This window comes from Streptosporangium nanhuense, assembly GCF_059358815.1.
Genome location: NZ_JCADBG010000005.1, coordinates 345512 through 402763, shown reverse-complemented (window position 1 = coordinate 402763; position 57252 = coordinate 345512). Strand labels below are relative to the sequence as shown.

General features: G+C 71.9%; 51 protein-coding genes (1 of these 51 running past the window's edge). 28 read left to right on the top strand and 23 right to left on the bottom strand.

The window, feature by feature from the left end; translation table 11 throughout:
• From AC5L38_RS13490 to AC5L38_RS13475, 4 genes are all read right to left on the bottom strand, one after another.
• Positions 1-1349, bottom strand: the 5' portion of a protein-coding gene (locus AC5L38_RS13490) for an acetate--CoA ligase family protein (RefSeq protein WP_495243108.1). It extends 787 nt beyond the left edge of the window; 1349 of the gene's 2136 nt are visible here — the first part of the coding sequence; the start codon lies at positions 1347-1349; the stop codon falls past the left edge of the window.
• Complete coding sequence (gene frc / locus AC5L38_RS13485) at positions 1349-2572, bottom strand: formyl-CoA transferase (RefSeq protein ID WP_495243107.1); 1224 nt, start codon at positions 2570-2572, stop codon at positions 1349-1351. The genes AC5L38_RS13490 and frc overlap by 1 nt, the downstream gene beginning before the upstream one ends.
• Before the next feature lie 10 nt (positions 2573-2582).
• Positions 2583-4274: a thiamine pyrophosphate-binding protein gene (locus AC5L38_RS13480; RefSeq protein WP_495243106.1), complete on the bottom strand. Its 1692-nt coding sequence runs from the start codon at positions 4272-4274 to the stop codon at positions 2583-2585.
• 78 nt (positions 4275-4352) lie between these two features.
• Complete coding sequence (locus tag AC5L38_RS13475) at positions 4353-5783, bottom strand: molybdopterin molybdotransferase MoeA (RefSeq protein ID WP_495243105.1); 1431 nt, start codon at positions 5781-5783, stop codon at positions 4353-4355.
• 72 nt (positions 5784-5855) lie between these two features.
• Here AC5L38_RS13475 and AC5L38_RS13470 point away from each other — a divergent pair, with 72 nt between their 5' ends.
• From AC5L38_RS13470 to AC5L38_RS13425, 10 genes are all read left to right on the top strand, one after another.
• Complete coding sequence (locus AC5L38_RS13470) at positions 5856-6845, top strand: 2-dehydropantoate 2-reductase (protein ID WP_495243104.1); 990 nt, start codon at positions 5856-5858, stop codon at positions 6843-6845.
• A 47-nt stretch (positions 6846-6892) separates the two neighbouring features.
• Positions 6893-8827 (top strand): molybdopterin oxidoreductase family protein, encoded by a 1935-nt coding sequence (locus AC5L38_RS13465; RefSeq protein ID WP_495243103.1) that lies wholly within the window; start codon positions 6893-6895, stop codon positions 8825-8827.
• Positions 8828-8834: 7 nt separating this feature from the next.
• Complete coding sequence (locus tag AC5L38_RS13460) at positions 8835-10904, top strand: NAD(P)H-dependent oxidoreductase subunit E (protein WP_495243102.1); 2070 nt, start codon at positions 8835-8837, stop codon at positions 10902-10904.
• Positions 10901-11896, top strand: a complete 996-nt coding sequence (locus AC5L38_RS13455; RefSeq protein WP_495243101.1) for a 2Fe-2S iron-sulfur cluster-binding protein — start codon at positions 10901-10903, stop codon at positions 11894-11896. The genes AC5L38_RS13460 and AC5L38_RS13455 overlap by 4 nt, the downstream gene beginning before the upstream one ends.
• A complete protein-coding gene (gene fdhD / locus AC5L38_RS13450; RefSeq protein WP_495243100.1) occupies positions 11889-12722 on the top strand; it encodes a formate dehydrogenase accessory sulfurtransferase FdhD in 834 nt (277 codons plus the stop codon). Before AC5L38_RS13455 ends, fdhD begins: the two co-directional genes overlap by 8 nt.
• Positions 12723-13324: 602 nt before the next feature.
• Complete coding sequence (locus AC5L38_RS13445) at positions 13325-14131, top strand: metal ABC transporter substrate-binding protein (RefSeq protein WP_495243099.1); 807 nt, start codon at positions 13325-13327, stop codon at positions 14129-14131.
• A 36-nt stretch (positions 14132-14167) separates the two neighbouring features.
• A complete protein-coding gene (locus AC5L38_RS13440; RefSeq protein ID WP_495243122.1) occupies positions 14168-14920 on the top strand; it encodes a metal ABC transporter ATP-binding protein in 753 nt (250 codons plus the stop codon).
• Entirely contained in the window at positions 14917-15750 is an 834-nt protein-coding gene (locus AC5L38_RS13435; protein ID WP_495243098.1) for a metal ABC transporter permease, read from the top strand. The genes AC5L38_RS13440 and AC5L38_RS13435 overlap by 4 nt, the downstream gene beginning before the upstream one ends.
• Complete coding sequence (locus AC5L38_RS13430) at positions 15747-16154, top strand: Fur family transcriptional regulator (RefSeq protein ID WP_495243097.1); 408 nt, start codon at positions 15747-15749, stop codon at positions 16152-16154. Before AC5L38_RS13435 ends, AC5L38_RS13430 begins: the two co-directional genes overlap by 4 nt.
• A gap of 252 nt (positions 16155-16406) precedes the next feature.
• The gene (locus tag AC5L38_RS13425; RefSeq protein WP_495243096.1) at positions 16407-16955 is read left to right on the top strand and encodes a CGNR zinc finger domain-containing protein; all 549 of its coding nucleotides are present in this window, start codon (positions 16407-16409) and stop codon (positions 16953-16955) included.
• A 102-nt stretch (positions 16956-17057) separates the two neighbouring features.
• On the opposite strand, the gene AC5L38_RS13420 is transcribed toward AC5L38_RS13425, so the two are convergent.
• The 3 genes from AC5L38_RS13420 to recO are packed head-to-tail and all read right to left on the bottom strand — an operon-like array spanning position 17058 to position 19419.
• Positions 17058-17822 (bottom strand): crotonase/enoyl-CoA hydratase family protein, encoded by a 765-nt coding sequence (locus AC5L38_RS13420; protein WP_495243095.1) that lies wholly within the window; start codon positions 17820-17822, stop codon positions 17058-17060.
• A gap of 44 nt (positions 17823-17866) precedes the next feature.
• Positions 17867-18685, bottom strand: coding sequence for an isoprenyl transferase (locus AC5L38_RS13415; RefSeq protein WP_495243094.1), 819 nt, complete (start codon positions 18683-18685; stop codon positions 17867-17869).
• The gene (recO, locus tag AC5L38_RS13410; protein ID WP_495243093.1) at positions 18682-19419 is read right to left on the bottom strand and encodes a DNA repair protein RecO; all 738 of its coding nucleotides are present in this window, start codon (positions 19417-19419) and stop codon (positions 18682-18684) included. The genes AC5L38_RS13415 and recO overlap by 4 nt, the downstream gene beginning before the upstream one ends.
• Before the next feature lie 172 nt (positions 19420-19591).
• On the opposite strand from recO, the gene AC5L38_RS13405 reads away from it, so the two are divergent.
• The 5 genes from AC5L38_RS13405 to rocD all read left to right on the top strand — a co-directional run bounded on the left by AC5L38_RS13405 (position 19592) and on the right by rocD (position 24685).
• Positions 19592-21166, top strand: coding sequence for a CDP-alcohol phosphatidyltransferase family protein (locus tag AC5L38_RS13405; protein ID WP_495243092.1), 1575 nt, complete (start codon positions 19592-19594; stop codon positions 21164-21166).
• On the top strand, positions 21163-21873 hold the full coding sequence (locus AC5L38_RS13400) for a DUF5941 domain-containing protein (protein WP_495243091.1): 711 nt from the start codon (positions 21163-21165) through the stop codon (positions 21871-21873). Before AC5L38_RS13405 ends, AC5L38_RS13400 begins: the two co-directional genes overlap by 4 nt.
• 137 nt (positions 21874-22010) lie before the next feature.
• Positions 22011-22508, top strand: a complete 498-nt coding sequence (locus tag AC5L38_RS13395) for an Lrp/AsnC family transcriptional regulator (RefSeq protein ID WP_362874379.1) — start codon at positions 22011-22013, stop codon at positions 22506-22508.
• A gap of 133 nt (positions 22509-22641) precedes the next feature.
• Entirely contained in the window at positions 22642-23442 is an 801-nt protein-coding gene (gene ddaH / locus AC5L38_RS13390) for a dimethylargininase (protein WP_495243090.1), read from the top strand.
• A 1-nt stretch (position 23443) separates the two neighbouring features.
• On the top strand, positions 23444-24685 hold the full coding sequence (rocD, locus tag AC5L38_RS13385; RefSeq protein WP_495243089.1) for an ornithine--oxo-acid transaminase: 1242 nt from the start codon (positions 23444-23446) through the stop codon (positions 24683-24685).
• Between the two features lie 113 nt (positions 24686-24798).
• Here rocD and AC5L38_RS13380 read toward each other — a convergent pair whose 3' ends face one another.
• Entirely contained in the window at positions 24799-26367 is a 1569-nt protein-coding gene (locus tag AC5L38_RS13380; RefSeq protein ID WP_495243088.1) for an alkaline phosphatase D family protein, read from the bottom strand.
• Between the two features lie 258 nt (positions 26368-26625).
• Here AC5L38_RS13380 and AC5L38_RS13375 point away from each other — a divergent pair, with 258 nt between their 5' ends.
• Entirely contained in the window at positions 26626-27915 is a 1290-nt protein-coding gene (locus tag AC5L38_RS13375) for a Glu/Leu/Phe/Val family dehydrogenase (protein ID WP_495243087.1), read from the top strand.
• A 237-nt stretch (positions 27916-28152) separates the two neighbouring features.
• Here AC5L38_RS13375 and AC5L38_RS13370 read toward each other — a convergent pair whose 3' ends face one another.
• Positions 28153-28629 (bottom strand): MarR family winged helix-turn-helix transcriptional regulator, encoded by a 477-nt coding sequence (locus AC5L38_RS13370; protein WP_495243086.1) that lies wholly within the window; start codon positions 28627-28629, stop codon positions 28153-28155.
• An 86-nt stretch (positions 28630-28715) separates the two neighbouring features.
• Here AC5L38_RS13370 and AC5L38_RS13365 point away from each other — a divergent pair, with 86 nt between their 5' ends.
• From AC5L38_RS13365 to AC5L38_RS13355, 3 genes are all read left to right on the top strand, one after another.
• Positions 28716-29804 (top strand): substrate-binding domain-containing protein, encoded by a 1089-nt coding sequence (locus AC5L38_RS13365; RefSeq protein ID WP_495243085.1) that lies wholly within the window; start codon positions 28716-28718, stop codon positions 29802-29804.
• Positions 29805-29906: 102 nt separating this feature from the next.
• Positions 29907-31343: an APC family permease gene (locus AC5L38_RS13360; protein ID WP_495243084.1), complete on the top strand. Its 1437-nt coding sequence runs from the start codon at positions 29907-29909 to the stop codon at positions 31341-31343.
• 191 nt (positions 31344-31534) lie between these two features.
• Positions 31535-32545, top strand: coding sequence for an acetamidase/formamidase family protein (locus AC5L38_RS13355; protein ID WP_495243083.1), 1011 nt, complete (start codon positions 31535-31537; stop codon positions 32543-32545).
• 55 nt (positions 32546-32600) lie between these two features.
• On the opposite strand, the gene AC5L38_RS13350 is transcribed toward AC5L38_RS13355, so the two are convergent.
• Complete coding sequence (locus AC5L38_RS13350; protein ID WP_495243082.1) at positions 32601-33488, bottom strand: Gfo/Idh/MocA family protein; 888 nt, start codon at positions 33486-33488, stop codon at positions 32601-32603.
• Positions 33489-33749: 261 nt separating this feature from the next.
• Positions 33750-34694: an NAD-dependent epimerase/dehydratase family protein gene (locus AC5L38_RS13345; RefSeq protein ID WP_495243081.1), complete on the bottom strand. Its 945-nt coding sequence runs from the start codon at positions 34692-34694 to the stop codon at positions 33750-33752.
• A 121-nt stretch (positions 34695-34815) separates the two neighbouring features.
• Here AC5L38_RS13345 and AC5L38_RS13340 point away from each other — a divergent pair, with 121 nt between their 5' ends.
• Both AC5L38_RS13340 and AC5L38_RS13335 read left to right on the top strand, forming a co-directional pair.
• On the top strand, positions 34816-35517 hold the full coding sequence (locus AC5L38_RS13340) for a TetR/AcrR family transcriptional regulator (protein ID WP_495243080.1): 702 nt from the start codon (positions 34816-34818) through the stop codon (positions 35515-35517).
• 168 nt (positions 35518-35685) lie between these two features.
• Positions 35686-37845 carry a GmrSD restriction endonuclease domain-containing protein gene (locus tag AC5L38_RS13335; protein ID WP_495243079.1) on the top strand — a complete coding sequence of 720 codons (2160 nt, stop codon included), beginning with the start codon at positions 35686-35688 and terminating at the stop codon, positions 37843-37845.
• A gap of 122 nt (positions 37846-37967) precedes the next feature.
• Here AC5L38_RS13335 and AC5L38_RS13330 read toward each other — a convergent pair whose 3' ends face one another.
• From AC5L38_RS13330 to AC5L38_RS13275, 12 genes are all read right to left on the bottom strand, one after another.
• Positions 37968-38519: a hypothetical protein gene (locus AC5L38_RS13330; protein WP_495243078.1), complete on the bottom strand. Its 552-nt coding sequence runs from the start codon at positions 38517-38519 to the stop codon at positions 37968-37970.
• A 150-nt stretch (positions 38520-38669) separates the two neighbouring features.
• Positions 38670-39953, bottom strand: a complete 1284-nt coding sequence (locus tag AC5L38_RS13325; RefSeq protein WP_495243077.1) for an FAD-binding protein — start codon at positions 39951-39953, stop codon at positions 38670-38672.
• 231 nt (positions 39954-40184) lie between these two features.
• The gene (locus AC5L38_RS13320) at positions 40185-40571 is read right to left on the bottom strand and encodes a TraR/DksA family transcriptional regulator (RefSeq protein WP_495243076.1); all 387 of its coding nucleotides are present in this window, start codon (positions 40569-40571) and stop codon (positions 40185-40187) included.
• A 363-nt stretch (positions 40572-40934) separates the two neighbouring features.
• A complete protein-coding gene (locus AC5L38_RS13315; RefSeq protein ID WP_495243075.1) occupies positions 40935-41564 on the bottom strand; it encodes an SSI family serine proteinase inhibitor in 630 nt (209 codons plus the stop codon).
• A gap of 616 nt (positions 41565-42180) precedes the next feature.
• Positions 42181-43893, bottom strand: coding sequence for a 2-isopropylmalate synthase (gene leuA, locus AC5L38_RS13310; RefSeq protein WP_495243074.1), 1713 nt, complete (start codon positions 43891-43893; stop codon positions 42181-42183).
• A gap of 394 nt (positions 43894-44287) precedes the next feature.
• Positions 44288-44965, bottom strand: a complete 678-nt coding sequence (locus tag AC5L38_RS13305; protein ID WP_495243073.1) for a polysaccharide deacetylase family protein — start codon at positions 44963-44965, stop codon at positions 44288-44290.
• On the bottom strand, positions 44962-45246 hold the full coding sequence (locus AC5L38_RS13300; protein WP_495243072.1) for a hypothetical protein: 285 nt from the start codon (positions 45244-45246) through the stop codon (positions 44962-44964). The genes AC5L38_RS13305 and AC5L38_RS13300 overlap by 4 nt, the downstream gene beginning before the upstream one ends.
• Entirely contained in the window at positions 45243-46097 is an 855-nt protein-coding gene (locus tag AC5L38_RS13295) for a class II fructose-bisphosphate aldolase (RefSeq protein WP_495243071.1), read from the bottom strand. Before AC5L38_RS13295 ends, AC5L38_RS13300 begins: the two co-directional genes overlap by 4 nt.
• Positions 46088-47296 carry a 1-phosphofructokinase family hexose kinase gene (locus AC5L38_RS13290; protein WP_495243070.1) on the bottom strand — a complete coding sequence of 403 codons (1209 nt, stop codon included), beginning with the start codon at positions 47294-47296 and terminating at the stop codon, positions 46088-46090. The genes AC5L38_RS13295 and AC5L38_RS13290 overlap by 10 nt, the downstream gene beginning before the upstream one ends.
• Positions 47293-47652, bottom strand: coding sequence for a hypothetical protein (locus tag AC5L38_RS13285; protein WP_495243069.1), 360 nt, complete (start codon positions 47650-47652; stop codon positions 47293-47295). The genes AC5L38_RS13290 and AC5L38_RS13285 overlap by 4 nt, the downstream gene beginning before the upstream one ends.
• 47 nt (positions 47653-47699) lie before the next feature.
• Positions 47700-48605, bottom strand: a complete 906-nt coding sequence (locus AC5L38_RS13280; protein ID WP_495243068.1) for an SIS domain-containing protein — start codon at positions 48603-48605, stop codon at positions 47700-47702.
• The gene (locus tag AC5L38_RS13275; protein WP_495243067.1) at positions 48602-49639 is read right to left on the bottom strand and encodes a carbohydrate kinase family protein; all 1038 of its coding nucleotides are present in this window, start codon (positions 49637-49639) and stop codon (positions 48602-48604) included. Before AC5L38_RS13275 ends, AC5L38_RS13280 begins: the two co-directional genes overlap by 4 nt.
• Here AC5L38_RS13275 and AC5L38_RS13270 point away from each other — a divergent pair.
• The 7 genes from AC5L38_RS13270 (at position 49629) to AC5L38_RS13240 (ending at position 57127) form a co-directional block, all read left to right on the top strand.
• Entirely contained in the window at positions 49629-50375 is a 747-nt protein-coding gene (locus AC5L38_RS13270; protein WP_495243066.1) for a Rossmann-fold NAD(P)-binding domain-containing protein, read from the top strand. The two genes, AC5L38_RS13275 and AC5L38_RS13270, sit on opposite strands and share 11 nt — an antisense overlap.
• A gap of 253 nt (positions 50376-50628) precedes the next feature.
• Positions 50629-51954 (top strand): ABC transporter substrate-binding protein, encoded by a 1326-nt coding sequence (locus AC5L38_RS13265; RefSeq protein ID WP_495243065.1) that lies wholly within the window; start codon positions 50629-50631, stop codon positions 51952-51954.
• Positions 51955-52021: 67 nt separating this feature from the next.
• A complete protein-coding gene (locus AC5L38_RS13260) occupies positions 52022-52987 on the top strand; it encodes a carbohydrate ABC transporter permease (protein WP_495243064.1) in 966 nt (321 codons plus the stop codon).
• 30 nt (positions 52988-53017) lie between these two features.
• On the top strand, positions 53018-53956 hold the full coding sequence (locus AC5L38_RS13255; protein WP_495243063.1) for a carbohydrate ABC transporter permease: 939 nt from the start codon (positions 53018-53020) through the stop codon (positions 53954-53956).
• 5 nt (positions 53957-53961) lie between these two features.
• Positions 53962-54963 carry a D-2-hydroxyacid dehydrogenase gene (locus AC5L38_RS13250; protein WP_495243062.1) on the top strand — a complete coding sequence of 334 codons (1002 nt, stop codon included), beginning with the start codon at positions 53962-53964 and terminating at the stop codon, positions 54961-54963.
• Positions 54963-55727 carry a DeoR/GlpR family DNA-binding transcription regulator gene (locus AC5L38_RS13245; RefSeq protein ID WP_495243061.1) on the top strand — a complete coding sequence of 255 codons (765 nt, stop codon included), beginning with the start codon at positions 54963-54965 and terminating at the stop codon, positions 55725-55727. The genes AC5L38_RS13250 and AC5L38_RS13245 overlap by 1 nt, the downstream gene beginning before the upstream one ends.
• 38 nt (positions 55728-55765) lie before the next feature.
• A complete protein-coding gene (locus AC5L38_RS13240; protein ID WP_495243060.1) occupies positions 55766-57127 on the top strand; it encodes a family 4 glycosyl hydrolase in 1362 nt (453 codons plus the stop codon).
• Positions 57128-57252 lie beyond the last annotated feature (125 nt).

Below are 57252 nucleotides of genomic sequence, written 5' to 3'. Positions count from 1 at the left end.
TCGAAGAAGGTGAGCAGGTCGTCCTCGTCGACGTCGGCCTTGTTGCCGACCCCGACGATCGCCGAGACGCCCATCCCGGTGGTGCGGCTGAAGCCGAGGATGGCCATGCCGATGCCGCCGCTCTGCGAGGTGAGCGCGACCCCGCCCTTCACGTCGTAGGGCGTGCAGAACGTGGCGCAGAGGTTTTCCGGCGTGTAGTAATAGCCGTAGATGTTGGGGCCGAGCATCCGCACGCCGTGCTTGCGGGCGATCTCGACGATCTCCTGCTGGCCCTCGACGTTGCCCGTCTCGGCGAACCCCGACGGGATCATGATGGCTCCCGCCACCCCCTTGCGCCCGGCGTCCTCCAGCGCCGCGGGCACGAACTTGGCCGGGATGGCGAAGACCGCCACGTCGACCTCCCCCGGCACGTCCGCGATGCTGGGGTAGGCGGGCAGCCCGAGGATCTCCGGGGCCTTGGGGTTGATCGGGTAGATGTGGCCGCGGTAGCCGCCGTTGATCAGGTTGCGCATGACCGAGTTGCCGATCTTGCCGGTCTCGCCGGAGGCCCCGATCACCGCGACGGCGCGCGGCTTGAAGATCCGGTTCATCCCGGCGAGGATCTCCTCCCGCGAGAGCCGGGCGGGCGCGGCGACGGGGTCGGCGTCCAGGAGGATGCGCACGTCGGCGGCCGTCGCTCCCTCGGCGGTGGCGAAGACGGGGTTCAGGTCCACCTCCGCGATCTCGGGGAAGTCACCGACGAGCGCGCCGACTCGCTCGATCATGCTCGCCAGCGCCCCCCTGTCGGCCGCCTCCGCACCACGGACACCGCGCAACACCTCCGCCGCCCTGATGTCGTCCAGCATCCCGAGTGCATCATCACCCGAGAGGGGGGCCAGCCGGAAGGTCACGTCCTTGAGGACTTCGACGAGCACCCCGCCGAGCCCGAAGGCGACGACCTTGCCGAAGGTCTGGTCGGTGACCGCGCCGATGATCACCTCGTGCCCGGCGCCGACCATGGCCTGCACCTGGACGCCGTCGATCGACGCCTCGGGGTCGTACGAGCGCGCGGAGGCCAGGATCCGGTCGTAGCCGGCGCGCACCGCGTCGAGGTCGGCCACGCCGACGAGCACCCCGCCCGCCTCGGTCTTGTGCAGGATGTCGGGGGACACGATCTTGAGCACCACCGGCAGGCCGATCTCCCCGGCGATCGACACCGCCTCCTCCGCCGAGGTCGCCACCCCCTCACCGGGGGTCGAGATGCCGTACGCCTGGCAGATCCTCCTGCCCTCGGGGGCGGTCAGCGCGGTGCGGCCCTCGGCACGGGCTTTGTCCAGCACCTCGCGTACGGCGGCCTGGTCATACGCCATCAGATGACTCCGTTCGTCTTCAGCTCGGCCAGCTCCTCGGCGGACAGGCCGAGGCCGGCGTAGATCTCGGTGTTGTGCTCGCCGAGCAGGGGCGGCGCGGTGACGTCCACCGGCGAGTCGGACAGGTGCAGCGGGCTGCCGACCGTCACGAAGGAGCCGCGCTGGGGGTGGTCGACCTCGACCAGCGCGCCCTCCCGCCGCAGGCTCTCGTCCTCCAGCAGCTCCTTGGTGGACAGGATCGGGCCGCAGGGGATGTTGGCGGCGTTGAGCAGGTCGAGGACCTCCCACTTGTCGCGGGTGATGCTCCACTCCTCGATGAGCTGGAACATCTTGTCGAGGTTGGGAAGGCGCGCCTCGGGGGTGGCCCACTCGGGGTCGTTGGCCAGCTCGGGGCGGCCGATGATCCCGGCGAGCGGCGCCCAGCCGACCGGCTGCACGATGACGTAGATGTAGTCGTTGGGGCCGCCGGGGGCGCAGCGCACCGCCCAGCCGGGCTGGCCGCCGCCCGAGGCGTTGCCCGAGCGCGGCACCTCGTCGCCGAAGGTCTTGTTGGGGTACTCCGACAGGGGGCCGTGGCCGAGCCGTTGCTGGTCGCGGAGCTTGACCCGGCACAGGTTGAGCACGGCGTGCTGCATCGCCACCTGCACGCGCTGGCCGCGCCCGGTCTGCTCGCGCTGGTAGAGGGCGGCCAGGATGCCGGCGACGGCGTGGATGCCGGTGCCGGAGTCGCCGATCTGGGCGCCGGTGGCCAGCGGCGGGCCGTCCTCGAAGCCGGTGGTGCTCATCGAGCCGCCCATCGCCTGGGCGATCACCTCGTACGCCTTGAACTTGGCGTAGCGTCCCGGGCCGAACCCCTTGATCGAGGCGTAGACCAGCCGGGGGTTGAGCTCCTGGAGCCGGTCCCAGGAGAACCCCATCCGGTCGACCGCGCCGGGCCCGAAGTTCTCCACCAGGATGTCGGAGTCGCGCACCAGCTCGGTGAACAGCTGCTTGCCGCGATCGCTCTTCATGTTGAGGGTGATGCTGCGCTTGTTGCAGTTGAGCATCGTGAAGTAGAGGCTGTCGACGTCGGGGACGTCGCGCAGCTGCTTGCGGGTGATGTCCCCGGAGGGCGCCTCCAGCTTGATCACGTCGGCGCCGAGCCAGGCCAGGAGCTGCGTGCAGGACGGACCCGACTGCACATGGGTCATGTCGAGGACGCGGACACCTTCCAGTGCCTTCATGGGGTCCCCCTCACTTGTACATGGTCTGGTTCATGGTTCCGGGCGCGTAGACGTCCGGATCGACCCACACGTTGATCAGGGCGGGCTTGCCCGACTCGCGGGCGCGCTCAAGCGCGGGCCTGATGTCGGCGGGGTCCCTGACCTCCTCGCCGTAGCCGCCCAGCATCCGGGCGAACTCGTCGTATCTGACGTCGCCGAGGGTGTTGCCGACCCGGCCGCGGTTCTCGCCGTACTTGGCGGCCTGGCCGTAGCGGATCTGGTTCATCGAGGAGTTGTTGCCGATGACGCCGATGAACGGCAGGTCGAAGCGGACCATCGTCTCGAAGTCCCAGCCGGTGAGGCTGAACGCCCCGTCCCCGAAGAGGCAGAGCACCTCCTTGTCTGGCTTGGCGTACTTGGCGGCCATGGCGAAGGCGACGCCGACGCCGAGGGTGCCGAGCGGCCCGGGGTCCATCCAGTGACCGGGCGACTTGGGCTGGACGACCTGGCCGGAGAAGGTGACGATGTCGCCGCCGTCGCCGATGTAGATGGTGTCCTCGGTGAGGAACTCGTTGATCTCGTGGACCAGGCGGTAGGGGTCGATCGGCTGCGAGCCGGAGAGCTGGCGGGGCAGTCGCTTCTCGTAGGCGGCGGTCTCGACCGCGCGCAGCTCCTCCAGCCACTCCTTGCGCCGGGTCGCGCCGTTCTCGACGCGGCCCGAGGCGGCCTGGGTGGCCGCGGCCAGGATCAGCCCGGCGTCGCCGACGATGCCCAGGTCGACGTCGCGGTTCTTGCCGACGGTGCGGTAGTCGAGGTCGATCTGGACCACCGTCGCCGAGGGCGACAGGCGCTTTCCGTAGCCCATCCGGAAGTCGAACGGGGTGCCGACGATGATGATCAGGTCGGCGTTGGTGAAGGCGTAGCGCCGGGAGAGCTGGAAGTGGTGCGGATCGCCGGGGGGCAGCGTGCCGCGGGCCGAGCCGTTCATGTAGGCGGGGACGTTGAGCGCGCGGACGAAGTTGATCGCGTCGTCGGTGCCCCTGGTGGTCCAGACCTGGCTGCCCAGCAGGACGCAGGGCTTCTCCGCGTGGGCCAGCAGGTCGGCGAGGCGCTCGACGGCCTCGGGGTCTCCGGCCTGGCGTACCGAGGCGCGGTAGCGGCCGGCCTCGGGAATGCGGGCCTTGGAGACCGGGACGCTGGCGTCGAGGACGTCGCGCGGGATCTCCAGGAAGGACGGCCCCGGAGCGCCGTGGTAGCACTCCCTGAAGGCCATCGAGACGATGTCGGCCACCCGCTCGGTCGAGGGGACCGTGGCCGCGAACTTGGTGATCGGGGTCATCATGTCGACGTGGGGCAGGTCCTGCAGCGAGCCCATCTTGTGCTGGCTCAGAGCCCCCTGCCCCCCGATGAGCAGCATGGGGCTCTCCGCCCTGAAGGCGTTGGCCACACCGGTCACCGCGTCGGTGGTGCCCGGCCCGGCCGTCACGACCGCGCAACCCGGTTTGCCGGTGATCCGGGCGTAACCGTCGGCCGCGTGCGCCGCCACCTGCTCGTGGCGGACGTCGATGACCTCGATGCCCTCGTCGATGCAACCGTCATAGATGTCGATGATGTGGCCGCCGCAGAGCGTGAAGATCACATCGATCCCCTCCGCCTTCAGCGCCTTCGCCACCAGGTGGCCTCCGGAGATGGTTTCCGGGGCCGCGTCCGCTGGCTGCGTCATTCTGATGGTCCTCTCGATTGTGTTCTCCATACTGCATACCGTATGAGGGCAATGGTTACCCCCGGGGTCCGAGGATGTCTAGACCCTTTGTGCGGGCAGTGGGACGAGCTCGACCGGCTCGCCCCCCCATCCGGGCGGGACGACCGCGAGCGCCTCGGCGAGCGCGGCCCCCCACAGCGATCCCGGCCGGTCGTGCCCGACGGGCACCGCGCCGCGCCCGCCGCGCCGCACCGCGACCATGCGGGTGTCGGCGTGGTGCGGCCGTACGTCGCCGGTCAGCGCGGACCGCTCGCGCGGGGCCTCGGGGCCGCCCGCGAGCGCCCGGACCGCCGGGGCGAGCAGCGTCAGCGCGGCGACCAGCGCGGCGTACGGATTGCCCGGCAGCCCGGCCACCAGGCGCCCGCCGGGAAGCCTGGCGAGGAGCTGCGGGTGGCCGGGACGCACCGCGACGCCGTCGACGAGGATCTCCGCCCCGAGCCCGGCGAGCACCGCCCGCAGGTGGTCGGCGGGCCCCTTCGACGAGGCGCCGCAGACCACGACCACCTGGCCCGGCGGGCCGTCCGCGGTCCCCGCGAGCGCGGCGGCCAGCGCCCGCGCCCCGTCGGGCAGCCACCGCGGCGCCTCGGCCACCCCGCCCGCCCACTCGACGAGCCCCGGCAGCATGGGACCGATCGCGTCGCGCACCCGCCCCGGGCCCGGCAGCCCGCGCGTCACCACCTCGTCGCCCGTGACCAGCACGGACACCAGCGGCCTGGGCCGCACGCGCAGCACGTCGTGCCCGAGGCCGGCCGCGAGGCCGAGCACCGCGGGCGTAACGGCCGAGCCGGCCGTGAGCACCACGGCCCCCAGCGGGCAGTCCTCGCCGCGCCGCCGGATGTGCCTGCCGGGCTCGACCGCCCCCGGCGCGGCCGCCACCCGATCGCCGATCGGCCGGGGCTCTCCGTCCGGAGGCCCTCCCGGTGGCGCGAACCGGCCGAGGGGCGGCGCGAACCGGCCCGGCGGCACGGGCCGCCCGCCCCCTCCGCCCCCTCCGCCCTCCCGCGCCCCGCCGGTCCGTACGGCCAGCTCGTAGGGCAGCACCGCCTCCGCGCCCTCGGGCACCGGGGCGCCGGTGGCGATCTCCACCGCCGTGCCTGGCGCGAGCGCGGCCCCGAAGGGCGCGCCCCCGGCGAGCACGAGGCCCGCGATCCGCCAGGGCGGATCGCCCGCGACCGCGTAGCCGTCCATCGCGGCCACGTCGGCGCCGGGCACCGGGACGAGGGCGTGCAGCGGCGCGGCCAGGCGGCAGCCGTACGCCAGGTGGAGGGGGAGGTCGACCGGGGCGAGCGGCCCGGCGGCGGACGCCGCGATCTCGCGGGCCGACTCCCACGGGAGTGCCCCCGCGTGGGCACCGCGGTGCGACGCCCCCGCCCCCTGCCCCGGCGGGGGCGGGGCGCCCGGATCGCGGGACGGGGCTTCATGGACGGCTTCCCGGACGGCTTCGTGGACGGTGGATCTGGGGACGGCCATCGGCGGCTCCTTGACCGGATTTTTTCCATACTGTATACCGAATGCACTATGGACGCGAGGACGGAGCCTCTTGTGAAAGTCGCTGTTCTTGGCGCCGGCGCCATCGGCGCCTACGTCGGCGCCGCCCTGTGCAGGGCAGGCGCCGAGGTGCATCTGATCGCCCGTGGAGAGCACCTCGCGGCGATGCGCGCATCAGGAGTGCGGGTGCTGAGCCCGCGCGGAGACTTCACCGCCCACCCCCACACCACCGACGACCCCCGCGAGATCGGGCCGGTGGACCACGTCTTCCTCGGCCTCAAGGCCAACTCCTACGCGGCGGCCGGGCCCATGATCCAGCCGCTGCTCCACGAGACCACCGGCCTCATCGCGGCCCAGAACGGCATCCCGTGGTGGTATTTCCACCGGCTGCCCGGCCCCTACGAGGGTCACGTGATCGAGAGCGTCGACCCCGGCGGGGCGGTCACCTCCGCGCTGCCGCTGGAGCGCGCCATCGGATGCGTCGTCTACGCGGCGACGGAGATCGAGGCGCCCGGCGTGATCCGCCACCTGGAGGGCACCCGCTTCTCCATCGGCGAGCCCGACGGCTCCCTCTCCTCACGCTGCGTCGACTTCAGCACCGCCATGGTCGAGGGCGGCCTGAAATGTCCCGTCGAGACGGACCTGCGGCGCGACATCTGGATCAAGCTCATGGGCAACATCGCCTTCAACCCGATCAGCGCGCTCACCCGGGCGACCATGGCGGGCATCTGCCGCCACCGCGGGACACGCGACCTCGTCGTCACCATGATGCGCGAGACCGTCGACGTGGCCCGCCGGGTGGGCTGCGAGCCCGACATCTCGATCGAGCGCCGGATCGCGGGCGCCGAGCGGGCCGGCGAGCACAAGACCTCCACCCTCCAGGACCTGGAGAAGGGCAAGCCCCTGGAGCTCGACGTGCTCCTCGCCGCGGTCGTGGAACTGGCCGACCTGACCGGGGCCGAGGTGCCCACGCTGCGGGCGATCCACGCCGTCGCCGACCTCCTGGACGAGCAGGCCAGAGAAAATCTTGCCGCCGCCAGTTGATGCGACATACCGTAGACTGTATACAGGACTGTCGAAAGGATGCGGCAATGAAGAGGGACCGCGGGGACCGCGCCGAGCACTACGACCGGCTCACCCATCCCCTTGTCCGTGAGAACGGCGTGCTGCGCCGCGCCACCTGGGACGAGGCGCTCCAACGGGCCGCGGAGGGCTTCCGCCGCAACGTCGAGCAACACGGGCCCGACTCCTTCGCGATGCTGTCGTGCGCCCGTTCCACCAACGAGATGAACTACGTGGGTCAGAAGTTCACCCGGGTCGTGATCGGCACCAACAACGTCGACTCCTGCAACCGCACCTGCCACGCCCCGAGCGTGGCGGGCCTGTCCGCGGCCTTCGGCAGCGGCGGCGGCACCTCCTCCTACCAGGAGGTGGAGGACGCCGACGTGATCGTGATGTGGGGCTCGGCGGCGCGCAACGCGCACCCGATCTTCTTCCACCACGTGCTCAAGGGGATAAGGAAGGGCGCCCGCATGTTCGCGGTCGACCCCCGCCGCACGGGCACCGCCGAGTGGGCCGACCTCTGGATGGGCCTCAACGTGGGCACCGACATCCCGCTCGCGCACGCGGTGGCCCGGGAGATCATCCACGCCGGGCTGCACAACACCTCGTTCATCGAGCGCGCCACCGAGGGCTTCGCGGAGTTCGCCGCCTCGGTCGAGCCGTGGACGCTCCCGGTGGCCGAGCAGGTCACCGGCGTGCCCGCGGCCGCCATCCGGGAGCTCGCGCACGCCTACGCCAGGGCCGACCGCGCCCAGCTGTGCTGGACGCTCGGCATCACCGAGCACCACAACGCCACCGACAACGTGCGCGCCCTCATCAACCTGGCGCTGCTCACCGGCCACGTCGGGCGCTACGGCTCCGGCCTGTCCCCGCTGCGCGGCCAGAACAACGTGCAGGGCGGCGGCGACATGGGAGCCATCCCCAACCGGCTGCCCGGCTTCCAGGACATCCTCGACCCGGAGATCCGCGTCAAGTTCGAGCAGGCGTGGGAGACCCCCATCCAGCCGCGCTACGGCCGCAACCTCACCGAGATGCTGGAGGGGATGGCCGAGGGCGAGGTCACCACCTGCTACCTCATCGGGGAGAACCCGGTGCAGTCCGAGGCCGACTCGCTGAGCTGCGTCAAGCGGCTCGGCATGCTCGACCACCTGGTCGTGCAGGACATCTTCCTGACCAAGACCGCCCAGATGGCCGACGTGGTGCTGCCGGCGGGCGCGGCCTGGTGCGAGAGCGAGGGCACCTTCACCAACAGCGAGCGGCGGGTGCAGCGGGTCCGCAAGGCGCTCCAGGCGCCGGGCGAGGCCCGCGACGACATCTGGATCCTCTGCGAGCTGGCCCGCCGCCTGGGCCACGACTGGAACTACACCGGCGCCGAGGAGGTCTGGGACGAGCTGCGCGCCCTCTCCCCCGCCCACACCGGCATGACCTACGACAGGCTCGACAGGCTCCAGGGCATCCAGTGGCCCTGCCCGTCCGAGGACTCCCTCGAACCGCCCTTCCTGCACGGGCGGCTCTGGGAGAGCGACCCGGCCCGGCGGGGCAGGGCGGCGCCGTTCGCGGTGCTCCAGCACTCCCCGCCGGTCGACCTGCTCGACGACGAGTATCCCCTGCGGCTCACCACCGGCCGCCGTCTCGACTCCTACAACACCGGCGTGCAGTCGTCCGGGTTCGCCTCCCCGCTGCGCAGGGGCGAGAACATCGAGCTCTGCCCCGAGGACGCCGCGCGGCTGGGGGTGAGTCCCGGCGAGGAGGTCAGGATCAGCTCCCGGCGGGGATCGGTCGTCGCCCCCGTCCACATCGACCCGGCCCTGCGTCCCGGCCTGGTCTTCATGACGATGCACTTCCCCGACGAGGTCGACACCAACGCCCTCACCATCGAGGCCACCTGCCCGATCGCGGGCACCGCGGAGTTCAAGGCCGCCGCCGTGCGCGTCGACAAGCTCGTACCCGCGAAGGCCGGGTGACGGGGGCGTGGATCTCCGGTTCAGCGACGCCGAGCCCACGCCCGAGGAGCGCGCCGCCGTCGACGCGTTCCTCGGCGCCCCTCCGACCGGCTGGGAGGGCGGTGCCCGCTCGGACGACGACCTGCGGGTCGCCGTCGGCGGGCACGGCGCCCGCGAGCGGCGCGACCTCCTGCTCCCCGCGCTGCACGCGGTCAACGACAGGATCGGGTGGATCAGCGAGGGAGCCCTCGACTACATCTGCCGCCGCCTGACCGTGCCGCCCGCCGAGGCGTACGGGGTGGCGACGTTCTACTCGCTGTTCTCGATGAAGCCGCGACCGGCGCGGGTGCTGCACGTCTGCACCGACCTGGCCTGCCAGGCGCGCGGCGCCGACGCGGTGCGGCGTAGCGTCGAGGAGCGGCTCGGCCCTCCCGGCCTGTCCTGGCAGCCGAGCCCCTGTCTCGGCCTGTGCGAGCGGGCCCCCGCCGCGCTGGCCCTGCAGGCCGGCGAGTTCCCGGGAGCGACCGTGTACGGCCCGGCCGAACCGGCACCGGCCTCCACCGGTGACGCGAACGGACACGGCGGCCGGAACGGGAACGGCGGAGCGGGCGGGAACGGCGCCGACGGAACCGGCCGGGTCCACGAGCCCGGCGGCGCGAGCACCGTCGGCGGCGCGAGCGGCACGGGCGGTGTCGGCGACGCGGGTGACACCCGTGCCGCGGAGGGCACGAGCGGCACGGGCGGCGGCGGGGCGGGCCGCGGGGATCTCAGCAAGCTCGCCGGCCTCAGCGGCATGGACGCCACCGGCGGCCCCGCCCTGGCCGAGCGCGAGGAGCCCCCCGCCGAGCACGCCGTCCCGCAGGCGGGCGACCCCTCCCTCGTGCTGCTGCGCCGGGTGGGCGTCGTCGACCCGGCGAGCCTGGACGACTACCGGGCCGAGGGCGGCTACGCCGCGCTGCGCGAGGCGGTCAGGATCGGCCCCGCCGGCGTCATCCGCGAGGTGCTCGAATCCGGTCTCGTCGGGCGGGGCGGGGCGGCGTTCCCCACCGGGCGCAAGTGGGAGGCCACGGCCCGCCAGCTCGACCACCCCCACTACCTGGTCTGCAACGCCGACGAGAGCGAACCGGGCACCTTCAAGGACCGCGTGGTCATGGAGGGCGACCCGTACGCCCTGGTGGAGGCGATGACCATCGCCGCGTACGCCACCGGCTGCCCCAAGGGCTACCTCTACATCCGCGGCGAGTATCCCCGGGCGATCGGCCGGATGGCCCACGCCATCGACGTCGCCCGCTCGCGCGGCCTGCTCGGGGCCGACGTCATGGGGCAGGGCTTCGCCTTCGACATCGAGATCAGGCGCGGCGCGGGCGCCTACATCTGCGGCGAGGAGACCGCGATCTTCAACTCGATCGAGGGCTTCCGCGGCGAGCCGCGCAGCAAGCCGCCCTTCCCCGTGGAGAAGGGCCTGTTCGGCAAGCCCACCGTGGTCAACAACGTCGAGACCCTGGTCAACGTGCTGCCCATCCTGTCCGGCGGGGCCGCCGCCTACGCGGCGACCGGCACGGAGGGCTCGACGGGCACCAAGCTGTTCTGCGTCTCGGGCACGGTCGCCAGGCCGGGCGTCTACGAGCTGCCGTTCGGCGCCACCCTGCGCGAGCTGCTCGACCTGTCCGGGGGCTCGACCGGCAGGCTCCGGGCGGTGCTGCTGGGCGGCGCGGCCGGCGGGTTCGTCCGCCCGGACGAGCTCGACGTCCCGCTCACCTTCGAGGGCACCCGGGCGGCCGGCACGACCCTGGGCTCGGGCGTGGTCCTGGTGCTCGACGACAGCGTCGACCTGGCCCACATCCTCCTGCGCATCGCGGAGTTCTTCCGCGACGAGTCGTGCGGGCAGTGCGTGCCCTGCCGGGTGGGCACCGTGCGGCAGGAGGAGGCCCTGCACCGGCTGAGCCGCAGGCCCACCGCCGGCGACATCGCGCTGCTGCGGGAGGTCGGCCAGGCCATGCGCGACGCCTCGATCTGCGGGCTCGGCCAGACCGCCTGGAACGCCGTCGAGTCGGCCATCGACCGGCTGGGCGTCTTCTCCCCCTCGGAGGCATCATGAGTGTTCCCCTGCAGCCGCCCCGGCGGCTGATCGAGATAACCGTCGACGGCGACCCGGTCCGGGTGCCGGAGGGCTCGACCGTGCTGGACGCCTGCTCGGCGGCGGGCAAGGACATCCCGACCCTCTGCTACGGCGACACCCTTACCCCGAAGAACGCCTGCCGGGTCTGCGTGGTCGAGGTCGAGGGCGCCCGCACGCTCGCGCCCGCCTGCTCGCGCAGGGCCGAGCCCGGCATGGTGGTCGGCACCGCGACCGAGCGCGCCCGGCACAGCCGCAAGATCGTCCTGGAGCTGCTGGCCTCGACGGCCGACCTGTCCACCACGCCGCGCGCGGCCGAGTGGATCGAGGAGTACGGCGCGCGACCCGATCGCTTCGGCGAGGAGGCCGCCACGGTCGCGCAGCCCGCGAAGGTCGACAACGACCTCTACGTGCGCGACTACTCCAAGTGCATCCTCTGCTACAAGTGCGTCGACGCCTGCGGCGACCAGTGGCAGAACAGCTTCGCCATCTCGGTCGCCGGGCGGGGCTTCGACGCGATGATCTCCACCGAGCACGACGCACCGCTCACCGACTCGGCCTGCGTCTACTGCGGCAACTGCGTGGAGGTCTGCCCCACCGGGGCGCTGTCGTTCAAGAGCGAGTTCGACATGCGCGCCGCGGGCAGCTGGGACGAGTCCCGGCAGACCGAGACGACGACGATCTGCAGCTACTGCGGGGTCGGCTGCAACCTCACCCTGCACGTGCAGGACAACCGGATCGTCAAGGTGAGCTCGCCGCACGACAACCCGGTCACCCACGGCAACCTGTGCATCAAGGGCCGCTTCGGCTTCCAGCACGTCCAGAACGTGGCCACCTCGGAGGACACGCTCCCCCTTTCCGGGCCCGCTTCCCGGCCCGCCTCCGAACCTGTCTCCGGCCTCGCCTCCGGGCCCCCCTCCGGCCCTGTCTCCGGCCCTGTCTCCGGCGCGCGGACGGCCTCCGCCGATGGGTAGGGTCACCGTCAAGCGCCGGGTCCTGAGGCTGCGGGAGGCCGCGGCCGCCCATCGGGTCGACGTGCTGGCGGCCGAGGAGCCGCTGGAGATCCGGCTCGACGGACGGCCGCTCACCATCACCATGCGCACGCCCGGCGACGACTTCGACCTGGCGGCGGGCTTCCTGGTGAGCGAGGGCGTGGTCACCTCCGCCGAGGAGGTCACCGCGATCCGCTACTGCGCGGGGGCCACCGCCGACGGCGCCAACACCTACAACGTGCTCGACGTCAGGCTGGCCGCGGGCACCTCTCCCCCGGCGACCTCGCTGGAGCGCAACTTCTACACCACCTCCTCGTGCGGGGTGTGCGGCAAGGCCTCGCTCGACGCGGTCCGCACGGTCGCCAAGTGGCGGGTGGACGGCGATCCGGCACCGGTGACGGCCGAGGTGATCGCGGCGCTGCCCGACCGGCTCCGCGCGGCCCAGCGGGTGTTCGACCGGACCGGCGGGCTGCACGCCGCGGGCCTGTTCACGCTCGGCGGCGACGCGCTCTGCGTGCGCGAGGACGTGGGCCGGCACAACGCCGTGGACAAGCTGGTGGGCTGGGCGCTGCGCGACGGGCGCCTGCCGCTGACCTCGACCGTGCTCATGGTGTCGGGACGCGCCTCCTTCGAGCTGGTCCAGAAGGCGGTGATGGCCGGCATCCCGATCCTCGCCGCCGTCTCGGCCCCCTCCTCGCTGGCCGTGGAGCTGGCCGCCGAGACGGGGCTGACACTCATCGGGTTCGTCAGGGGCAGCTCGATGAACGTCTACACCGGGGAGGGACGCGTCGATCTGGTCCCCGGCTGAGCCCCGGGCCGCACCTCCCGGCTACCGACAGGGCCGAGCGTCCACACCCTCAGGCGCGACGGTCCGGCGGGAGCCGGGAGGTGCGGCCCGAATCCCCCTCTCCGAACCGGAACCGCCGTGTCCGCCCCCACCGACCGCCGAGGCCGGGGAGCGGCGGCTCCCCGGCCCGGCGACGAGAGCCCGGCCCGCGATACTCGCCCCCTTCGCCGGCCGGGCTCTCTGACGCCCGCGACCCGAAGATCTCTTCACCGGGCTCTCCGACGCCCGCGACCCGAAAATCCCTTCACCGAACTCCCCGCCGGCTGTGCCGAACCGTCCTGTCCCGGGGTGCCGTGCGGTGTCTCCTCGTGCGCGGAGCGGCGTCCTCGGCAGGCGTCACAGAGGCCTGATTTTGACAACCGTTTTCATTTACGCGCATACTAGATGACATGATGTCCGAGTCCTCCCGACGTATCCGCATACGTAATGCCAGCCTGGTTGCGTCCGCCGCCCTTCTCGCCACCATCACCGCCTGTGGCACCGAGACCGGCTCGACCAGCGGCGGCTCGCCCGGGGGGGCGTCGAGCGTTTCCGCGGACGGAAAACCCGCCGTCACCGCGGCCATGTATCCCCTGCAGTGGCTCGCCGAGCGGGTGGGCGGCCCCGACGCGACCGTGACCGGTCTGACCAAGCCCGGCGTCGAGCCGCACGACCTCGAGTTGTCCCCGCTCCAGGTCGCCGGGCTGGAGAAGACGAGGCTCGTCGTCTACATCAAGGGCGTACAGCCCGCGGTGGACGAGGCCGTCGAGCAGCACGCCGCCGACCGGGCCTTCGACGCGGCCACCTCGGTCCCCCACCTCCCCGCGGTCGCGGAGGAGGAGCACCACGGCGAGGAGGGTCACGACCACGAGGAGGTCGGTTACGACCCCCACCTCTGGCTCGACCCGGCCCGCTTCGCCACGGTCGCCACCAAGCTCGGCGAGACGCTGGCCACCGCCGACCCCGCGCACGCCCAGGGCTACCGGGACCGCGCCGCGGCCACCGCCGCCGACCTCACCACCCTGGACCAGGAGCTGGCCAAGGGCCTGGCCACCTGTTCCTCGGACGCGATCGTCACCAGCCACGCCGCGTTCGGCTACCTCGCCGACCGCTACAAGCTGCACCAGATCGGCATCAGCGGCCTCGACCCCGACGGCGAGCCCTCTCCCGCCCGCCTCGCCGAAGTGGCAAAAGTGGCCAAGCAGGAGAAAGTAACTACGATTTTCACCGAAACCCTCGTCAGCCCGAAGGTCGCCGAGATTCTCGCCCAGGAGGTCGGTGCGAAGACCGCGGTCCTCGATCCGGTGGAAAGCCAGCCGTCGAACGGCGACTACCTGTCCGCCATGCGCCAGAACCTCTCCACACTCCAGGCAGCGCTCAGCTGCTCGTAAAGGTCACACGTGACGTCCAGCAAAACGGTTTTCACCATGAACGGCGGCCAGGTCAACCTGGACCGCCGTCCGGTGCTTCGCGGGATCGACCTGTCCGTCGAGCCCGGTGAGGCGGTGGCGGTGCTCGGCGCGAACGGGTCGGGGAAGTCCACCCTCATCCGCGCCCTGCTCGGCCTCATCCCCCTGTCCGGCGGCGAGACCCTCCTGTACGACAGGCCCCCCGCCCGGTTCCGCGAATGGTGGCGGATCGGCTACGTACCCCAGCGGCTCTCGGTGGGCGGGGGCGTGCCGACCACGATCCGCGAGGTCGTCGCCTCCGGCAGGATCGCCAGGCAGCGCCGCCTGCGCCCGACCGGCGCGGCCGACCGCGAGGCGACCGACAGGGCCCTGGAGGCCGTCGGCCTGACCCACCGCGCCTCCGACCCGGTACAGGCGCTGTCCGGCGGGCAGCAGCAGCGGGTGCTGATCGCCCGCGCCCTCGCCGGGGAGCCCGACACCTTCGTCATGGACGAGCCCACGGCGGGCGTCGACTCCGAGAGCCAGCTGCTCCTCGCGCAGACCCTGTCCGCGCTCGTCGCGCAGGGCAAGACGGTCCTGCTGGTCGCGCACGAGCTCGGCCCGCTGGAGCCCCTGATCACCCGGGCGGTGGTCCTGCGAGACGGGTACGTCTGCCACGACGGCCCGCCGCCCCAGGCGGTCGGCACGCACGCGCTGCCCGGCCACGACCACGTGCACCCGCACGCCGAGGAGGAGCCCGTGAGCCCGCTCGACTGGAGGCCCACCTCGTGATCGAGCTTCTGCAGTTCGACTTCATGCAGCGGGCACTGATCGCCGCCCTCCTGGTCGGCCTGGCCGCCCCCGCCATCGGCACGTTCATGGTCCAGCGCCGCCTGGCCCTGCTGGGCGACGGCATCGGGCACGTCGCGCTGACCGGCGTGGCCCTGGGCTTCCTGACGGGAACGGCCCCGGTGCTGACGGCCGTGCTGGTCTCGGTGCTGGGCGCCGTGGCCATCGAGCTGGTCCGCGAGCGCGGCAGGACCAGCGGGGACGTGGCGCTCGCCCTGCTGTTCTACGGCGGCATCGCCGGCGGTGTGCTGCTCATCTCGCTGGCTCCCGGGGGGAGCAACGCCACGCTGATGTCCTACCTGTTCGGCTCGATCAGCAGCGTCGCCGTCGAGGACGTGTGGGTGATCGGCCTGCTGGCGGTGGCGGTGCTCGGCGTGGTGACCGTCTTCGGGCGCGAGCTCTATGTACTGTGCCAGGACGAGGAGGTCGCCAAGGCCAGCGGCCTGCCGGTCCGCTTTCTGAGCCTGCTGATCGCCGTGACCGCCGCGCTGACCGTGGTCATCGCCATGCGCGTCGTAGGATTGCTTCTGGTGAGCGCGCTGATGGTGGTACCGGTGGCGACCAGCCAGCAGCTCACCCGGGGGTTCGTGAGCACGATGTTCCTTTCCATGCTGTTTGGGATGATCTCTACGGTCGGCGGCCTGACGTCCTCCTTCTACATCGAGGTCCCGCCGGGCGCGATCATCGTCATCGTCGCTCTCGCGGGGTTCGTCCTCGCCCTCGGGCTCGGTAGATTCGTACGTCGAAGCCGACCTCAGGAGTCCAGCCCATGAGCAACAGGCGTGACGCCGTCCACGCGATCCTCCGCCAGAGCGAGGGTTTCCGCAGCGCGCAGGACGTCTACGCGGAGATGCGCGCGGAAGGCGCCAAGATCGGACTGACCACCGTCTACCGGGCCCTGCAGGCACTCGCCGACACCGGTCACGTCGACGTGCTGAGGACCGACGACGGCGAGTCGGTCTACCGGGCGTGCGCCAGCGGCGACCACCACCACCACCTGGTCTGCCGCAGGTGCGGCCGCACGGTGGAGGTGGCCGGGCCCGCGGTGGAGCGCTGGGCCGAGACCATCGGTTCCGAGCACGGGTTCACCGAGATCACCCACACCGTGGAGATCTTCGGGACCTGCGCCTCCTGCTCCACCGCCGCCAAGCCGCTCCACGCGCCGAGCCGCGCCTGAGCGGACGTCCCGGCCCGCGCCTGAGCGGACGTCCCCGCGCGACGGAGCACATGCGAGAAGACCGGTTTCAGGACGCGACGCGCGCACCAGGGCTCACCAGGACATGCTTCGCGGAAAGCCTTGTCGCCCGGGGGCGCGCCACGGCGACGGGCCCCGGGAGGGGGCGCCGGAGGTCCACGGGAGAGATACGCTTCCGACACGGCGAGCCGCCGTACGCGCCTCCACGTTGCAATCGCTTCTACAGGAGTCAACATGCCATTCGGACATGACATGGTGCACTCACTCGCCACCGCGGTCGACCTGGTCAACACCTCCCCTTCCACCGGAGGCGAGGACACCCTGACCGACCTGCGGAAACTCGGCGAATTCGTGGCGCGCTGGGAGGTCAGCGGGATCGGGGAGCTGGACGCCGCCGACCTGAACCAGGTGCGCGCGCTGCGCGAGGCCTTCCACAAGGTCTTCACCGCCCCGGACCAGCCCACCGCGGTCATCCGGCTGAACACCCTGCTGAGCGGGACCCGCATCACCCCGCGCCTGGCGGAGCACGACGGCCACCCCCTGCACGTCCACTACTTCGCGCCGGACGCCTCGCTGCACGAGCACCTCGCGGCCGACATCGGGGTCGCCCTGGCCCACCTGCTCGTCGAGGGCGAGTGGGAACGCCTGCGCACCTGCTCGGCGCCCGACTGCGACCACGTCTTCGTGGACGAGTCGCGCAACCGCTCGCGGGTCTACTGCGACAGCCGCACCTGCGGGAACCGGATGCACGTCGCCGCCTACCGCGCCCGGCGCCGGGCCTGACGTCACTCTCCGCTCATAACGAGGAGACCCGTCGCCGTCGTGGAAGCCGGTCCCCTTGGGAAAGCCCCCGGGAAAGCCTGTTCCCGTCCGGAGAGGCGTGGGTCAGGGGGTGTCGAAGTCGCCGTGGCGGCCGACTCCCGCGGCGAAGCGGGCCGCACCGGCCACCGCGCCGGGCAGGACGTCCATGCCGTGGCGCAACTCCCCCGCCATGGCCTCCCGCTCGGGCAGCCCCTCCTGCTCCAGCACCGACATGCGGTCACCGCGCATGCACTCCTGCGGGAAGCGGGCGATGGAGGCCGCGAGGTTCTCGGCGGCGGCGCGCGAGGTGCCGGCCGGCACCACCCGGTTGATCAGGCCCATGCCGAGGGCCTCCGCGGCGGCCACGGGACGGCCGGTGAGGATCATGTCCATCGCCCGGCCCGTCCCGACCAGGCGCGGCAGCCGCACGGTGCCGCCGTCGATCAGCGGGACGCCCCAGCGGCGGCAGAAGACCCCGAACACCGCGTCCTCCTCGGCCACCCGCAGGTCGCACCAGAGGGCCAGCTCCAGCCCCCCGGCGACCGCGTGCCCGGCGACGGCCGCGATCACGGGCTTGCCGAGCCGCATCCGGGTGGGGCCCATCGGCCCGTCGCCCTCGGGGTCCACCCGGTTGGCACGGCCCTCGGCGACGGCCTTGAGGTCGGCTCCCGCGCAGAACGTGCCCCCCTCGCCCCACAGCACGGCCACCGCCGCGCCGGGGTCGGCGTCGAATTCGCGGAAGGCCTCGGCGAGCGCCCGGGCCGTGGGACCGTCGACGGCGTTGCGGACCTCGGGCCTGGAGAGCACGACCGTGGTGACGGGCCCGTCGCGTTCGATCCTGACAGTCATCCGGGAGCACCCCTCAGCGTGTCGGCGTCACCCGGAACATAACATCACCGCGTGGCGGCGCCGGGGAGACCGGAGGCGTCCCGGGCGGACGGGACCGCGTTCGGCACCGCTCCCCCGTATCTCCTGTCGCGCTTGGCGTACGTCTCGCAGGCCTCCCACAGGTCGCGGCGGTCGAAGTCGGGCCACAGACGGTTGAGGAAGACCATCTCGGCGTACGCCGTCTGCCAGATCAGGAAGTTGGAGATCCGCTGCTCGCCGGAGGAGCGTACGAAAAGGTCGACGTCGGGGATCTGCGGCTCGTCGAGGTATCGGGCGAAGGTCTCCTCCTTCACCCGGCCCGGCTTGACGCGCCCGTCGGCGATGTCCTGGGCCAGGCGCAGGGCGGCGTCCACGATCTCGGCGCGGCCGCCGTAGTTGACGCAGAACTGCAGGGTCAGCGTGGAGTTGCCCTCGGTCATCTCCTCGGCGTCGCGCAGCTCCTGGATGACGCTCCTCCACAGCCGTCCGGGGCGGCCCGCCCAGCGGACCCGTACGCCCATCGCGTGCAGCTGGTCCCTGCGGCGGCGGATGACGTCGCGGTTGAAACCCATCAGGAAGCGGACCTCGTCGGGGGAGCGCTTCCAGTTCTCCGTGGAGAAGGCGTAGGCCGACAGGTAGGGGACGCCGAGCTCGATCGCGCCCTCGATCACGTCGAAGAGCGACGCCTCGCCCGCCTTGTGGCCCTCGGTGCGGGGCAGGCCGCGCTGCTTGGCCCACCGCCCGTTGCCGTCCATCACGATCGCCACGTGCCGGGGCACGAGGTCACGCGGGATCGGGGGCGGGGTGGCGCCTGAGGGATGCGGGGCGGGTGGGCGGACGTTCACTTGGCGAGCTCCCTTTCTACGTGTCTAAGAGAGCGTATGCCGTGTTCGAGGTGCCACTGGAGGTATGCCGCGACCAGGCCGCTGCACTCGGCGCGGTGCCGGGCGACGGAGGCGTCGGCGGTGAGCCAGTCGCCCTTGAGCAGCGCCACCATCAGGGCGAGGGTCTCCCCCTCGGGCACCGCCGCGCCCGCGGGGCGGCAGGCCCCGCACACCACTCCCCCGGCCACGATGGCGAAGGCCCGCACCGAGACGGCCTTGCACCGGGCGCAGGCCTCCAGCGCGGGGGCGTAACCGGCGACGGCGAGGGAGCGCAGGAAGTAGGCGTCCAGGACGAGCCTGGCCTCGTGGTCACCCGAGCCGAGCGTGCGCAGGCCGCCGACGAGCAGCAGGAACTGGCGCAGCGCCGGCTCCTTCTCGCCCATGACCAGGCGGTCGGCGGTCTCCAGCATCGCGGTGCCCGCCGTGTAGCGGGGGTAGTCGGAGACGAGCGGCTCGCCGTAGGGCCGGATGGTCTCGGCCTGAGTGATCATGTCGAGCGTGCGGCCGGTGTGGAGCTGGAGGTCGACGTGAGTAAAAGGTTCGAGCCTGCCCCCAAATCGTGATGTTGTCCGCCGGACCCCCTTGGCGACCGCCCGGATCTTGCCCAGCCGCCGGGTCAGGACGGTGACGATCCGGTCGGCCTCTCCCAGCTTGTGGGTGCGCAGCACGATTCCGTCGTCACGGTACAGACTCACCCGGACAGTGTAGTGGGACCATCCACTTGGCAGAGGTGGAAGCATGATCAAACGACACGGACAGATCACCGGTGCGTGTTGTTCACCCAAAACTCACTAAACTTTGGCCTCTGGCGAAATGCCACCCCCGCCATACACCGCCCCACACCCGTCTTCCGCACGAAAGGGTGCCATGCCCCGCGTGGTCCTGCTGGGCTCATCGCCCGGCCCCGATGCCGCTCCCGGCCAGGCGACGCCCGCCGCGTTGACCCTGCCCGCGCTTCCCGGCTGCCCCACGGTGATCGGCAAGCTGCACGGCCAGCTCGCCTCACTCGACCCCGAGCCGGTGACGATCGTCCGCTCCGGCGACGCCGCCGCCCACCGGGGCTTCCCCGGCAGCCTCGTCGAGACCTCCGACCTGGCCGGCGACCTGCGTGCCGTGGCCGACGCGGTCGAGGGCGCCACCGAGAACCTGCTCTTCCTGCCGGCCAACTCGCTGATCCACGACGAGCTGATCTACCAGATCACCAAGTCGAAGCGCGGGGCCCTCGCGCTGATCACCAAGGAGCCGCGGGAGGAGGACGAGAACGGCGACGTCATCGTCCCCGACGTCCCGATCGACGAGGCGCTTCCGGAGATCGGCGACCGGAGGCTGGAGGGCCTGCCCGTCCGGGTGCGCGCCCGCAAGTCCCGGGTCATCTCGGTGGGCTCGGCCTTCCACGGGGTGACCAGGCCCAACTCGGTCCTGCTCGGCCCGCTGCACCTGCACCACAAGCACGCGCCCGTCCTCGCCGAGGCCGCCCGCGAGCTGGCCGACATGGCCCACCTGCTCGGCCCCGACGACGACCTGGTCCAGCTGCTGGTGCTGGGCCTGGTGCGCAAGGGCGTCTCCGTCGGCATCCGCGGCCGCCGCGACCTGTTCTTCCGCCGGGTGTCCTCTCCCGAGCAGGCCGCCGAGGCGCTCGCCGAGATGTCCACGTTCAACGAGGACAAGGCGCGGCTGAACAACGCGGTCAAGGGCGCCGACGGCTTCTTCACCACGTACTTCGTCAGCACCTACTCCCGCTTCATCGCCCGCTGGGCGGCCAGGCGGGGGCTCACCCCCAACCAGGTCACGCTGATCTCGATCGCGCTGGGCGTGGCGGCGGCGCTGTGCTTCGCCACCGGCGAGCGGGCCGGGATGGTCGCGGGCGGCGTGCTGATCTACTTCGCGTTCGTGTTCGACTGCGTGGACGGCCAGGTCGCGCGCTACGCCCGCAAGTTCGGCGTGCTGGGGGCGTGGCTGGACGCCACGTTCGACCGGTTCAAGGAGTACGTGGTCTTCGCGGGCCTGGCGGTCGGCGCGGCGGTCTCCGGCGTGGGCGACGTCTGGACGCTGGCGCTGATCGCGCTCGGCGTGCAGTCCATCAAGCACCTCCTCGACTTCTCCTACGGCGCGGCGAACCGGCGCAAGCCCCCGTCGCCGCTGCCCTCGGTGGATCTGTCGGTCAGCGCCGACACCGGGCTGCGCCAGGCGCTGGAGCAGCGCAAGAACGCCGCGACCAGTGGGATCCGCAGCCTGCTGAAGATGTGGGGCAGGGCCGGCAGGTACCGTGCCGTGCACTGGGCCCGCAAGATGATCGTGTTCCCCATCGGTGAGCGCTTCGCCGCCATCGCGATCGTCAGCGCCCTGTTCGACGCCAGGATCACCTTCCTGACCCTGATCATCTGGGGCGGCATCGGGGCCGCCTACTCGCTCACCGGACGCCTGATGAGGTCTCTCGCATGATCACCCAGCCGCAGACCATCCCCGCTCCGGACCCGTACGAGGAGCGGCTGCGCGTGCAGACCGCCCGGCTGCTCGCCTACCGCGACGACGGCCCGCTGGTCACGCTGCTGCGTGACAAGGTCGGCCCCGGCCTGCCCCCGGTGCCCGCCTCGCTCGCCGCGCTGCTGGCGATCATCGCGATGTCCGTGACCGGGATGCTGACCGACGGGCCGATCCTGCTCGTCCCGGTGCTGGTCATGATCGTCCTGGTGCTGCCCACCGCGGCCCGCGACCACCTGGGCAAGCTCGACTGGCTCACGCCGCCGCTGATCCGGGCGGCCGAGTTCCTCACGATCATCCTGATCGGCCTGGCGGCCGACGCGCCCAAGTGGCTGCTGTACGTGCTGATCTACGTCATCGGCTACCACACCTACGACACGGTGTACCGGACGCGGCAGAGCATCTGGCCGGCCCCCTGGGTGTTCAAGGCCGGGCTGGGCTGGGAGCTGCGGCTGCTGCTGGTCGGCGCCGGCGCCGCGCTGGGCGTGCTGACCTGGGTGCTGGCCGCGCTCACCCTCTACCTCGGCGTGCTGTTCGCGGTCGAGAGCGTGACGAGCTGGGTCGGCCTGGACAAGCAGACGGCGAACGCCGCCCAGGCGAGCGACGACCTGGAGACCTCCCCCGAGGAGGCCCAGGAGCAGGCCACCGGCGAGGCCGACCAGACCTGACCCGAACCTCGCGAACGGAGAATGCCGCCGGGCAGATCATCCGCCCGGCGGCATTCGCGTGTCCGGGGCGCGCGTCCGGGCCGCGACACCGCCGCCTGCCGCGAACCCGGGCCGATCCAGGCGGTATACAGGTCTGCGTGGAACTGGACAGGCTGGATCGCGACATCATCGGGGCCCTCGTCGAGGACGCCCGCGCCACGTACGCGGAGATCGGGCAGCGGGTGGGCCTGTCGGCGTCGGCGGTGAAACGCCGGGTGGACCGGCTGCGCGAGACCGGTGCCATCACCGGGTTCACCGCCAGGGTGGAGCCCGCGGCGCTCGGCTGGACCACCGAGGCCTACGTGGAGCTGTTCTGCGCGGGCAAGACCTCGCCGTCGGAGATCGGGGTGGCCGTCGGCCGCCATCCCGAGGTGGTCTCGGCGTGCACCATCACCGGCGAGGCCGACGCGCTGCTGCACATCAGGGCCACCGACGTGCGGCACGTGGAGAGGGTGATCGAGCGCATCGCCGCGGAGCCGTTCGTGGTGCGGACCAAGAGCTCCATCGTGCTCTCCCGCCTGATCGAGGCGCCTCTGGTCACCTCGCGCAGCGAGCCGTTCGTCGCGCCGCACAACGAATCGACGTTCCTGACCTGAAGCGCGCAAGAAACCCGCGTCAGGACGCAAACGCACCCTCTTGGCCTGCGAGAACGCTGTTCCTAGGCTGATGACGCCGCCGTCGGGACCCTGACGGCGGCTGTCACCACGACCTTTACCTGCGGGGTTACCCATGACGAGGCACTACCTCATGTGTCGGCCCGACCACTTCGCGGTCGAGTACGCGATCAACCCGTGGATGCACCCCGAGGCCGGCGCCGACCGCGAGGTGGCGATCAGGCAGTGGGAGACGCTCAAGAGCGCCTACGAGGAGCTCGGGCACCGCGTCAGCCTCATCGACCCGGTCGAGGGCCTGCCGGACATGGTCTTCGCCGCCAACGGCGCGCTGGTCGTGGACGGCCGCGTGTACGGCGCGCGGTTCACCCACCCGCAGCGCGCGGCCGAGGGGCCCGCGTACCTGAGGTGGTTCCTCGACAACGGCTACGAGCGGGTCCGCGAGGCGGCCTTCACCAACGAGGGCGAGGGCGACTTCCTCACACTGGACCACCTGGTCCTGGCCGGGACCGGGTTCCGCACCGACATCACCGCGCACAAGGAGGCCCAGGAGTTCCTCGGCCGCCCGGTGGTGACGCTGCAGCTGGTGGACCCCCGGTTCTACCACCTGGACACCGCGCTCTTCCCGCTGAACGGACACAACGTGGCATACTTCCCGGGGGCCTTCTCTCCGGGGAGCCAGGAGGTGCTCCGCCACCTCTTCCCCGACGCCGTCGTCGCGAGCGAGGACGACGCGGCCGTGCTGGGCCTGAACGCCGTCAGCGACGGCGTCAACGTGGTGATCAACGCCGAGGCCGCCGATCTGCAGCTCGAACTCAAGCGCCGCGGCTTCGAGGTCATCCCGGTGGACCTGTCGGAGCTTCGCAAGGCCGGCGGCGGTCCCAAGTGCTGCACGCTGGAGATCCGGGGCAGTGCCTGACATGACGTCCACAGACCAGGGAGGGGCGCGGATGACCGGCACCGACGACTTCATCGAGCTGAGCGAGCGCCGCGGCGCGCACAACTACCACCCCCTGCCCGTCGTGATCCGCGAGGCGCGGGGCGCCTGGGTCGTCGACGTGGAGGGCAGGCGCTTCCTCGACTGCCTGTCCGGCTACTCCTCCCTGAACTTCGGGCACGGCAACCCGAAGATCATCGCAGCGGCGCAGGAGCAGCTGTCGCGGCTCACCCTGACCAGCCGCGCCTTCTTCCACGACCAGTTCGCCACCTTCGCCGCCGGGCTGGGCGACCTCACCGGCAAGGACATGGTCCTGCCGATGAACACCGGCGCCGAGGCCGTGGAGACCGCGATCAAGGTGGCCCGCAAGTGGGGCTACGAGGTCAAGGGCGTGGCCGCCGAGCAGGCCAACATCATCGTGATGGAGGACAACTTCCACGGCCGGACCACCACGATCGTCGGCTTCTCCACCGACCCCGACGCCCGCGGCGGCTTCGGCCCGTACACCCCCGGCTTCAGGATCGTGAAGTACGGCTCCGTCGAGGCGATCCGCGAGGCCGTCGACGCCAACACGGTCGCGGTGCTGCTGGAGCCCATCCAGGGCGAGGCCGGGGTGCTGGTGCCGCCGGACGGCTACCTCACCCAGGTCCGCGAGCTGTGCACCGCGGAGAACATCCTGATGATCGCCGACGAGATCCAGTCGGGCCTCGGCCGCACCGGCGAGACCTTCGCCTGCGACCACGAGGGCGTCGTCCCCGACGTCTACGTGCTGGGCAAGGCCCTGGGCGGCGGCGTCGTCCCGGTCTCGGCGATCACCGCGAACGAGGACGTGCTCGGCGTGATCAGGCCGGGGCAGCACGGCTCCACCTTCGGCGGCAACCCGCTCGCCTGCGCGGTCGCCAACGCGGTCATCGAGCTGCTCGGCACCGGCGAGTACCAGGCGCGGGCCAGGCGGCTCGGCGAGGTCATGCACGAGAGGCTGCGCGGGCTGATCGGCCACGGCGTGATCACCGTGCGCGGGCGCGGCCTGTGGGCGGGGGTCGACATCGACCCGTCGCTGGCGAGCGGCCGGGAGGTCTCCAAGGCGCTCATGGCCCACGGCGTCCTGGCCAAGGACACCCACGGCTCGACCATCCGCCTCGCCCCGCCGATCGTCGTCTCCGAGGAGGACCTCCTGTGGGCGGTCGACCAGCTCGGCGCCGTCCTGGCGGAACTCGCGAGCTGAACCCTCCGGTGCGGCCGTCGTCCCGGAGTGACGGCGCCGCACCGGAATCCCCGGCTCCGCCGGGTGGCGGCCGTCCCCTCCGGGGGGACGCCCCGCACCGGAACCCCTGCCCCCTAGCGGGCGGCGGAGTCCTCCAGCTCCACGACGGTGATCTCCGAGACCTCGGTGCCCGCGGCGGTGTCCCAGCGGACCGACGTGGGGGCGGTGTCCAGGGAGAGGATGGCCACCGCGTTGGAGAACCACGGGCCGTTGGTGATCCGCCACTTGAACGGCGGCTTCTTGATCTTCGCCGCCCGGGAGAGCGAGCGGCCGACCAGACTGGCGATGCCGAACTGGGCGACGATGTTGGCCAGGCGCAGGGTGCGGCTCAGCGGGTTGCGGATCGGGGAGCAGACCAGCTGGTAGATGGGCAGAGCGTGGGCCTTGGCCACGTAGGAGTAGTGGACGTCGCCGGAGAGCATGATCACCGGCTTGCCCAGCCCCATCAGCAGCTTCGACAGGTCCTCGAACGAGCGGCGGAAGGCCGCCCAGTGCTCCAGGTCGACGGCCTGGCGCAGGGTCTCCGACCAGCGGGCCACGGTCTTGCCCCAGGCCCCCTGGGCCAGGGCCTCGTTCCAGTTCTGGATGTGGTGGATGCCCGCGGGAAGCAGGAACGGCACCGAGGAGCCGATCACGAAGCGCTTCGCGCCCTCCTTTTGGAGCTGCTCGGTGAGCCACTCCCACTCCACCGGGTCGATCATGCGCCGGTCGTCGGGGTCGAGCTGGCGGGAGCAGCGGGAGTCGAGCATGATCAGGCGGGTGTCGCCGAGGTCGCGGGCGTAGCTCCACCGGCTGTCGGCGGGAACGTCGTAGGCGTGATCGGCGAAGACGTCCAGGACCTCGGCGCCGTCCCCCTCGGCCGCGCACACTTTGCTGAGCACCTCGTCGGAGGCGCGCTCGGCCGGCGACATGTTGCCCAGGTGCTGGTAGACCCAGTAGGCGCCGATCCCGGAGACCACCCGGTGCCGCCACCACGGGACCTCCTCCATCGCCTTGCGCCAGGAGATGGAGGTGTTGAAGTCGTCGCGCAGGTCGTGGTCGTCGAAGATCATCGCGGTGGGCACGGTGGACAGGAGCCAGCGGATCTCCGGGTCGGTCCACGCCAGGCGGTAGAGCTCGGCGTACTCCTCGAAGTCGGCGATCTCCTTCTTCGGCTCGGTGTCCCTGCGGTCCGCGATGAACTTCAGCATCTCGGCGGACGGCTCGTCGGCGTAGACCTGGTCGCCGAGAAGCAGCAGCATGTCGGGCCAGCGCTCGTCGGGCGCGTCCGGCAGGGTGCCGCCGTACGCGCGCAGCACGTCCACCCCGTGGGAGATCGTGTACACGAGGTCGTGCGGCACGCTGGTCCGGCAGGAGCCGAACATCACGCGGTTCGGGCCGTCCGGCCCGAGCAGCCGGATGCGGCTCGGCGGCTGGTCGGGCAGCGGCCACACGGTCTCCCCGCCCAGGCGGACCTCGTAGGTCCCGCCGCTCTCAACGTCGACGATCGCGTAGTGGTGGCCGTGGACGGTGAACGTCCTGGCCTCCGAACGCACGCCGCCGACCTCGACCGTCACCTCGCACGGCTCGCTCGTCTCCACCCACACCGACGCGCTCGTCTCGTCGACGTAACGCAGCATCGGCCCGACCACAAGTTCCGGCACTTTCATCCCCTCAGCCACTGCACAACGGCAAGAATCCTTGACCGGAGACTGCCATATCTGCGTGTTACCTCCAGATTGCCCCACAGGACCGGCAGATAACACGCACCTCCTGGCCGCGGGCTCGCGGACAGGCCCGGTGATCAGTCATCAGAACGAAACACAGCCCGTCCCTGCGGGCAAAAAACCGCACCTAGTCTGATCGTGACCATGTGCCCCGAGCGGAGCAAGGGCGCTCCGCTCACCGTACGGAGGTTCGCCTTGACAACGCTAACGGGGCCGTCGACGACGCCGGCCACCACCGCTCCCGTCAGTCCCGGCCGACAGGCCCTCGACTCCGCCCTGCTGCGGCTCGACCAGGCGGCCGACCGGCTGGAGCTGGACGACAGCCTGCGCAACATGCTCGCCACCCCTCGCCGCTCGCTCGCCGTCTCGGTCCCGGTCCGCCGCGAGGACGGCCGGATGGACGTCGTGCAGGGTTTCCGGGTTCAGCACAACACTACCCGCGGCCCGGCGAAGGGCGGCATCCGCTTCCACCCTCGCACCGACGTCCACGAGGTCACCGCCCTGGCCATGGGCATGACGTGGAAGTGCGCGCTGGCCGGCATCCCCTACGGGGGCGCCAAGGGCGGCGTCTCGGTGGACCCCGCCTCGCTGAGCTCCCGCGAGCTGGAACGGGTCACCCGGCGCTACGTCAACGAGGTCCTGCCGATCATCGGCCCCGAGAGGGACGTCCCGACCCCCGACGTCGGGACCGACGAGCGGACCATGGCCTGGATCATGGACACCTACTCGGTGAACGCGGGCTACCCGGTGCCCGGCGTGACGATCGGCGGTCCCGTGAACCCCGGCGGCGCGCCCGACCGGGCCGGGGCCACCTCCCGCGGCGTGCGGGTCGCCGCGCTCAGGGCCCTGGGCGGCTCCCCCGAGGGCCGTACCGTCGCGATCCAGGGCTTCGGCAAGGTCGGCGCCCCGGCCGCGCGCTACCTCGCCGACGCGGGCTGCCTCGTGGTCGCGGTCTCCGACCGCACCGGGGCGGTGATCGACCGCTCCGGCCTGGACGTCGACGACCTGCGGGCCTGGTCGGAGGAGACCGGTGGCGTACGCGGCTACCTCCGGGCCGACGCGTTGCCGCCGGAGGAGTTGCTGGAGCTCGACGTGGACGTGCTCGTCCCCGCCGCGATGGCGGGGGCGATCACCGAGGAGAACGCGGCCCGGGTCAGGGCCGGTCTGGTCGTGGAGGGCGCCAGCTTCCCCACCACGCCCGGGGCGGACCGCGTCCTCGCCGACGCGGGCGTCACCGTGGTCCCCGACATCCTGGCCAACGCGGGCGGCGTGATCGTCTCCTACCTGGAGTGGCTGCAGGACATGCAGGCGCGCTCGTGGAGCACGCGCGAGGTCGACGCCAGGCTGCGCGGCATCGTGGAGGACGCGTTCGACGCGACCGCGGCGCTCGCCGCCGAGCGCGGGATCACCCTGCGCCAGGCCGCCCACGTGATCGCCGTCGGCCGCGTCGCCGAGGCCCACCGGGCGCGCGGGACGCACTCCTGAGGCCGTACGGGGACGTTTGAGCCTGAGGCCGCGGATCGGGGCGTGTCATGAACTCGCGGGCCGTCGACCGGGGCTCGTCATGAAGTCGGAGGCCGCGGATCGGGGCGCGTCATGAACTCATGGGCCGTCGACCGGGGCTCATCACGAGATCGGAGACCGCGGATCGGAGCGCGTCACGAAATCGCAGGCCGTCGACCGGGGCTCGTCACGAGATCGGAGGCCGTCGGCCGGTGCTCGTCACGAGCGGCCGAGGCCGCCCGGGGCGCGCTCCGGGGCCGTCGGAGAACCGTCCAGGGCGGCGACCAGCCCCTCCAGGTCCCGCATGAGCCGCTCGGTGCGCTCGGTGCCGTAGACCGCCTCGATCAGCCGATGGTGCTCGGCCACCCCGCCCTCGACCCGGGCCAGCAGCTCGGACCCGCGGTCGGCGAGGAAGACCGCGACCTTGCGGCGGTCGCCCGGGTCGTGCCCCCGATAGACGAGGGAGCGGTCGATGAGCCGGTCGATGGCCTTGGTCAGCGTCGGGTGCGGCATCAGCACGGCCTCGGCCAGGTCGCCCATCGAGTGCCCCCGGCCGTCGGCGAGGGCGCGCAGGATGCGCCACTGCTCGACGGAGACGTCCTGGGCGGTCACCGCGGCGGCGAGGCCCCGGTTGACACTGCGCTCGGCCCTGCTGAGGAGGTAGGCGAGCGAGGATCCCAGCCCGGTCGTCACCACATGGAGCTCCCGTCTGCGTCACGATTCGCGTCCCGTCCAGGTGACGGGAGTGCCGTACCCATCCATTCGGGAGGATACTCGTCCTCGTGGCAGAAGCCATCACAGCCGTCATAGAACCCCTGGAGGCCCGGCTGCTCCCGGGGGGCGCGCTGCGCGTCGGGCTGGTCGTGCCGATCTCCGGGGTGCTCGGCCTGGTGGGGCCGTGCGCGATCAACTGCGCGGTCCTCGCCGCCGACGAGGTGAACCTCGCGGGCGGGATGCTCGGCAGGCCGGTGGAGCTGGTCCTGGTCGACGGCGGCCGTCCGGCGGCGCAGGTGGCCGCCGAGGTGGCGGGGCTCGCGCGCTGGGGCGCGATCGACGCCGTGGTCGGCACGCACGGCAGCGACGTCAGGATCGAGGTGGTGCGTGCGCTGGCCGGGAGGGTGCCGTTCGTCTACGCGCCGCCGTACGAGGGGGGCGGTCACGCGCCGGGCGTCTACTTCCTGGGCGAGACCCCCGGACGCCAGCTGCGGCCCGGCCTCGACCTGCTGATCGACCGCCGCCGGGCGCGCAGGTGGTTCCTGCTCGGCAACGACTACGTCTGGCCGCGCCTGGTCCACGGGGCGGCCCGCCGCCACCTCGCCGCGCGGGACGCCGGCGTCGTCGGCGAGCTCCTGGTGCCCTACGGCACGCGCGACTTCTCCCCGATCCTGGAGAGGCTGGTGGCCGACCGGCCCGACGCGATGCTGCTCAGCCTGATAGGCAGCGACCTGGTCGCCTTCAACCGGGCCTTCGCGGCGGCCGGGCTGTCGTGGCCACGGCTCTGCGGCGCGCTGGAGGAGCACGGCCTGCTCGGCATCGGCGGTGACGCCACCGGCGAGCTGTACGGGGCGATGGGTTACTTCGCGAGCCTGGGCACCGACGACAGCCTCAGCCTCGGCGAGCGCTACGCCCGCCGGTTCGGCTCGACCGCCCCGCTGCTCAACGGGCACGGGCAGGGGTGTTACGAGGCGGTGCTGATGCTCGCCGCGCTCGGCTCGCGCGCCGGGACGCTCGCCGTGCCCGAGGTGGACGCGATCGCCGACGGCACCTCCATCGTCACCGCGCGGGGACGACTGACCCTGCGCGGGCACGGGGTGCGACGCCAGGCGCACATCGGCCGGGCCGACGGCCTGGACTTCGACATCGTCCGCTAGGAAAGCCACCGGGCAAAGCCGGACAAAAACTTCCGATTGAAAACTTTTCTTTCGCAAAGAAAGGTTCTAGTGTGCGGCTGCACCCACTTCAAGGAGCCGTGCATGACAACCGAGCCCTCACTGGAGCAATTCGGCTACCGCCAGGAACTCCGCAGGTCACTGAGCTTCACCGACCTGCTCGTCTACGGCCTGATCTTCATGGTCCCGATCGCGCCGTTCGGCATCTTCGGCGGTGTCTTCCAGGCCTCGGGTGGCATGGTCGCCCTCGCGTACGCCGTCGGCATGGTCGCGATGGCCTTCACCGCGCTCTCGTACGCGCAGATGGCCCGCGCGTTCCCGATGGCCGGATCGGTCTACACCTACGCGGGCCGCGGCATCGCCGCGCCCGTCGGCTTCCTGGCCGGGTGGGTGATCCTGCTCGACTACGTGCTGGTGCCCGCCCTGCTCTATCTCATCGCGAGCGCGGCGATGGCCTCCTTCGTGCCGGCCATCCCCGTGTGGGGCTGGCTGATCCTGTTCGTGCTGCTCAACACGGTCGTGAACTACACGGGCATCCAGATGACCGCCCGCATCACGAAGATCATGCTGATCGGCGAGCTCATCGTGCTGGCGATCTTCATGGTCGTCGGGGTCGTCGCCCTGGTCCAGGGCAAGGCCCAGGCGGGCGCGCTCAGCCCGCTGTTCGACTCCTCGACCTTCTCCTGGTCGCTCGTCTTCGGCGCGGTCTCGATCGCGGTGCTGTCCTTCCTCGGCTTCGACGGCATCTCGATGATGGCCGAGGAGAGCCGGGAGGACTCCCGGCGGCTCGGCAGGTCCATGGTCGCGGCGCTGGGCCTGGCCGGGGTGCTGTTCATCGCGCAGACCTGGGTGGCCGCGCTGCTCACCCCCGACCGGGGCCGCCTGCTGACCGAGGGCGACCCGGCGGGCACCGCCTTCTACGACATGGCCGCGTTCGCCGGGGGTCACTGGCTCAGCGTGCTCACCGCGGTCGCCACCGCCATCGCCTGGGGCTTCGCCAACTCCCTGGTCGCCCAGGCCGCCACCTCCCGCCTGCTGTTCGCGATGGCCCGCGACCGCCAGCTCCCCTCCTTCCTGGCCAGGATCGACCCCAGGCACCGGGTGCCCGTCAACGCCACCCTCGTGGTGGCCGCGGTCTCCCTGATCGTCGGGCTCTACCTGACCACCCGCGACGACGGCATCACCCTGATCAGCGGGCTGGTCAACTTCGGCGCGATGACGGCCTTCCTCGCGCTGCACGTGTCGGTGGTCGTCCACTACGTCGTGCGCCGGGGCAGCCGCGACCTGTGGCGGCACCTCGTCGCCCCGGTGATCGGTTTCGCGATCCTGCTCTACGTCGTGATCAACGCCAGCATCGCGGCCCAGACGCTCGGCATCGTCTGGTTCGTCATCGGCCTGGTGGTGCTCGGCGTCTCCTACGCCACGGGCCGCCGGCCCACCCTGGCCGGGCTCGTCGACACCCCGGAGGCACCCGGCACGCCCGGCACGCCCGCGGCGCCCGGCGCGACCGGCAAGCCCTGAGAAGCGGTGCCCGGCACCGCCGGCACCCCGAGAACCCGCGCCCCCCGTCCCACCGACCTGACAGCATGCGAGGGCAGAACCGTGTTCGACATCTTCCTGGAGGTCGAGGAGGGGCCCGGCTCCTCCCGTACCTCCCCCGCCTTCCCCTCCGCGGGACGCGCCTCCCTGCGGCTCCTCGCGGGGGGCGCGCGATGAACGTTTTCTCCTACCGCCCCGCGCCCGAGGACCTCAGCTACACCTTCGGCGGGCGGCCCGCGGTGGCCAGGGTCGCCCCGGGCTCGATCGTCGAGACCTACACCGAGGACTGCTTCGGCGGCCTGGTGACCTCGGTCGACGACCTGCCCTCGCGCGTCTGCGAGTTCCCCTACCTCAACCCCGTCACCGGCCCCTTCCACGTGGAGGGGGCCGAGCCGGGCGACACGCTCGCGCTGCACTTCGTCTCCATCGAACCCGCCAGGGACTGGGCCGTGTCGGCCACGTTCCCGCACTTCGGCGCGCTGACCGGCACCCACACCACCGCCATGCTCACCCCTGCCCTGGAGGAGCTGGTGTGGCGCTACGACATCGACACGGCCGCGGGCGTGGTCCGCTACCACGCGCGCAGGAGCGACTTCACGGTCGAGCTGCCGCTCGACCCGATGCACGGCACGGTCGGCGTCGCGCCCGCCGCGTCCGAGGCCCGCATGACGATCACCCCGGACGCCCACGGCGGCAACATGGACACCCCCGAGCTGCGCGCCGGGGTGACCGTCTATCTCGGCGTCAACGTCGAGGGCGGGCTCTTCGCCATCGGCGACGGGCACGCCAGGCAGGGGCACGGCGAGGTGTGCGGCACCGCCGTCGAGGCGGCGATGAACACCGTCGTCGCCGTGGAACTGATCAAGGGGGTGAGCACCCCGTGGCCCCGTCTGGAGGACGACGGCCACCTGATGTCCACCGGCTCGGCCCGCCCGCTGGAGGACGCGTACCGGATCAGCCAGCACGACCTGGTCACCTGGGCCGCCGAGCTCACCGGCCTGGACCCGCTGGACGCCTACCAGCTGGTCAGCCAGATCGGCGAGGCCCCGGTCGGCAACGTCTGCGACACCAACTACACGATGGTCGCCAAGCTTCCCAAGTCCGTCCTCGGCCGTCCGGACGTCTACGGCTCGGCCCACGACCGCCTGCGCGCCCTCGGCCGGAGATACCTGGCCGAACGCTGACTTCCCGGCGGGCCGGCCGTCCACGTCGTGCCGCGGGGGCGCACGAGGTGGGCGGTCAGGTCACGGCGGTGACGATGTCCTCGCAGAGCGCGTGGGTGGCGAGGGCGTCGGCGGCGTCGAGGACGGTGCCGGAGCGGACCGCGTCGAGGAACTCCAGGCAGACCTGTTCGATGCCCCGCTGCCGGGAGACCGGGGTCCAGTCGCCCCGCCTGGTGAGGGTCTCGGTGCCGGCGTGGTCGATCACGTCGGCCAGGTTGACCACGCGGCGCTTGGAGTCGCCTCCCATCACCTCCACGGTCTCCTCGGCCGAACCGCTCACCCTGCTCATGATCCCGAAGGCCGTGAAGCCGTCCCCGGACAGCTCCAGCGTCACGTGCTCCAGCAGCCCGTCCCTGACCCGGGCGCGGACGCCGGTGTGCTCGACCTCGCCGGGCACCAGGAACCTGAGGGTGTCCACGACGTGGACGAAGTCGTCGTAGACGACGGTCCGCGGGTCGGCGGGCAGGCCGGTGCGGTTCTTCTGCATCACCACCAGGTCGCGGGGGAGGTCGCGCAGCGCCGCGTAGGACGGCGCCCTGCGGCGGTTGAAGCCGACGAGCAGCGACCGTTCGCTCTCGCGCGCCAGCCCCACCAGGCGCTCGCACTCGGCGAGGGTGTAGGCGATCGGCTTGTCCAGGTAGACGTGGACGCCCTCCCGCAGCAGCGGCTCGACGACCTCCGCGTGCGCGGCCGTCGCGACGTGCACGAAGGCCCCCTCGACCCCCGCGCCGAGCAGCTCGTCCACCGAGGAGAAGCGGCGCTCGACCCGGTAGGCGTCGCCGAGGCGGTCGAGCGTGGCGCGGTCACGGGTGCACAGGTGCAGGTCGAGGCCGGGGGTCGCGCCGAGAACGGGAAGGTACGCCTTCTCCGCGATGTCCCCGAGGCCGATGACAGCGATCTTCATACCCGAAGCGTACGGCGTGCCCCCGAGCCCTTCCTTGGCGCACGGCCCCGGCCCGGCACACGGCCCCGCCCCTGGTCCGGCGCACGGTCCCGGCCCTGGTCCGGCGCACGGCCCCGGTCCGGCACACGGCCCCGGTCCCGGCGCACGGTCCCGGTGCGTACGGCGCGTGTTCCTGATCCCGCCCGGTGGGTGCGCCCGGAGTCCCGATCCCGCCTGGCGGGTGCGCCCGGAGGCCCCCGCCCGTGGCATGGGGCGTCTCCCCTACGCCGCCGCGGCCAGGCGGTTCCGCCACCACGCGAGCGTCGCGGCCAGCGCCTCGTCCATCGGGGTCGGCGCGACGCCGAGGGCGGCCCGGGACTCCTCGGAGTCGAGGACGAAGGGGCGGACGAACTGGTAGCGCAGCTCCTCCAGCTCCCTGAGCATCGGCGAGAAGGCCCCGGCGGCGCGCAGCAGCAGGTGGGGCATGGCCTTCACCCCCGGGTCGCGGACCCCGGCGAGCGCGCACAGGCGCTCGGCGACCTCGCGTACCGTCATCGGCTCGTTCGTCGGGACGTGCCACGCGCGGCCCCAGGCCCGGTCGCCCTCGCCCGCCGCGACCAGGGTCCGCGCGACGTCGGGCACGTAGGTCCAGCTGTGCGGCTGGGCGGGGTCACCGGCGAAGCGGACGGTCTTGCCGGCCAGGAGCGGGGGGACGAACCTCTCCCCGAGGTGCGACTGGTCGAGGCAGCCGGGGCCGAAGTAGTCGGATCCGCGCACCTCGGTCACCCTGACCCGGCCCGCCTCGTGCGCGGCCAGCGCGTCCCGCCACACCTTGACCCGGATCGCGCCCTTGGCGCTGGGCGGGTTCAGCGGGTCGTCCTCCCGCATCGGCCGGTCGGGCGCCGCGTAGACGTAGAGGTTGCCGAGGATGACGTACCCCGCGCCGGTGGTCTCGGCGGCTCCCAGCAGTGACGCGGCGAGCGGCGGCCAGTCGCGCGCCCACTCGTGGTAGCGCGGGTTGACGCAGTTGTAGAGGACGGCGGCGCCCACGGTCAGGGCGGTCAGCCTCTCGCGGTCGCTCACGTCGGCGGCGACCCTGCTGACGCCCGGCAGGTCCGGGCCCGAGCCCGAGCGGCTGACGAGGACGACCTCGTGTCCCTGCCCGGCCAGCAGCCGGGCGACCTGGGAGCCGACCTGGCCGGCTCCGGCGATGACGTGCTTGGCCATGGTTTCTCATTCCCTCATGTTGGTTACCTGTTCCGTTCTGAGAGCAATGCTCTCGCTAGAGAGCACTGTTCGTCAAGAGCAGTGCTCTCGTTTTTTGTCGGTGCTCTGATATGGTCGGGGCATGAGTTCGAGCCTCACCGCACGCGAGAGGGTCAGAGCCGAGCTGACCCGCGAGATCACCGACGTCGCCCGGCGGCAGCTGGCCGTCGACGGCGCGAGCGGCCTGTCCCTGCGCGCGGTCGCCCGCGAGATGGGCATGGCCTCCTCGGCGATCTACCGCTACTTCCCCTCCAGGGACGACCTGCTCACGGCCCTGATCATCGACGGCTACAACGCCGTCGGCGAGGCCGTGGAGAACGCCGACGCGGCCGTCCCGCCCGAGGACCACGGGGGCAGGTGGCTGGCGGTCTGCCACGCCGTACGGGACTGGGCGCTGGCCCACCCGCACGAGTACGCCCTGCTGTACGGGTCACCCGTCCCCGGCTACCGGGCCCCGCAGGACACCGTCCCCGCCGCACTCCGCGACACCGTCGTCTACGGCCGGATCGTCTCCGACGCCCACCGCGCCGGGGCGCTGAACCCGCCCGACACCGATCCCCCGCCCGTCCCGCCGTCCTTCCCCGAGGACGCCGCGCGCGTGCGCGAGCTGATGCCCGGCGTCCCCGACGACGCGGTCGTCCGCGGCCTGATCACCTGGACCGGCCTGTTCGGCTGGGTCGGCTTCGAGCTGTTCGGCCAGTTCGACAACGTGATCCTCGACCGCGCGGCGGCCTTCGACCACGCCATGCGCTGCCAGGCCCGCACCCTGGGACTGTCCGTCTAACACATCACCTAATACGTCACGACTTGGCCGCGATGAGTAACGTCCGCCTGCCTGAAGTGATAAACGAGGTGAAAGGCATCAAATGAGCCGTCCCCTCGATGGACGAAAGGCACCGCAGACTTCATGGTGGAAAGTCCTATTCACGGCGAAGGTGTAACGGTCCGCGCGTTGTTCGAGCGGAACTCCTTCGCGCTGGACTACTACCAGCGGGAGTACACCTGGACCCGCCACGAGGTCGGCACGCTGATCGACGACCTCGGCCAGCGCTTCCTCGGGCAGTGGAACCCCCTGCACGACCGCGAGGAGGTCGGCCGCTACGCCCCGTACTTCCTGGGCCCCTACGTCTACCACGAGAACAAGGGGCGCACCTTCCTCGTCGACGGCCAGCAGCGCGTCACCACGCTCCACCTCGTGCTGATCTACCTCCGGCAGCTGCTGCTCGACCAGGAGAGGTGGATCGACGCCGACGAGCTGGAGACGCTCACCTACACGGCGCGGCACGGCAAGCGGAGCTTCAAGGTCGGCAGCTCCGAGGAGCTGTCCCGCGCGCAGCTGCTCAACTCCCTGGTCACCGACTGGAACGGTCTCAAGGGGTTCACGCTGCCCGAGAACGCCCACGTCTCGGTGCGCAACCTGCACGACCGGAGCAGGGAGATCGACGGGGAGTTCCCCGAGGTGCTGCGCGGCGAGGCCCTGGTGCCCTTCGTCCACTGGCTGCTCGACCGTGTCTGCCTGGTCGGCATCCGGGCCCTCGACCAGGAGAACGGCCGCGAGATCTTCGTGTCGATGAACGACCGGGGACTCCGGCTGAGCCACGTGGACCTGCTGAAGGGTCACCTCTTCCGGCGGGTCGACGTGAAGGCGCGCGAGGACCTGGGCGGGGCCTGGGCCGACATGCTGGCCCGCCTCACCACCTCCGAGACCGACTCCCCCGAGGCCAACACGCCCAGCGCGTACGTCCGCTCGTTCCTCCTCGCGCAGTACGCCGACCTCGGCGAGGGGTCCTCGGACGCCGCCGGGATCGGGCGGGCCGTCCACGAGTGGATCCTGCGCAACGACGTCCAGCTCGGCCTGGGCCGGGTGGCCGAGGCGCAGGCGTTCGTGCAGCGGCTCACGAACGTGTCGAAGCGCTACTGCGAGCTGCTCCGCGCCTGCCGGGAGTTCACCCCGGCCCTGGCCGGCGTCTACTTCAACGGCCACAACGGCATCGACAGCCAGTTCACGCTGCTGCTCTCCGTCGTCTCGCCCGACGACTCCGACGAGGTCTTCACCCGCAAGTGCTCGATGGTCGCCTCGTTCCTCGACCTCGTCTACGTGCGCAGGTCCGTCAACAACCTCCCCGTGCAGCGCCGCGACCTCGACGAGATCATCCACCGGCTCATCCCCCTGCTGCGGATGTGCCGGACCACCGACGACGTCGCCACGGTCCTCGGCCGGGAGACCTCCCTGCTCGAACACGACTTCCGCGAGCTGGCCTCCTTCGGGCTGCGGGCCAACAACCGCCGCCTGGTCCGCTACCTGCTCTCCCGGATGACCGCCCACGTCCAGCGCGAGTGCGAGGGGGGAAACCACGAGTACGCGTTCCTGCGGGGAAAGCGCGAGTACGAGATCGAGCACATCTGGGCCAACCGCTTCGAGCGGCACAGGGCCGAGGTCGAGACCACGGCGGAGTTCTACATCCGGCGCAACCGCCTCGGCGCCCTGCTGCTCCTGCCCAAGTCCGTCAACGCGAGCTTCCGCGACGACCCCTACGAGCGGAAGATCGAGCACTACTACGCGGAGAACCGGCTCGCGGCCTCCCTGCACCCCAAGAGCCGCCTGCGCAACACCCCGTTCACCCACTACCTCAGGGACTCGGGCCTGGACAGGGCGTTTCTGCCCTGCCCCGCGTTCGGCGTGCGGGAGATCGAGCAGCGGCAGAACCTCTACCGGCTCCTGTGCGAGGAGATCTGGAACCCGGCCAGGCTCGGCTTCCGCCTTCCGGTGATCTCTTATCCGGAGCGCGTCCCCGAGCAGACCGGATCCCGCCGCCATTACGGCGTCGAGGTCGTCGACCTGATCACGCACGGCCTGCTGGCGCCGAACGCCAAGATCTTCCGTACGGTCAGGGGCGAGATGCACTTCGCCACCGTCGAGGAGGGCGGGACGATCAGGGTCGCGGCGACAGGGCAGGCCTACCACTCCCTGTCGGCCGCCGGAGCCGCGGTCGCCGGGACGAAGGCGTGCGCCGGGTGGGACGTCTGGCGTATCGACCGCGACGGCACCGCGCTGCCGCTGAAACGCCTCCGCGAGGAGGCCATCCAGCGCGGCCTGACGTCCAGGGCCTGACACCGCCCCTTCGGGGAAACAGCGCGGCACGCCCCTCTCACCGTTGAAAGAGGCGTGCCGCGACGTCGTCCGGACGGCCGGGGCGCCGGCGGCGGCGCCCCGCGAGACCGGCCGGACGCCCCCTAGTGGGAGAACTTCTTGCGCACGGCTCCCCGGAGGATCTGACCGGGCCGCTGCTGCTCCCCGTGCAGGGAGGTCATGACGACGATCGCCCCGGTGAGGGCAGGAATGACCCACTGCAAGAGACGCAGCTGCTGCTGCGCCTTGGCCACGTCGTCCGGGGTCTCCTTCTCCGGCTTCACGGCGCCCTCCACGGGCACGTCCCCCGCGTCCGCGAGCTTGGCGCCGAGCATCCCGGTGTAGGCGGTCGCGCCCAGCGCGGCGACGGTCAGCACGGCCTTGGCCGCGGTGCTCGCCCCCACCCCCTGCTGGTGCGCCACGCGTTGCTTGTTGGCCGCCAGCAGGCCGACCGAGCCGATGAGGAAGGCGCCGATGCCCACGGCGTTGACCGGCCTCCAGCGCCCCCATCCCACGTTCGCCACCCGCAGGCGCTCGCTCCTGTCACTGACCACGTTGGCGGCGCCGTTGAGGCCGATCGCGCCCATCAACGAGCCCCCGAACCAGGCGGCCAGCCCGACATCGTGCATCGCGCGCACGACCGTATTGCGTTCCATGCTTCTCCCCCTCGTCACCAGCGCTGGATTCACGATCTACTACGGTAGGTATCGCACCGTTACTCACTGTGATGGGAGTTGATTACCCGGTTCCGCTCGCGCGATCCGCTTGTGAGCTGATGTCCGCATCAAGGTTGCGGCTGCGAACGGTCAGGAAGGGGAATCACCCGGGAAGAGACGGGCGTCGAGGAACGGGTTGCGGAACTTGCCGGCGGGGTCGAACTCGGCGGCCAGCCGCCGGAAGTCCGGCAGCCGGTCGTACAGGGAGGCCAGGCGCTCGGGCCCCATGAGGAAGAGTTTTCCCCAGTGGGGGCGGGCCTCGAAGGGTTCCAGCAGGTCCTCGACCACGGCGATCACCGGGCTCACCGCGGGCCAGTCCTTCTTCCAGGTGAAGTGGACGGCGACGACGTCCTCGCGGTAGGAGGTGCTCAGCCACAGGTCGTCCGCCGCGACGGTGCGGATCTCCGAGATCTGCAGTACGGGTGCGATGACGTCCCTGGCCGCGTCCAGCGCGCGGAGCGCGGCGAGGGCGTGGCGGCGCGGGAGCAGATACTCCGACTGGAGCTCCTCCCCGCTGCTCGGGGTGAAGTCCAGGCGGAAGTGCGGCAGCCGGTCGTACCAGGGACCGGGCACGCCCATCTGCGCGGTGCAGTTGACGGCGGAGATCCCCGGCAGCGGGTGCCGGTCGGCCGTGGCCGCCGTGGCCTCCAGCCAGATCGGCTCCGGCTCCCACGGGCCTGACTCGCCGTCGCGGCGCTTCACCCACACCTGGTCGATCCCCGAGCCGGTCCAGCCGGTGAACAGGCCCACGCTGTACGCGGCCGAGAGGATCTCCTCGAAGTGCTCCTCCATGCGCGCCCACGGCAGGTTCTCGTAGACGTACTGCCGCACCTCGAAGGCCGGGACGACGTCGAGGACGACCCTGGTGACGACGCCCAGCGCGCCGAGGGCGACGACGGCCCCGGCGAAGCGGTCGCCGTCCTTCTCGCGGCCAAGGACGGTGATCTCACCGTCGGCGGTGACCAGTTCGAGGCCGGAGACGGCGGTGGCCAGGTTGCCGTTGGCGACGCCGGAACCGTGCGTGGCCGTGGCACAGGCGCCGGCGACCGAGATGTGCGGCAGGGAGCCGAGGTTGGGCAGCGCGTAGCCCTGGCCGTGCAGCCACCGGCTCAGCTCGCCGTAACGCACGCCGCCGCCCACCGTGACCGTGCCCCGCGCCGGGTCGAGCTCGAGGTCGGCGGGCAGGCCCTCCAGCGAGACGAGGTCACCGCCGGGACGGTCGGCGATCTCGTTGAAGGAGTGGCGGGTGCCGAGCGCCCGGATGGCGCCGCTGCCGGCGACCAGCTCCTGGAGCTCCTCGATATCGCCGGGGCGGTGGAACCGCGCGGCGCCGTAGGTGATGTTGCCCGCCCAGTTCAGCCGTTCTCTGGTCACGATGTGCCCTCTCTACGCCTCACGTCAGGCCGTACGCGGCGGATGCGCGCCGCACGCGGGTGATCGTGCGGGACACGGGCTCACGCGGGTGACCGTGAGGGGCACGGGTCGCCGCCGGGCGGTCGTGACCGTGCGGGGCACGGCTCATGGCCGGTGATCGTCCGGGGCGCGACGGCGGGCATCGCCGCACCCAGGGTAGTTCAGGAATTTCGGTACAGCCGCCGCGAGTCGCTACCGCCCGCGCCCGGCGCACTCGATGCAGGTCCGGGCGACCGGGCGTGCCTTCAGGCGCGCCAGGGCGATGGGCCGCCCGCAGTCGTCGCACACGCCGTAGGTGCCCCGATGGAGCCGCTCGGTCATCTCGTCGAGGGCGCCGAGGTGATCTCGCGCCCGGTCGAGCAGGGACTGCAGATGGGACCGCTCGAAGGCGATCGTCGCGCCCTCCGGGTCGTGCTCGTCGTCGTTGGCCACCTGCGCCGACGAGTCGACGAGGTCGTCCCAGTCGCGCGTCAGCGCCTCGATCTGGGCCACCGTGCTCGCGCGCTCCGCGGTCAGGAGATCTCGCATGGCCGCCCGCTGAGAAGAGGACAGCACGGTACCGGAAGGCTGCTTGCCCATCGCCGTCTCACCCCGTCCTACCGACGATCCGCTCCTGGCCGTAGGCGCCGCCGGTTTGTGACGCGAGGCCGCCGGCCTGGGACTTCCCACCAGTTTACGGCTCGCGGGGCTGGGCGGCCCCCGCCCGGGGCCGGGAAAAGCCCGTACGGCGGCGGGGAGGTCCCCGCCGCCGTACGGGCCCCCGCCCTGGAAACCGGCGGCCGTCCGCCGGCGATCGGGGCTTCGGCCGGTCCGCCCGCCGTCCACCGGCGGGCCCGTCCGGCTCCCTCCGTCCTCAGTGGTCTCTGTGACCTCACGGGCAACGATCGGCGGGCCGTCACATGTCCCGGACGTCGAGCCGGTCCGGGACATGTGTTCCGCGTCCTAGTAGTAGAAGATCACTCCGGTCGCGGCGCGCAGCTCGCACTGGTTGCTGAAGGTCCGCTGGTACCGGATGTAACGGCCGTTCCAGACACCGGTCGCGGACACGGTGACGGGGTCGTAGTGCCTCGGGCAGGCCGTCCACGGCAGCCTGATGTAGGCGGGGTCGCCCTGCGCCCGGCTCAGCAGCGCGCAGGCCTGCGGCCCATTGGGGTGCGCGCCGTAGACCGGCGTGCACCCGAGCCTGACGGTCCGCGTCCTGCCCCGGTACGAGAAGGTCAGCGTGAGGCGCTTGGCGTACGGACCGCCGGCCGTCGGGCCCCACGGCGGGACCACGATGGGCGGCATCGGCTGGGGAGGGGGCGGCAGCGGGATCGGCCGGGGCGGGATGGGCCTGGGCGGGGTCGGCTGCCCCCACGGCGGCCGGGGATCGGAGGGGTCAGGGGGGTCTATGTTCGGGCGAGGCGGCAGGGGGTGGGGCAGCGGCATCGGCCGGGGCGGCCACGGCGGCGGATCGACGACCGCCTGGGCCACGGACGGGTCGGGCGCGTAGCCCGGTGGCTGCGCGTCCGCGGCGGCGGTGCCGCCGAGGATGACGAGCCCGGCGGTGGCCAGGCCGAAAATGCATCGCATGAATTCCCCCGATAAATACGAATTTCGCATATAACCGAAAAAGTCGCTTTCGGCCGGTTCGGAGGGAGCGAGTTATACCCTGAGCTGCAAAGAGGCTATGTCGATGATGTTGGGATGTCTCGCAGCGACTCGCCATGGAATGCCGTGAATTCGTCGGCCGGTGAACCCATGGGCGGTCGTCGGGTGAGCGGCCCGCGAGCAGGCCGCCGGTGTCACCGATCAGTGCCGGGAAAGGTCGCGGCGTTCGGCACCGCTCATCCACCGGGGGTCACCCGTATGGCCTTCGCTCAGAGGTCGCGCGTCCCGTGCCGGGGGTTCGGGCGCAGACGACTCGACCGCGCCCTGGCGGTTCTTCGCGGTGGGCGCGGTCGGGTGGGCGACGTCGTTGCCTTGTGGGCGGCTGTCGAACCTCGCACGGCAGGTCGTGCCGTACCAGGCGGGGCTGTGCGGGCGGACGCGGGGCTACGCGGCCGCGCGGCCGTACGCGCCGGACGGTGCCGGGCGAGAGGCGCGCGGGCGGCCCGCGGGTGGCCTGCGGGCGGCGCGGCGGGGGCCGTACCGCCCGGGCGAGAGGCGCTCGGGCGGCGCGGGGACCGTACCGCCCGGACCCGGTCCGCTAGCGGGAGGCGCGGTTGACCGCGGAGATGACCGCCTTGAGCGAGGCGGTGGTGGTGTTGGAGTCGATGCCGACACCCCACAGGGTCCGGCCGGCGATCTCGCACTCGATGTAGGAGGCGGCCTTGGCGTCGGTCCCGGCGCTCATGGCGTGCTCGGCGTAGTCGAGGACGCGCACCTGGACGCCGACCCGGGCCAGGGCGTCGCAGAAGGCGGAGATGGGGCCGTTGCCGACTCCCTCGACCTCGCGGATCTCACCGTCGAGGCGCAGGTCGGCGCTGATGGCGTCCTTGCCGTCGCCCCTGGAGGTGGTCCGGTGGGCCAGCAGGCCCAGGCGGCCCCACGGGCTGGCCGGGTTGGGCAGGTACTCGTCGGTGAAGACCTCCCACATCCGCGCGGCGTTCACCTCGCCGCCGACGGCGTCGGTGTGGCTCTGGACGGCGCGGGAGAACTCGATCTGCAGGCGACGCGGCAGGTCCAGGTGATGGTCGGCCTTCATGATGTAGGCGACCCCGCCCTTGCCCGACTGGCTGTTGACCCGGATGACCGCCTCGTACGTACGGCCGATGTCCTTGGGGTCGATCGGCAGGTACGGGACCGCCCAGGTGAACTCCTCGACCGGGACTCCGGCGGCGGCCGCGTCGCGCTCCAGGTGCTCGAAGCCCTTCTTGATGGCGTCCTGGTGGGAGCCGGAGAAGGCGGTGTAGACGAGCTCGCCGCCCCACGGGTGGCGCGGGTGGACGGGCAGCTGGGTGCAGTACTCGGTGACCCGGCGGATCTCGTCGATGTCGGAGATGTCGACCTCGGGGTCGACGCCCTGCGAGAACAGGTTCATGCCCAGCGTGACCAGGCAGACGTTGCCGGTGCGCTCGCCGTTGCCGAACAGGCAGCCCTCGATCCGGTCGGCCCCGGCCATGTAGCCCAGTTCGGCGGCTGCGACGGCGGTGCCGCGGTCGTTGTGGGGGTGCAGGGACAGCACGATCGAGTCGCGGTAGGCCAGGTTGCGGTGCATCCACTCGATCTGGTCGGCGTAGACGTTGGGCGTGGCCATCTCGACGGTGGCGGGCAGGTTGATGATGACCTTGCGGTCGGGGGTGGGCTGCCAGACGTCGTTGACCGCGTCGCAGACCTCCACCGCGTACTCCAGCTCGGTGCCGGTGAAGGACTCCGGGGAGTACTGGAAATAGATCTCCGTGTCGTCCATCTCGGCGGCCAGCTTCTTGCAGAGCTTGGCCCCCTCGACCGCGATCGCGGTGATGCCCTCGCGGTCCTGGCCGAAGACGACCCGGCGCTGGAGGGTGGAGGTGGAGTTGTAGAGGTGGATGATTGCCTGCTTGGCCCCGCGCACCGACTCGAAGGTCCGCTCGATCAGCTCGGCCCTGGCCTGGGTCAGGACCTGGATCACCACGTCGTCGGGGATCAGGTCCTCTTCGATGATCTGCCGTACGAAGTCGAAGTCGGTCTGGGAGGCGGCGGGGAAGCCCACCTCGATCTCCTTGTAGCCCATCTTCACCAGCAGCTCGAACATCTTGAGCTTGCGGTGGGCGTCCATGGGGTCGATCAGCGCCTGGTTGCCGTCGCGCAGGTCGACGGCGCACCACCGGGGCGCCCTGTCGATGACCTTGCCGGGCCAGGTGCGGTCGGTCAACCGGATCGGCGCGAAGGACTCATAGCGCTTGAACGGCATGGGGCTGGGCTGCTGCTGCGGATACATGCAAGGCTCCTCGACTGGGAAAACAATCGTGGCCGACGCGCATGGCTCGCTCCGCGACGAGGGAGCCGGCCTCTACAGGCCCTCGTCGCGGCAGCTAAGAAGCAGGCCGCGCAGCATGCCTAGCACGTTAGCAGACGTCTCAGGATGCCCGGGCCTTGGTCTCACATGACGGGACTCGAAGATCCTCGGCGCCCCGGCCGGGGAGGGGATCTTCCACGCCACGCCCGTGGACGGAGCCTTCGGCGCCCCGGCCGTGGAGACGACCTTCGGGCGCCTCGCCCGTGGAAGAGGTCCTCGGCGCCTCGCCCGTGGAGGAGGTCTCCGGCGCCTCGCCCGTGGAGGAGGAACCGCCGCGGCCCGGGGCGGGAGGGCTCCGGGCCGCGGGGACGGGTGGTCAGGCGATGCGCTGGATCATCGTGTTGCTGATCTGGTAGCGGTACCCCGCGTCGAGGACCGCCCGGTCCTGCTCGGCGCCGATGCCGAACGGCGAGCCGTACAGCCACACGAAGCCCGGCGCCTCGCGTCCGGTGACCTTCTCGACGGCCCGGCGCGGCGCGAAGATCTCCCGTTCGATGTCGGCCGGGGTGACGACCTTGGAGATCTGCTCGTGGGACCCGGTGTGCGGGATCACCAGGTGCCGCTCCGCGATCTGGGCGACCTGGTCCCAGGTCATGGCCAGCCGCTCGGCGCCCAGCTCCTCCTCCACCAGGTCGATGTCGTGCGCGTCGGCGAAGGCGCGCTGCTCGGGGACCGGGCAGTCGACGAAGCGGGTGATGATCGGGAACCAGGCGGCGATGCCCAGCTCGTCGCAGATCGGCGCCGCGACGGTGGCGTTGTTGAGGTATCCCTCGTAGAAGACGGGGATGAACCCCGGCCGGTCGAGCCCCCACTCGCCCGTGGCGTAGAACCGGTCGAGATCCTCCAGCGTGACGCAGGCGAACGAGGCCGCGTAGGCGGCGAGCTCCTCGCGGAGCCGGTCGGCCGTCGACTCCGGGGTGTTGTGGTAGTTGACGACGCGCAGGTAGCGGCCCTCGTCCATCGCCGTGCGGTAGCCCGCGAACCCGCCGCTCATGCCCGGCCCTCCTCGTCGAAGTGGACGCGTGCCACCACGGTGAGCACCGAGGCGAGCGCCGCGAGATCGCCGTCGTCCGCGCCGGGGCGCAGCCGCTCGGCGTAGTGGCCGGTGATCCGGCCGAGCTCCGGGCCGTCCGAGCGGTCGGGCGCTCCGGGGAACCGGCCGGTCAGGTCCTCCAGGGCGAGGAACATCGGGATTCCCTCGCGCTCCAGGGCCCGCTGCTCGCAGTCGGCCAGGATCCCCTCGGGATCGGGGTGCGGGACGTATCGGCCGCTCATGTGTCATCTCCTTGGTGTGCCGGGTGCAGGACGCGCAGCAGGTGGGCGACCTGGGCCGCGACCGCGTCGCGGCCCGCGCCGAGATAGCCGCGCGGGTCGACCTTCCCCGGCCGGTCCGCCAGGCTGCCGCGGACGGCCGCGGTGAACGCCTTGTTGAGGTGGGTGGCGATGTTGATCTTCGTCATGCCGTGCCGCACCGCCCGCGCGAGACCGTCGTCGGGCACCCCCGACGAGCCGTGCAGCACGAGCGGGACGGGCACGGCGTCGCGGAGGGCGGCGATGAGGTCGAAGTCGAGCACGGCGTCGCGGGTGAGCATCGCGTGCGAGGAGCCGACGGCCACCGCGAGCGCGTCGACCCCGGTGGCCTCGACGTAGGCGGACGCCTGGCCCGGCTCGGTACGGGCGCCCGGCGCGTGCACGCCGTCCTTGCCGCCGATCTCGCCGAGTTCCGCCTCGACGAGGACCCCGCGCCGCCGCGCCCGCCCCGCCACCTGCGCGGTGGCGGCCACGTTCTCGGCGTACGGGAGCGCCGAGGCGTCGAACATGACCGAGCCGAAGCCCAGCTCGACGGCCTCGTCGACCAGGCCGGGACGGGTGGCGTGGTCGAGGTGGACCGCGACGGGCACGGTGGCGGCCCGCGCGATGGCCAGGCAGGCCGCCCCGATCGGGGCCAGCGCCCCGTGGTAGGCGACGGTGTTCTCGCTGAGCTGCAGGATCACCGGCAGCCCGGCCTCCTGTGCGCCGGAGACGATGCCCTCCGCGTGCTCGATCTGGATGACGTTGAAGGCGCCCGTCCCGTTCCCGGACCTCCGGGCCTCGGCGACGATCTCTCCCGTCGGGGTCAGCGGCACGATGTGCCCTCGCTTTCTTCGTGGGCGTCCTCGGCCCGGGCGTCCTCGGCTCGTACACGGTCGAGGCGGACACGGCCGACGTGGCCGAGATAGGGCTCGGGGTCGATCCGCCCCGCGACGGGGTGACCGACCGCGGCGGCCGACAGGGCGGCGGCCTGGACGAGGGCGTACGGCCAGTCCCAGCCGCTCACCAGGCCGAGCGCCAGCGCGGCCACGGCAGCGTCGCCCGCGCCGGTGGGGTTGCCTCCCACCACCTCGGGGGGCACGGCCCTCCACCGCCCGCCGGGAGTGTCGGCGTACAGCCCGCGCGGGCCGTCGGAGACCACCACCGCGCGGGCCCCCTCCCCGCGCATCCGGGCGGCTCCCCCGGCGAGATCACCGGGATCCGCGCCGGGAAGGCGCGCGGCCGCGGAGGCGTGCCCCGCCGCGGGCCCTGTCTCGGGGCCCGTCGCGGGCCGCGACGACGCGCAACCCCCGGCGGAGGCGGACAGCGCGTCGGCCAGCTCCGCGGCGTTCGGCTTCACGACCTCGGGACCGGCCGGGAGCGCCAGCCGGAGCGCCGTCCCGCCCGCGTCGAGGACGGCGGGCACGTCGTACCCGCCGGCCAGCCGGACGAGGGTCGCGTAGGCGTCCGGCGGAAGCCCCGGAGGCAGGCTGCCGGAGAGGACCACGGCCGAGGCCTCGGGCAGCAGGCCCTCCAGACGGTCGCGCAGGCTCTCCCACTCCCCCGGCGTGACGGCCGGTCCCGGCTCGTTGAGCATGGTGACCGTCCCGGCCCCGCCGTCGACGACGGCGACCGTGCGGCGGGTCTCTCCTGCGCAGGTCACGAACGCGTGGCCGATCCCCGCCCTGTCGAGATCGGCCAGGAGCTCCCCGCCGGTCGCCCCTCCGGCGAAGCCGAGCGCCACGACCTCCGTCTCCCTCGCGGCCTTCCCCAGGCTTCCGAACCCGGGGCTTCCGGACCCGGGGCTTCCGGACCCGGGGCTTCCGGACCCGGGGCTTCCGGACCCGGGGCTTCCGGACCCGGCGGGGACGGCGTCCCCGGCCGCGCCGAGGAGCCGGAGGAGCCGGGCGACGTTCACGCCCTTGCCCCCGGCGTGGGCGGAGGCCCTCGCGACGCGGTTGGTGGCGTCGACGACCAGCGCGTCGACGTCGTAGGTGACGTCGAGCGCGGGGTTGAGGGTGACGGTGACGATCACGGCAGGGCGCCCCGGCCGGTGGCGACGGCACCGGGGTCCGGCCAGCTCACCAGCACCAGGTCGGGATCCAGGCCGAGCCCCTCCGCGAGGAGCGCGCCCGCCCTCGCGACCGCCTCGCGCATCGCCGCCGCCTCGCGGAGCCGCCCGCGGACCACGATCACCGCCCCCGCGTCGACGACGGCCTCCCGGGCCGCCTCGGCGTCGGCGGGAACGGGGTCAGGGCCGGGACCGGAGGCGATCCGCTGGACGATCACCGCTCCCGCCGGGAGGCCGAGCGCCCGGCCGAAGGCCCCGGCCAGGCCTTCCGCGAGCGGCGCGGGAACCGGATGTGCGGTGACGAGCTGGAGGAAGGGCATGGCGGCTCACTCGGCGATGGGGAGCGGGCGGGCGGGCACGGGGAGGGCTACTCGACGACGACCGAGCGGGACAGGTGTTCCGGGGTGTCGCACTCCAGGCCGCGGGCGCGGGCGTAGGCGATCGCGAGGCGGTGAACCCGTACCAGCTCGGCCTGGGGGTCGGCGCCGGCCACGCGGAGGGTGGCGCCGGTGGCGGCGACCGCGTCGACGACGTCGGCGGGCGGCGGGGTGAGCGACCACACGAGGGTGCGCGGCCCGGCGCAGGCGATGGGGCCGTGCCGGTATTCGAGCGTGGCGTACGACTCCGTCCACAGCCGGGCCGCCTCGCGGCACTTGAGCGCGGCCTCCTCGGCGAGCCCGCGGGTCCAGCCGGTGCCGAGGAAGACCAGGTGGTCGTAGTCGGCGGGGTCGGCGACCAGCGGCTCGGCGAGAGCCGCCGCGGCCCCGGCGGGCAGGCCAGGGACGTCGTCGCCGACGGAGGCGCGCAGGAGGGTGAGGGCGGAGGTGGCGAACCTGGTCTGCACCACGGACCGCTCGTCGGCGAAGTCGAGCAGGACCTGCCGGTGGGTGACCTCGGTGATCGGGGAGCCGGGGGTGCCGGTCACCGCGATCGTGGTCATGCGCTCGGACAGCTCGCGCGCCAGCCGTACGAGATCGCTGGTCGTGCCGGAGCGGGAGAGCAGGACAGCCACGTCGTAGGGGTCGGTGTCGTCCAGCTCGGTGGCGATCGCGGCGCGGGTGCGGCCCTGCCCGAGGCGCTGCCGCAGGCGGGCGTAGGAGTCGAGGATGTAGTAGGAGGTGCCGCAGCCTACGGCGAGCACGTTGGCGCCCGGCTCCGGCAGGTCACCGCGCAGGCTCGGGGCGACGTCGAGGACCCGTTGCCAGATCTCCGGCTGGCTCTCGACCTCGGCCTGCGTCTGGCGGGCGAGGAGAGGCTCGGTCGTGGTCGTCACTGCTGGTTCTCCTGTGGGTGGGTGACGGTCGAGTCGGTGAACGGGTGGGAGCCCGGCCCGGCGGTCGCGGCCAGGTCGACGACGGTCAGGGTCGCGGCGAGCGCGTCCGCCTGGACCGCGTCGGGCTGGGCGGCGGTGCCGCCCGCCCCCTGGGTGGACAGGGCGCCGCACGCGGAGGCCGTACGGAGGGCCGCGGGCAGGTCCTTGCCCGCGAGCAGCGCGGTGAGCAGGCCCGCGTCGAAGGAGTCTCCGGCGCCGGTGGTCTCCAGCGGGGTGATCTCGGGCGCGGTGACGCTCAGGCGAGTGCCGTCGGGACGGTGCAGCAGGGCTCCGTCGGCCCCGCGCTTGACCACCGCGCCGGTGCCGAGCGAGGCGAGCACCGCCGCGGCCTCGCCCGCCGACCCCAGGCCGGGGTGGCCGGAGGCGGCGGCGATGTGGAGGGCCTCGGCCTCGTTGGGCAGCAGGTAGTCGACGAGCGGGAGCAGGGCGGGCAGGCCCTGGTCGAAGGAGCGGCCGGGGTCCCAGTTGGGGTCGATCGACGTGGTGAGACCGCGCTCCCTGGCCGCGCGCAGCAGGCCGGGCAGCCCGGGCCACAGGTCCCGCTGGAGGAAGTAGGAGCTGACGTGAAGGTGCCTGGCGGCGGCGAGGGCCTCGGCGGGCACGTCGGAGGCGGCGAGGCGGCCGATCTCCCCGGGGAAGGTGAGGATCGACCGGTCTCCCCGGGCGCCCAGGACGACGCTCATGCCGGTGCGACGGCCGGGCCTGCGCAGGCAGTACCTTGTGTCCACCCCCCGCTCGCGCAGCCGGTCGAGGACGAACTCGCCGAGCCAGTCGTCGCCGACCACCCCGACCATGGCGACGCGGGCGCCGAGGCGGGCCGCTCCGCAGGCGGTGATGGCCCCGGAGCTGCCGAGGACGATCGTGGCGTCCTCCACGATCTCCTCAACCTGCCCGAACGTCGGTCGAACGTCACCGCACTCCACGATGACGTCGGCGTTGAGCTCTCCGACCACGAGGAGATCCATGTCAGTCATGCCGCCTCACGTGCTGGTCATCGGGGGGACGGGAATCCTGTCCCCGGCGGTGCGGGTGCTGGTGGACAGGGGGGCGCGCGTCTCGGTGGTGTCGCGCTCGGGGCACGGCGTGCCCGCCGGGGCACATGCCGTGGTCGCGGACGTGACGCGGGTCGCGGCCCTCGCCGCCGCGCTCGACCTGGCGATCGGTGAGCGCGGGCCGCTGGGCCTCGCGCTGGCCTACCAGCCCTTCGCCCCCGCCGGGGCGTGGGCGGCGCTCGCCGCGCGGGTCCGCGGGCCGCTGGTGGCCCTGCTGACCAGCGGCCACGCCGCGCCCCTGGACGCGCCCGCGCCGCCCCTGCCAGCCGGGGCCGTGAAGGGCGCCGAGGGCACTGCGGGCACTGAGGGCACTGAGGTCCGGCACCTGCTGCTCGGCTGGCACCCGGGGGGCGCGGGCCTGCCCTCGCGCTGGCACACCCCGCAGGAGGTCTCCGCGGCCGCGCTCCAGGTCGCCGGCGTGGTCTTCCCGGCCGCCGAACTCGGGGCCGCCGACACGGTGTTCCCGGCCGCCGGCCTCGGGGCCGCCGGCGCGGCGGGCGAGGACGCGGGCGGTTCCGCCGGCGAGATGGGCACGCCGGCGGGCCTCGCGGTGCCCGGTGAGGCCGGTGAGGCCGGTGAGGCCGGTCTGCCGGGGAAGCTCGGGAAGCCCGCGGTGCTGGGCGTCGTGCGGCCCTGGGACGGGCGCCCAGGGGGGTGACGCGTCGTGGTGGGTGCCCACGTGTCCTCCCCATGATCGCGAGCAATCAATTTACGTCAAAAACTCTCAGAGCTTTCGCTGCGAAACCGTACGCACCCTTCACGCGGCCTGTCAACATGCCGAAAGATCGGCGGGAGAAACCCTGGTGCGGCGGCAAAACTCCACGTCACAGAATAGCTGAGAGCTATTGACGCTTTCTGGATGAAGTTGATAGGAACAGCGATACCCCGACCGGACCCCCCGAGGAGAGCCCATGCAACTCAACCGTCGCCAGCTCCTGCGCGCGGCAGGCACCACGGTGGTCGGCGCGGCCGCCACCAGCGCACTCGCGGCGTGCGGCGCCTCTTCCTCCCCCGCCTCCCCAGCGGGCGGGGCGGGAGCCCCGTCGACCGGCACCCTCACCTTCTCGGTCTGGGGCTCGGACGCCGAGATGGGCGCCTTCAACTCCATCGCCCGGGCCTTCGAGCAGCAGAACGCCGGCACGAAGATCAAGGTCGAGCAGCTGCCGTACGAGCAGATGCGTCCCACCCTCGACGCGAGGCTGCAGTCGGGCCAGGGGCCCGACCTGTTCCGCGTCACCTACAACGACATCGGCATCTACAGCTCCCAGGGGGTGCTGCAGGACCTGAGCGCCACGGTCGGGAGTGACGGCGCGCAGTTCATCGACGCGCTGTGGGCCGGCGTCCAGTACGAGGGCAAGCCCTACGGGGTGCCGCACCACACCGACACCTCCGCGGTCCTCTACAACAAGGCCCACTTCGCCAAGGCCGGCATCAAGGAGGTGCCCTCCACGCTCGACACCGCGTGGACCTGGGAGGAGTTCATCGAGGTCGCCGAAAGGCTCAAGGCCGCGAACCTGGGCGGCGCCCCCTTCGGCGTCAACTGGCAGCAGTACGGCGCCTTCCGCTGGTTCAACTGGCTCTGGCAGTCGGGCGGCAGGGTGCTGTCGGCCGACGGCAAGAGCGTCGTCCTCGACTCCCCGCAGGCACGCGAGACGCTCGCCTTCACCAAGTCGTTCTACGACAGGGCGCTGATGCCGAAGAACATGATCGTCAAGACCTCCAACACCCCCGACCTGGTGTTCCCCTCGGGGAAGATCTCGATGGCGTTCGTCGGCGACTTCCTGCTGCCCGACATCGGCACCAGGGCCAAGGGCATCGAGTACGGCGCGACCTTCCTGCCGCGCGGAGCCGGCGGGGCGGCGTCCGACCTGGGCGGCAACGCCGTCGTGGTGACCACGCAGAGCAAGAGTCCCGACGCCGCGGCCGCGTTCGCCGAGTTCCTGGTCACCCCGGAGAACATGAAGCTGTTCTGCGAGAAGACCACCGTGCTGCCCTCGCGCAAGGACCTGGCCTCGGCCACGCTCGACTACGCCGTCTCCGCGGAGCTGATGCCGATCTTCCAGCAGCAGGCGACGACCATGCCGTCCGACCTGGTGAAGCTGGTGACCCTCTCCGGCTTCGCCGCCGTCAACGACTCGCTGGTCCAGCAGCTGGAGGCGCACTTCACCGGCGGCCAGTCGGCCGACGACACGCTGAGCGCGCTTTCCCAGTCGATCCAGAAGGCGATCTCCGCCTGATCCGGCGTTCGACCCGGTTCGACACCCGACCCGATCCGGCGTGACCGGCGAAGGAGGCCCAAGGCAGATGACATCGGTGAGCAGCCCGGCGAGGCCGGGCTCGGCCGCCGGGCCCGGCGCGGGGAAGACCCCCCGCCCCGGCGACGGCCACGGATTCCTTCGGACCAGGAAGGTCCGCGAGGCGATCACAGGACTGGCCTTCGCGGGCCCCGCCCTGGTGGTCTTCGCGGTGTTCATGTTCTGGCCGCTGGTCAGGATCTTCTGGATCAGCCTCCAGAAGACCAGCGGCTTCGGCATCGCGAAGTTCATCGGCCTGGAGAACTACCGCGAGATCCTGGCGGACTCGATCTTCTGGGAGGCGCTGGCCAACACGGCCCTCTACACGGCGCTGTCGGTCCCGCTCTGCCTGGTGGCGGGGCTGGGCGCGGCGCTGCTGCTCAACCGGAACATGCCGGCGCGGGGGCTGGTCCGGGCGATCTACTACATGCCCGCGGTCATCTCGGGCGTGAGCAGCGCCCTCATCGCCGCCTGGATGTTCAACGAGGACCTGGGGATCGTCAACGAGCTGCTGGGCGCGGTGGGCCTGGGCCCGGTGCCCTGGCAGTCGGAGGGCCTGCCCGCGATGATCTCGCTGGTGCTGGTCAGCCTCTGGATCGGGCTGGGCTTCAACATGGTCGTCTACCTCGCGGCGCTGCAGGGCATCCCCCGGGAGGTCTACGAGGCGGCGCGCTGCGACGGCGCCTCCTGGTGGCAGACGCTGCGGTCGATCACGATCCCCTCGCTGGCGCCCACGACCTTCTTCCTGGTGGTGATCGGGATCATCAACTCCTTCCAGGTCTTCGACATCGTCTACGTGATGACCGGCGGCGGCCCGGGAAACTCCACCACGATGCTCGTCACCTACGCCTACTCCACCGGCTTCGAGCAGCGCCAGCAGGGTTACGCCTCGGCGATCGGCGTGCTGCTCTACCTGATCGTGCTGGTGATGACCGTCGTCCAGTGGCGGGTCAACCGCCGTAGGGACATCGCATGACATCGCGTGACATCGCGTGAGGAGACCGTCATGGCGGCACTGAACGCCCACGACAGCCGCACGGAGGACCGAGACCCGATGGTCACCACCGCACAACGGCGCCGGCCCCCCGGATCCGGGCCGGGAAAGGAGCGCGACCCGATGGTCACGGCGAGAGAGCGCCGGACCGCGCGCCTGCGGCTCGCCTTCGCGGTGACCGGCGCGATCGCGATGCTCTTCCCGGTCTACTGGATGGTCGTCACCGCGCTGTCCACCCCCGACGAGCTGCGGGGCTCGGAGCTGCACCTGTGGCCGACCTCCCTGAACTGGGCCAACTTCACCGGCCCGTGGGGCAAGTTCCCCTACCCCACCTGGATCCTCAACTCGCTGACGATCGCGGTGGGCGCGGTGGTGCTCACCGTGGTGATCAACCTGACGGCCGGGTACGCCTTCGCGAAGCTCCGCTTCCCCGGCCGCGACGTGCTCTTCCTGCTCGTCATCAGCACGCTGATGGTGCCGGTGCAGGTGGTGATGGTGCCGCAGTTCCAGCTGGTGGTCGACTTCGGGCTGATCGGCTCCGACTGGGGGGTGATCCTGCCGCGGCTGGCCGAGGCGTTCGGGCTGTTCATGGCCCGCCAGTTCATGATGGCCATCCCGGACGAGCTGATCGAGGCGGCCCAGGTCGACGGGGCGGGGCAGATGCGGATCTTCCGCCAGATCGTGCTGCCGCTCTGCCGGCCGCTGATCGCGGTGCTGGTGATCTTCACCTTCATGTGGCGCTGGAACGAGTTCGCCTGGCCGCTGATCGTCCTCAAGGACCCGGAGAGCTACACCCTCCAGGTCGGCCTGCTTTTCCTGAAGAACCAGTACGGCCAGGACTACGGCGCGCTGATGGCCATGTCGCTGGTGTCGATGATCCCCATGCTCGTGGTCTTCGCGCTCTTCCAGCGCCACTTCGTCGAGGGCATGGCCCGCTCGGGCATCAGGTGACGGGAATGAAAATGATCAATGTCTGCGTGACGCTCGACTTTGACGACGCCTGGCTCGCCGAGGTGGCCGCCGTCTCCCCCGGCGTCACCGTCCACAAGCACCTGGCGGCCTCGGCAGGGGAGATCCCGGCCGAGCTGCTGGCCCGCACCGACGTCCTCTACACCAACACCGCCTTCCCCACCGGCGCGCAGGCGCCGCGATTGTCGTGGGTGCAGCTCGACACCTCGGGCTGCGACCACGTGAAGGGCACCGACCTGTGGGGCTCCGGCGTCCCGATCACCACAATCGGGGGCGTCTCCCCCAAGCCCCTCGCCGAGTACGTCCTGATGATGATCCTGGCGCACGCCCACCACCTGCCGGAGATCATCGGCCTGCAGGGCCGCTCGCACTGGCCCGACCTCGACTACCGCTGGAACCGCCTGATGCCCCGGCCGATCCCCGGCTCCACGGTGGGCGTGGTCGGCTACGGCCGGATCGGCAAGGAGATCGGCAGGCTGGCCCACGCCTTCGGGATGAGGGTGATCGGCATGCGGCGCGGCCTGCCCCGTGAGGGCGAGCGGTTCAGCGACTCCGCCGGGGAGGCCCCCGCCGAGGTGACCGGCCCCGAGGGGCTGCACTCGCTGCTGGCCCGCTCCGACTACGTCGTGCTGACCGTCCCGCACACCGACGAGACCCACCATCTGCTCGACGCCGAGGCGTTCGGCCGGCTCAAGCCGGGGGCCGTGCTGATCAACGCGGCCCGCGGCGGGGTCGTCGACGAGGAGGCGATGCTGGCCGCGCTGCGCTCCGGCAGGATCGGTTACGCCGCCCTCGACGTCTTCGCCGAGGAACCGCTTCCGGAGAGTAGCCCGTTCTGGCGTGAAAGTGATGTTCTGATCACCCCGCACGTGGCAGGATTCGCGCCCGGCTACCACGATCAGGTCCGCACGCTTTTCACCGAGAACCTGCGCCGTCTGATCGCCGGGGAGCCTCTCCTGAACCTGGTGGACAGAAAGGCCGGTTACTGATGCTGAGCGAGAAGCGCAGAAGCAAGCTCCTGCACTACGTGCGCGACAACGGGTCGGTCAGCGTCGACGACCTGGCGGAGCTGCTGAGCGTCAGCGTCTCGACGGTCCGGCGCGACCTCGACGAGATGGACGAGCGCGGCCTGCTGCGCCGCGTGCACGGCGGCGCGATCGCCGTCGGCGCCGAGTCTGCCGAGATCTCGATCATGGAGCGTGCCGTCCGCCACCTGGAGGAGAAGCACCGCATCGCCCAGGAGGCGGTCGGGCTCATCGAACCGGGCAGCACCATCCTGCTCACCGGCGGCTCCACCACCGCCCAGATGGTCCCCTACCTGGCCTCGGTGCCCGACATCACCGTGGTGACCAACTCGATCGCCATCGCCCACGGGATCGGCACCACCACCGAGGACGTCCAGGTCCTCGTGCTGGGCGGGCTGCTGCGCAACGTCGAGCTCTCCCTGCTCGGCCACCTGACCACCCAGGCCCTCGCCGACATCCACATCGACCGGGCCTTCTTCAGCGCCTACGGGCTCGACCCCGAGTACGGCATGCTCGGCGCCCACCTCGCCGAGGCCGAGACCGACCGCAACATGATCGCGGCAGCCCGGCACCTCGTGGTCCTCGCCGACCACAGCAAGTTCGACCAGCGCAGCGCGGTGCGGATCGCGCCGGTGTCGCGCATCGGCACCGTGGTCACCGACGCCCACGCGCCCGCGGAGGCGGTCGCGGCGCTGCGAGCCCGCGACATCGTCGTCATCCAAGCCTGAACAGGCCTGGACAGGCCCAGATCGGAGTTCTCCACCCCATGACCCACCCCCGCGTTCTGGTGCTGATCGGAGCGGGCAGCGCGGTGTTCACCCGCGGCCTGCTCGCCGACCTCATCTCGGCCGACGACCTCGGCGCCTGGGAGATCCGCCTCGTCGACGTCGACGAGGAGGCGCTCTCCGTCGCGGCCAGGCTCGCCGAGCTGATGATCGAGGCGCGCGGCGCCCACGACAAGATCACCGTGCGTTCCTCGACCGACCGGCGGGACCTGCTGCCGGGCGCCGACTACGTGGTGACCTGCGTCGGCGTGGGCGGCCGTCCGGCCTGGCAGGCCGACCACGAGGTCTGCATGGATCACGGCGTCTTCCAGCCGGTCGGCGACTCGGTCATGCCCGGCGGCATCTCCCGCCTGCTGCGCACGGTGCCGGTGATGGTGGAGATCGCCCGCGACATCCGGGCGCTGGCGCCGCGGGCGCACTTCTTCAACTACAGCAACCCGATGACGGCCAACGTCATGGCCATGACGAAGTACGCCGGCGTCGAGGTCGTGGGCCTGTGCCACGGCATGCACCACGTGCAGCGGGAGCTCGCGGCGTTCGCCGGGCTGCCGTTCGAGGAGACCTCGACGCTGTACGCCGGGATCAACCACCTCACGTTCATCTACGACTTCCGGCACGCCGGTGCCGACGCCTGGCCCGGCGTGCGCGAGCGCGTCGACCGGGAGCTGGCGGTGCCCGCCGAGCCGGGAGACATCGGCTCGATCTGGGAGAACGGGAAGGCGTGGCACAACCCGTTCTCCTGGGAGATCTTCCGGCGCTACGGCGCCTATCCGGCCGCCAACGACCGGCACGTGCTGGAGTTCTTCCCCGAGCGCTGGGCCGGTGGTGACTACTACGGCAAGAAGCTCGGCGTGGACGCCTTCTCGGTCTCGGAGATCCTGGAGTGGGGCGAGCAGCGCTACCTGTCGATGCGCGCCCAGGCCATGGGCGAGGCGCCGCTCGATGAGACGATCTTCGAGCGGTCCACCGGCGAGCAGGAGCAGCTCATCGCGATCATCCGCTCCATCGTCCTCGACCGGCGCGAGATGTTCTCGGTGAACGTCCCCAACCGGGGCGCGCTGCCCGGCCTGCCCGACGACGCCGCCCTGGAGATCCCCGGGGTGGCCACCGCCCGCGGCCTGCGCCCGGTGTCGGTCCCCGACCTGTCGGCCCCGCTCACCGCGATCCTCGCCCGGCGGCTGTCCTCGGTCTACCTCGGCGTCGAGGCGGCGATGACCGGCGACCGCGACCTCGCGGTGGAGGCCGTGATCGCCGACGGCGCGGTGACCGACCCCCGCGCGGCGGCCGAGCTGACCGACGCGCTCCTCACCGCCCAGAAACGCTTCCTGCCCGCCTTCGCCTGACGCCCGTCGTCCGTCGTCCGGTCCGCGGCGACCTCCCGCCCTCCCGTCCCCGAGTCTCGCCGAGTCCCGCCGAGTCCCGCCGGGTCTCACCGGGAATCCCGGCGCGGATCGCGCCTCGGACCCCG

Coding starts and splice junctions, on each gene's coding strand:
- frc (WP_495243107.1), bottom strand. CDS start 2,572: ATGAAGGCACTGGAAGGTGTCCGCGTCCTCGACATGACCCATGTGCAG.
- AC5L38_RS13480 (WP_495243106.1), bottom strand. CDS start 4,274: ATGACGCAGCCAGCGGACGCGGCCCCGGAAACCATCTCCGGAGGCCAC.
- AC5L38_RS13475 (WP_495243105.1), bottom strand. CDS start 5,783: ATGGCCGTCCCCAGATCCACCGTCCACGAAGCCGTCCGGGAAGCCGTC.
- AC5L38_RS13465 (WP_495243103.1), top strand. CDS start 6,893: ATGAAGAGGGACCGCGGGGACCGCGCCGAGCACTACGACCGGCTCACC.
- AC5L38_RS13455 (WP_495243101.1), top strand. CDS start 10,901: ATGAGTGTTCCCCTGCAGCCGCCCCGGCGGCTGATCGAGATAACCGTC.
- fdhD (WP_495243100.1), top strand. CDS start 11,889: ATGGGTAGGGTCACCGTCAAGCGCCGGGTCCTGAGGCTGCGGGAGGCC.
- AC5L38_RS13445 (WP_495243099.1), top strand. CDS start 13,325: ATGTATCCCCTGCAGTGGCTCGCCGAGCGGGTGGGCGGCCCCGACGCG.
- AC5L38_RS13440 (WP_495243122.1), top strand. CDS start 14,168: ATGAACGGCGGCCAGGTCAACCTGGACCGCCGTCCGGTGCTTCGCGGG.
- AC5L38_RS13430 (WP_495243097.1), top strand. CDS start 15,747: ATGAGCAACAGGCGTGACGCCGTCCACGCGATCCTCCGCCAGAGCGAG.
- AC5L38_RS13425 (WP_495243096.1), top strand. CDS start 16,407: ATGCCATTCGGACATGACATGGTGCACTCACTCGCCACCGCGGTCGAC.
- AC5L38_RS13420 (WP_495243095.1), bottom strand. CDS start 17,822: ATGACTGTCAGGATCGAACGCGACGGGCCCGTCACCACGGTCGTGCTC.
- AC5L38_RS13405 (WP_495243092.1), top strand. CDS start 19,592: ATGCCCCGCGTGGTCCTGCTGGGCTCATCGCCCGGCCCCGATGCCGCT.
- AC5L38_RS13400 (WP_495243091.1), top strand. CDS start 21,163: ATGATCACCCAGCCGCAGACCATCCCCGCTCCGGACCCGTACGAGGAG.
- ddaH (WP_495243090.1), top strand. CDS start 22,642: ATGACGAGGCACTACCTCATGTGTCGGCCCGACCACTTCGCGGTCGAG.
- rocD (WP_495243089.1), top strand. CDS start 23,444: ATGACGTCCACAGACCAGGGAGGGGCGCGGATGACCGGCACCGACGAC.
- AC5L38_RS13360 (WP_495243084.1), top strand. CDS start 29,907: ATGACAACCGAGCCCTCACTGGAGCAATTCGGCTACCGCCAGGAACTC.
- AC5L38_RS13355 (WP_495243083.1), top strand. CDS start 31,535: ATGAACGTTTTCTCCTACCGCCCCGCGCCCGAGGACCTCAGCTACACC.
- AC5L38_RS13350 (WP_495243082.1), bottom strand. CDS start 33,488: ATGAAGATCGCTGTCATCGGCCTCGGGGACATCGCGGAGAAGGCGTAC.
- AC5L38_RS13345 (WP_495243081.1), bottom strand. CDS start 34,694: ATGGCCAAGCACGTCATCGCCGGAGCCGGCCAGGTCGGCTCCCAGGTC.
- AC5L38_RS13340 (WP_495243080.1), top strand. CDS start 34,816: ATGAGTTCGAGCCTCACCGCACGCGAGAGGGTCAGAGCCGAGCTGACC.
- AC5L38_RS13330 (WP_495243078.1), bottom strand. CDS start 38,519: ATGGAACGCAATACGGTCGTGCGCGCGATGCACGATGTCGGGCTGGCC.
- AC5L38_RS13320 (WP_495243076.1), bottom strand. CDS start 40,571: ATGGGCAAGCAGCCTTCCGGTACCGTGCTGTCCTCTTCTCAGCGGGCG.
- AC5L38_RS13315 (WP_495243075.1), bottom strand. CDS start 41,564: ATGCGATGCATTTTCGGCCTGGCCACCGCCGGGCTCGTCATCCTCGGC.
- leuA (WP_495243074.1), bottom strand. CDS start 43,893: ATGTATCCGCAGCAGCAGCCCAGCCCCATGCCGTTCAAGCGCTATGAG.
- AC5L38_RS13305 (WP_495243073.1), bottom strand. CDS start 44,965: ATGAGCGGCGGGTTCGCGGGCTACCGCACGGCGATGGACGAGGGCCGC.
- AC5L38_RS13300 (WP_495243072.1), bottom strand. CDS start 45,246: ATGAGCGGCCGATACGTCCCGCACCCCGATCCCGAGGGGATCCTGGCC.
- AC5L38_RS13285 (WP_495243069.1), bottom strand. CDS start 47,652: ATGCCCTTCCTCCAGCTCGTCACCGCACATCCGGTTCCCGCGCCGCTC.
- AC5L38_RS13270 (WP_495243066.1), top strand. CDS start 49,629: ATGTCAGTCATGCCGCCTCACGTGCTGGTCATCGGGGGGACGGGAATC.
- AC5L38_RS13275 (WP_495243067.1), bottom strand. CDS start 49,639: ATGACTGACATGGATCTCCTCGTGGTCGGAGAGCTCAACGCCGACGTC.
- AC5L38_RS13265 (WP_495243065.1), top strand. CDS start 50,629: ATGCAACTCAACCGTCGCCAGCTCCTGCGCGCGGCAGGCACCACGGTG.
- AC5L38_RS13260 (WP_495243064.1), top strand. CDS start 52,022: ATGACATCGGTGAGCAGCCCGGCGAGGCCGGGCTCGGCCGCCGGGCCC.
- AC5L38_RS13255 (WP_495243063.1), top strand. CDS start 53,018: ATGGCGGCACTGAACGCCCACGACAGCCGCACGGAGGACCGAGACCCG.
- AC5L38_RS13250 (WP_495243062.1), top strand. CDS start 53,962: ATGAAAATGATCAATGTCTGCGTGACGCTCGACTTTGACGACGCCTGG.
- AC5L38_RS13245 (WP_495243061.1), top strand. CDS start 54,963: ATGCTGAGCGAGAAGCGCAGAAGCAAGCTCCTGCACTACGTGCGCGAC.
- AC5L38_RS13240 (WP_495243060.1), top strand. CDS start 55,766: ATGACCCACCCCCGCGTTCTGGTGCTGATCGGAGCGGGCAGCGCGGTG.